Annotated in this window: 47 protein-coding genes (2 of these 47 cut by a window edge); 8 read left to right on the top strand and 39 right to left on the bottom strand. The window is 34.1% G+C overall.

Annotated features, from left to right (window positions below; all coding sequences use genetic code 11):
* From FC091_RS12675 to FC091_RS12635, 9 genes are all read right to left on the bottom strand, one after another.
* A protein-coding gene (locus FC091_RS12675; protein WP_138434636.1) for an MATE family efflux transporter crosses the window boundary here: on the bottom strand, positions 1-782 show its 5' portion. Its footprint begins 598 nt before the window's first position; the window shows 782 of its 1,380 coding nt (coding positions 1-782); the start codon lies at positions 780-782; the stop codon falls past the left edge of the window.
* A gap of 98 nt (positions 783-880) precedes the next feature.
* Positions 881-1,402, bottom strand: coding sequence for a hypothetical protein (locus tag FC091_RS12670; RefSeq protein WP_138434635.1), 522 nt, complete (start codon positions 1,400-1,402; stop codon positions 881-883).
* A gap of 132 nt (positions 1,403-1,534) precedes the next feature.
* On the bottom strand, positions 1,535-2,026 hold the full coding sequence (locus tag FC091_RS12665) for a hypothetical protein (protein ID WP_138434634.1): 492 nt from the start codon (positions 2,024-2,026) through the stop codon (positions 1,535-1,537).
* Complete coding sequence (locus FC091_RS12660) at positions 2,019-2,699, bottom strand: HupE/UreJ family protein (protein WP_138434633.1); 681 nt, start codon at positions 2,697-2,699, stop codon at positions 2,019-2,021. Before FC091_RS12660 ends, FC091_RS12665 begins: the two co-directional genes overlap by 8 nt.
* Complete coding sequence (locus FC091_RS12655; protein ID WP_138434632.1) at positions 2,699-3,904, bottom strand: DUF4198 domain-containing protein; 1,206 nt, start codon at positions 3,902-3,904, stop codon at positions 2,699-2,701. Before FC091_RS12655 ends, FC091_RS12660 begins: the two co-directional genes overlap by 1 nt.
* 21 nt (positions 3,905-3,925) lie before the next feature.
* Positions 3,926-4,867, bottom strand: coding sequence for an NAD(P)H-dependent flavin oxidoreductase (locus FC091_RS12650; RefSeq protein ID WP_138434631.1), 942 nt, complete (start codon positions 4,865-4,867; stop codon positions 3,926-3,928).
* Positions 4,868-5,176: 309 nt separating this feature from the next.
* Positions 5,177-5,470 carry a GIY-YIG nuclease family protein gene (locus FC091_RS12645; protein WP_138434737.1) on the bottom strand — a complete coding sequence of 98 codons (294 nt, stop codon included), beginning with the start codon at positions 5,468-5,470 and terminating at the stop codon, positions 5,177-5,179.
* 469 nt (positions 5,471-5,939) lie between these two features.
* Positions 5,940-7,127 (bottom strand): tRNA 2-thiouridine(34) synthase MnmA, encoded by a 1,188-nt coding sequence (mnmA, locus tag FC091_RS12640; protein ID WP_138434630.1) that lies wholly within the window; start codon positions 7,125-7,127, stop codon positions 5,940-5,942.
* 295 nt (positions 7,128-7,422) lie between these two features.
* Positions 7,423-8,130, bottom strand: a complete 708-nt coding sequence (locus FC091_RS12635; protein WP_138434629.1) for a toxin-antitoxin system YwqK family antitoxin — start codon at positions 8,128-8,130, stop codon at positions 7,423-7,425.
* Between the two features lie 67 nt (positions 8,131-8,197).
* Here FC091_RS12635 and FC091_RS12630 point away from each other — a divergent pair, with 67 nt between their 5' ends.
* Positions 8,198-9,646 carry a fasciclin domain-containing protein gene (locus FC091_RS12630; RefSeq protein ID WP_138434628.1) on the top strand — a complete coding sequence of 483 codons (1,449 nt, stop codon included), beginning with the start codon at positions 8,198-8,200 and terminating at the stop codon, positions 9,644-9,646.
* A 174-nt stretch (positions 9,647-9,820) separates the two neighbouring features.
* A complete protein-coding gene (locus FC091_RS12625) occupies positions 9,821-10,837 on the top strand; it encodes a fasciclin domain-containing protein (RefSeq protein WP_138434627.1) in 1,017 nt (338 codons plus the stop codon).
* A gap of 49 nt (positions 10,838-10,886) precedes the next feature.
* Here FC091_RS12625 and yidC read toward each other — a convergent pair whose 3' ends face one another.
* Complete coding sequence (gene yidC / locus FC091_RS12620; RefSeq protein WP_138434626.1) at positions 10,887-12,791, bottom strand: membrane protein insertase YidC; 1,905 nt, start codon at positions 12,789-12,791, stop codon at positions 10,887-10,889.
* 177 nt (positions 12,792-12,968) lie between these two features.
* Entirely contained in the window at positions 12,969-14,600 is a 1,632-nt protein-coding gene (locus FC091_RS12615) for a CTP synthase (protein ID WP_138434625.1), read from the bottom strand.
* Positions 14,601-14,829: 229 nt separating this feature from the next.
* Between FC091_RS12615 and FC091_RS12610 the strand changes: the two genes are divergently transcribed.
* Entirely contained in the window at positions 14,830-15,315 is a 486-nt protein-coding gene (locus FC091_RS12610; RefSeq protein ID WP_138434624.1) for a hypothetical protein, read from the top strand.
* Here FC091_RS12610 and FC091_RS12605 read toward each other — a convergent pair whose 3' ends face one another.
* The 10 genes from FC091_RS12605 to FC091_RS12560 all read right to left on the bottom strand — a co-directional run bounded on the left by FC091_RS12605 (position 15,316) and on the right by FC091_RS12560 (position 30,039).
* On the bottom strand, positions 15,316-15,543 hold the full coding sequence (locus FC091_RS12605) for a DUF3820 family protein (RefSeq protein ID WP_138434623.1): 228 nt from the start codon (positions 15,541-15,543) through the stop codon (positions 15,316-15,318). It lies immediately after the preceding gene.
* Between the two features lie 105 nt (positions 15,544-15,648).
* Positions 15,649-16,188, bottom strand: a complete 540-nt coding sequence (locus FC091_RS12600; RefSeq protein ID WP_138434622.1) for a DUF922 domain-containing protein — start codon at positions 16,186-16,188, stop codon at positions 15,649-15,651.
* Positions 16,189-16,590, bottom strand: coding sequence for an OsmC family protein (locus FC091_RS12595; protein ID WP_138434621.1), 402 nt, complete (start codon positions 16,588-16,590; stop codon positions 16,189-16,191). It lies immediately after the preceding gene.
* 2 nt (positions 16,591-16,592) lie between these two features.
* Entirely contained in the window at positions 16,593-18,497 is a 1,905-nt protein-coding gene (locus tag FC091_RS12590) for a LysM peptidoglycan-binding domain-containing protein (RefSeq protein WP_138434620.1), read from the bottom strand.
* A 59-nt stretch (positions 18,498-18,556) separates the two neighbouring features.
* A complete protein-coding gene (gene guaA / locus FC091_RS12585; protein WP_138434619.1) occupies positions 18,557-20,092 on the bottom strand; it encodes a glutamine-hydrolyzing GMP synthase in 1,536 nt (511 codons plus the stop codon).
* 73 nt (positions 20,093-20,165) lie between these two features.
* Positions 20,166-20,867, bottom strand: a complete 702-nt coding sequence (locus FC091_RS12580) for a hypothetical protein (RefSeq protein WP_138434618.1) — start codon at positions 20,865-20,867, stop codon at positions 20,166-20,168.
* Positions 20,864-26,536, bottom strand: a complete 5,673-nt coding sequence (locus FC091_RS12575) for a T9SS type A sorting domain-containing protein (protein ID WP_138434617.1) — start codon at positions 26,534-26,536, stop codon at positions 20,864-20,866. The genes FC091_RS12580 and FC091_RS12575 overlap by 4 nt, the downstream gene beginning before the upstream one ends.
* A 35-nt stretch (positions 26,537-26,571) precedes the next feature.
* Entirely contained in the window at positions 26,572-28,734 is a 2,163-nt protein-coding gene (locus FC091_RS12570; RefSeq protein WP_138434616.1) for a hypothetical protein, read from the bottom strand.
* An 18-nt stretch (positions 28,735-28,752) separates the two neighbouring features.
* Positions 28,753-29,262, bottom strand: coding sequence for a T9SS type A sorting domain-containing protein (locus FC091_RS12565; RefSeq protein WP_138434615.1), 510 nt, complete (start codon positions 29,260-29,262; stop codon positions 28,753-28,755).
* Positions 29,263-29,391: 129 nt separating this feature from the next.
* The gene (locus FC091_RS12560; protein WP_138434614.1) at positions 29,392-30,039 is read right to left on the bottom strand and encodes an outer membrane beta-barrel protein; all 648 of its coding nucleotides are present in this window, start codon (positions 30,037-30,039) and stop codon (positions 29,392-29,394) included.
* Positions 30,040-30,267: 228 nt separating this feature from the next.
* On the opposite strand from FC091_RS12560, the gene FC091_RS12555 reads away from it, so the two are divergent.
* Positions 30,268-32,079: a tetratricopeptide repeat protein gene (locus FC091_RS12555; RefSeq protein ID WP_138434613.1), complete on the top strand. Its 1,812-nt coding sequence runs from the start codon at positions 30,268-30,270 to the stop codon at positions 32,077-32,079.
* Between the two features lie 5 nt (positions 32,080-32,084).
* On the opposite strand, the gene bshC is transcribed toward FC091_RS12555, so the two are convergent.
* On the bottom strand, positions 32,085-33,686 hold the full coding sequence (gene bshC / locus FC091_RS12550; RefSeq protein ID WP_138434612.1) for a bacillithiol biosynthesis cysteine-adding enzyme BshC: 1,602 nt from the start codon (positions 33,684-33,686) through the stop codon (positions 32,085-32,087).
* Positions 33,687-33,802: 116 nt separating this feature from the next.
* On the opposite strand from bshC, the gene FC091_RS12545 reads away from it, so the two are divergent.
* From FC091_RS12545 to FC091_RS12535, 3 genes are all read left to right on the top strand, one after another.
* The gene (locus FC091_RS12545) at positions 33,803-36,283 is read left to right on the top strand and encodes a M14 family metallopeptidase (protein ID WP_138434611.1); all 2,481 of its coding nucleotides are present in this window, start codon (positions 33,803-33,805) and stop codon (positions 36,281-36,283) included.
* A 22-nt stretch (positions 36,284-36,305) separates the two neighbouring features.
* The gene (locus FC091_RS12540; RefSeq protein WP_138434610.1) at positions 36,306-39,134 is read left to right on the top strand and encodes a M16 family metallopeptidase; all 2,829 of its coding nucleotides are present in this window, start codon (positions 36,306-36,308) and stop codon (positions 39,132-39,134) included.
* Positions 39,135-39,401: 267 nt separating this feature from the next.
* Positions 39,402-39,773, top strand: a complete 372-nt coding sequence (locus tag FC091_RS12535; protein ID WP_138434609.1) for a VOC family protein — start codon at positions 39,402-39,404, stop codon at positions 39,771-39,773.
* Here the strand turns inward: FC091_RS12535 and FC091_RS15300 are convergent.
* The 12 genes from FC091_RS15300 to rimO all read right to left on the bottom strand — a co-directional run bounded on the left by FC091_RS15300 (position 39,770) and on the right by rimO (position 53,188).
* A complete protein-coding gene (locus FC091_RS15300) occupies positions 39,770-40,954 on the bottom strand; it encodes a GNAT family N-acetyltransferase (RefSeq protein WP_262708978.1) in 1,185 nt (394 codons plus the stop codon). The two genes, FC091_RS12535 and FC091_RS15300, sit on opposite strands and share 4 nt — an antisense overlap.
* Positions 40,955-41,001: 47 nt before the next feature.
* Positions 41,002-42,186, bottom strand: coding sequence for an alpha/beta hydrolase-fold protein (locus FC091_RS12520; RefSeq protein ID WP_138434608.1), 1,185 nt, complete (start codon positions 42,184-42,186; stop codon positions 41,002-41,004).
* Positions 42,187-42,195: 9 nt separating this feature from the next.
* Complete coding sequence (locus tag FC091_RS12515) at positions 42,196-42,951, bottom strand: hypothetical protein (protein ID WP_138434607.1); 756 nt, start codon at positions 42,949-42,951, stop codon at positions 42,196-42,198.
* A gap of 9 nt (positions 42,952-42,960) precedes the next feature.
* Positions 42,961-44,289 carry a gliding motility protein GldB-related protein gene (locus FC091_RS12510; protein WP_138434606.1) on the bottom strand — a complete coding sequence of 443 codons (1,329 nt, stop codon included), beginning with the start codon at positions 44,287-44,289 and terminating at the stop codon, positions 42,961-42,963.
* Positions 44,290-44,300: 11 nt separating this feature from the next.
* Positions 44,301-44,723, bottom strand: coding sequence for a GNAT family N-acetyltransferase (locus tag FC091_RS12505; RefSeq protein WP_138434605.1), 423 nt, complete (start codon positions 44,721-44,723; stop codon positions 44,301-44,303).
* A complete protein-coding gene (locus FC091_RS12500) occupies positions 44,723-45,130 on the bottom strand; it encodes a GNAT family N-acetyltransferase (protein ID WP_138434604.1) in 408 nt (135 codons plus the stop codon). Before FC091_RS12500 ends, FC091_RS12505 begins: the two co-directional genes overlap by 1 nt.
* A 177-nt stretch (positions 45,131-45,307) precedes the next feature.
* Positions 45,308-45,646 (bottom strand): n-acetylglutamate synthase, encoded by a 339-nt coding sequence (locus tag FC091_RS12495; protein WP_138434603.1) that lies wholly within the window; start codon positions 45,644-45,646, stop codon positions 45,308-45,310.
* Positions 45,647-45,873: 227 nt separating this feature from the next.
* A complete protein-coding gene (locus tag FC091_RS12490) occupies positions 45,874-47,904 on the bottom strand; it encodes a leucine-rich repeat protein (RefSeq protein WP_138434602.1) in 2,031 nt (676 codons plus the stop codon).
* Positions 47,905-47,955: 51 nt separating this feature from the next.
* Entirely contained in the window at positions 47,956-48,513 is a 558-nt protein-coding gene (locus FC091_RS12485) for a hypothetical protein (protein WP_138434601.1), read from the bottom strand.
* A 252-nt stretch (positions 48,514-48,765) separates the two neighbouring features.
* Entirely contained in the window at positions 48,766-49,503 is a 738-nt protein-coding gene (locus FC091_RS12480) for a LytR/AlgR family response regulator transcription factor (RefSeq protein WP_138434600.1), read from the bottom strand.
* A complete protein-coding gene (locus FC091_RS12475; protein WP_138434599.1) occupies positions 49,503-51,689 on the bottom strand; it encodes a tetratricopeptide repeat protein in 2,187 nt (728 codons plus the stop codon). The genes FC091_RS12480 and FC091_RS12475 overlap by 1 nt, the downstream gene beginning before the upstream one ends.
* Positions 51,690-51,883: 194 nt before the next feature.
* Positions 51,884-53,188: a 30S ribosomal protein S12 methylthiotransferase RimO gene (rimO, locus tag FC091_RS12470; protein ID WP_138434598.1), complete on the bottom strand. Its 1,305-nt coding sequence runs from the start codon at positions 53,186-53,188 to the stop codon at positions 51,884-51,886.
* 81 nt (positions 53,189-53,269) lie between these two features.
* On the opposite strand from rimO, the gene FC091_RS12465 reads away from it, so the two are divergent.
* Entirely contained in the window at positions 53,270-54,355 is a 1,086-nt protein-coding gene (locus FC091_RS12465) for a serine hydrolase domain-containing protein (protein WP_138434597.1), read from the top strand.
* Here the strand turns inward: FC091_RS12465 and FC091_RS12460 are convergent.
* The 5 genes from FC091_RS12460 to rpmB form a co-directional block, all read right to left on the bottom strand.
* Positions 54,352-56,025, bottom strand: coding sequence for an amidase family protein (locus FC091_RS12460; protein WP_138434596.1), 1,674 nt, complete (start codon positions 56,023-56,025; stop codon positions 54,352-54,354). The genes FC091_RS12465 and FC091_RS12460 overlap by 4 nt on opposite strands.
* A gap of 108 nt (positions 56,026-56,133) precedes the next feature.
* Complete coding sequence (ftsY, locus tag FC091_RS12455) at positions 56,134-57,108, bottom strand: signal recognition particle-docking protein FtsY (RefSeq protein ID WP_138434595.1); 975 nt, start codon at positions 57,106-57,108, stop codon at positions 56,134-56,136.
* A gap of 141 nt (positions 57,109-57,249) precedes the next feature.
* Positions 57,250-57,402, bottom strand: coding sequence for a DUF4295 domain-containing protein (locus tag FC091_RS12450; RefSeq protein ID WP_008271041.1), 153 nt, complete (start codon positions 57,400-57,402; stop codon positions 57,250-57,252).
* A gap of 6 nt (positions 57,403-57,408) precedes the next feature.
* Positions 57,409-57,591: a 50S ribosomal protein L33 gene (rpmG, locus tag FC091_RS12445; RefSeq protein ID WP_076616981.1), complete on the bottom strand. Its 183-nt coding sequence runs from the start codon at positions 57,589-57,591 to the stop codon at positions 57,409-57,411.
* A 25-nt stretch (positions 57,592-57,616) separates the two neighbouring features.
* Positions 57,617-57,671 carry the final stretch of a 50S ribosomal protein L28 gene (gene rpmB / locus FC091_RS12440; protein WP_138434594.1) on the bottom strand. 182 nt of this gene lie beyond the right edge of the window, so the window shows 55 of its 237 coding nt (coding positions 183-237); its start codon lies beyond the right edge, outside the window; it ends in the stop codon at positions 57,617-57,619.

The following is a 57,671-nucleotide window of genomic DNA, read 5'->3' as shown; positions in this document are numbered from 1 at the left end:
ATCGCAGCTGTAAAAATGGCCACCTCAAAAAACATCTGCATCGCACTAGGCAACCCTAAGTTGGTGAGCTTTTTTAATGGTTGTTTACTGAGTTTAAAGAATTTTATATTGGTCACGTACGCTCTAGATCTGTGACGTTTTGCCAATAACCACCACAAGAAAAACAACATGGCAAATCGTGACACCAAGGTACCAACAGCCGCACCAACAATACCCATTTGTGGAAACCCAAATTTCCCAAAAATAAGCACATAGTTAATAGCGACGTTGAGAATGTTAGCCACCAACGTAGCATACATTGGATATTTGGTCAAGGACATACCATCGCTAAACTGCTTAAACGCCTGAAACACGATAAGCGGCACCAATGAAAAGGCTACCAAATCTAAATACGGAATAGCGAGCTCTACCACTTCTTCTGGCTGATCCATAACATGCATAAGCGGTTTGGCGAGCAACTCTAATAAAAACAGAAGGATACCCAAAACCGTACACAGGAAAAATCCATGCTTAAAAGCCGATTTCCCTTTCACGAAGTTTTGCTCTGTATCTGCCTCAGCCACCAAAGGTGTTATGGCTGTAGAAAAGCCAATACCCAAAGACATGGCAATAAAAATAAAGCTATTACCCAAAGACACAGCTGCCAACTCAGCCGAGCCCAATTGCCCAACCATCACATTATCTACAAAGCTCACAAAGGTATGCCCAAGCATGCCTAACATTACTGGTGATGCCAGTTTTAGGTTGTATTGAAATTCTTTGGTGTAGTTGCTTAAAACCATGCCGCGAAGGTAGTGGTTTTGGGTTTAGGTTTTAGAGTTTATTTTTTACTCGAATAGAAATTAAATAACTAGTTACAAACGAGCGCTAGCAAGGGTTTTTATTTAATTTTTTCTTTCACAAATGATATTACATTTTTAAACTCTATTTCTCCAATCTCTGATTTTCCAATAACCACAATATCACCTTGTTCTTTGTTTCTCATTAAAAGCAAATTTGATTTTACGATTTTATATTCTTGGAAATCATTCCATTCAGTTTTGGTTTCGGAAAAGTCATCAGTAAAAACTAAACAGTCCTTGTTAAATTCAAAAATGCCGTATTTTGGAATTTCATTTTCTTTATCTATTAATGCCTTTATACGACTCATATAGTCGTTTTTTAAATTATGATACTTCTTATTATAAGTGTAAAAATTGTAGAATGAAAAAAGAGAGAAAGCAAGGAATAAAAAACCTAAATTACCTTTTCCAATAATTATGAAAATACCTAAGCATATAAAAATTATAAACCAAAATAGTGCCTCTTTACTTTTCCTATAAGAATCAGAGAAAACATAAGGAAATGTTATTTTGGTTTGCAGATAATAAAGTTCTAAGTCAAAAGGTATTTCGTATCTCAATTGATTTTTTTTAATGAGTTCAGTTGATTTATTAAGTTTCTTTCAATGATTTATATCCACCGATAAGCGAAGTTCGTTGTTTTAAGTCAACAAGTCAATACGTAACGTTACGTATTTTTCAATTTAATTTTATTATGTATTCTGTCTACTTGTTACGTTTAAAACGAGAGATTTCCATATTACAGCAAAACCTAAAATTAAAAAAAAGAGGCCACTAATTAAAAAAGTAGACTTAGTACTTTCACCAAGTAGTTGGCTGAAATATTCTATCTTCCAAGTTAAATAAGGTGACACAAAAAACAAGGTACGTGTAAAAATCAATGTCAATATTAAGATGACTAAATTATTTATGATACCAACTTTGTACTTTCTATTTAAAAGCAGAACTAAAATTATAAACACAAGCGCAATCAGAATCTTGCTATATAAATGATTGGCTAGAAACTCACCCAAACGTGCTTCTGTTATGGTTTGATAAGTATTAGTGGATTTACCTAAAAGAGCATCCCATTCTTCGGCATTGTAGGCCACATACAACCTGTATATTCCTGTAAATACAAACTGTAATCCAAAGCATTGTAATAGTATTAAAACAAAGTCAAATTTGCCTAATAATTTACCCATGTCCATTAAAATAACCAAAAAGTTGGTATATAAACAGCGCTATTCCTGCCAATACCAAGTACCAATTGACAGCTTTATAAAACGCAGGGAACTGTTTGCGTTTTCGAGACTGTGTAATGATAAACACAATTGGTATTAAAGCTAATACCTGACCAATTTCTACTCCTAAGTTAAAACACAAAATTTTTGCCAACACCTGTTCTTCACCAATTTCAAAAGATTGTAATCGGGTTGATAAGCCAAAACCATGAATCAGTCCAAAAAGACCTACCATAAGCAGTAGGTTTGGTACTTTTAATTTCAGTTTTTGAAAGCCACCTAAGTTTTCAAATCCCTTATACAAAACACTTAAAGCAATAACAGCATCTACTAAGTGTTCATTTGCCGTAATACCAGAATACGTAGCTCCTATTAGAGTGATACAATGGCCAATTGTAAATACTGTTATAAATTTTAGAATGTCTTTAAAGCTACTTAGATAAAATACCACACCAGCCAAAAAAAGCAGGTGATCGTAACCGGTAAGCATATGCGTTGCTCCTACTTGAATATATGCCCATAAACCACCATTGCGCAAAAGCTCTTGATCTGCGTTTGTAACACCATGTGCAAATCCAAAAAGTGGAAGCAACACTACTAATAGCGGTAAAAGCCGCCTTAAGCTCAAAACCATTAGCTGTCCTTTTTTCTAAAGATGAAAAATAACACACCAATGAACGCTACACTGCCTAAAATGAACATCCAAATTGGGATGCCGTCTTCATGATCGTGGTCATGGTTGTGTGTATGTGTATCAGCATTATGTGCATGGCTTACCTCAAAAGTTAAAGTTGCCCATTTAGACCGATGTGTTAATTCATCGCTGTCTGCAACTCTAGTCATATGAATAGTTCTAAGGTAGTAAATGCCATCTTCTGGTAAATCTACGGTAACAATACCTTTGTCATTAGTGCGTAATTGCTGTCCACTGGTATGGGAATGTGGCTTTTCTTCTTCGGCATTATGCGAATGCTTATGTTCATTAGTATCATGTGCATGTTTATGTGAATGAACTTCACCATCGTGTTTATGCTCATGACTGTGGGCTTCACTTGTACTAGAACTATGCTCGTGGCTGTGGTCGCCATCATCATGTGAGTGTTCATGTGAATGGGTTTTATCCTCTTGACTATGTTTGTGAGTATTTTCATCGTGAGAATGCGCGTGAGCACCTTTAACAGCGTCTACAAAAACAAGTTGATTGGCTAAAGGCTTTCCATCCAACAGCAATTGAACATCGAGTTGCTCACCTGTGTGTTTCTCATAAGGGTTTGCCATGGGAACAAACTCAATAGGATAACCCAAAACTGTTTTCCAATCATCAGTCTTTACATCACCGACTTGATAAATAGCCTTAACGTGCTTTTGGTAATTCTCAACCACATCTTGGTCTAACAAGCTATCCGCAGTACGTTGTTTGAGCATATCCAAAACACCATCGCTTTTAAGATATTTATTGAATTTCTCTGCTGTAAGTTCAATATTTCTGGCTTTAGTAGAAACACCTGCTACATAAGTTCCTGCATCACCTGTATTAAAGGTTAATTTTGTAATCGTACTATCTTGGTCTTGCCATTGCTCTGGATCAATAGGTACTCGATTTCCATGCGAAACTATGGACGCATCCAACATTCGATCGCGAGCAATAGTATTGTCACTTTTCTCAAAAGTACCGTTATATAGGTTTAAAACCGCTTCTTGATTCGGCTCTAAAAAATAGGTTTCTAATTTTATATACAAATCATGACTGCAGAATAAGACAAGCGCAGCCAAAAAATAAAAAGGCTTGAAAAGTTTACTAGTTATTAACGCTGTTAGTTTTGTTTTATTAAGTTTCATTGCTATAGTTGTTATGAATTATCAAAGTGCTATAATATTTTGTTTGGCTTCCTCAAACTCTTTTACCATTTCATTTACAATGTCTGTAACGGGTTTAATGTCGTGGATAAGACCTGCGATTTGACCAATTTCGAGTTCGCCATCATCCAAGTCACCTTCAAACATACCTCGTTTGGCTCTGGCGCGTCCAAGTAGTTCTTTAAGCTGCTCTGGTGTTGGTGCGGTTTTATAAAGTTCTTGCACCTCATTGTAAAACTTATTTTTAATGAGACGCACTGGTGCTAGTTCTTTTAAGGTCAATTGTGTATCTCCTTCTTTAGCATCCACCACTACTTGTTTAAAAGCTTGGTGCGCTGAGGATTCTTCACTCGCCACAAAACGGCTGCCAACCTGTACTCCATCAGCTCCCAAAACCATACAGGCTAACATGGCTTTTCCGGTGGCGATACCACCTGCAGCAATTAATGGAATTTGCAATTGTTCTTTTACCATTGGGATTAAAGTGAGCGTGGTAGTTTCGTCTCTACCATTGTGTCCTCCTGCTTCAAAACCTTCAGCCACAACAGCATCCACACCTGCGTCTTGGGCTTTGAGCGCAAACTTTACACTACTCACCACATGCACCACAGTAATGCCTCGCTCTTGTAACCAACTGGTCCATGTTTTCGGATTTCCGGCAGAGGTGAATACAATCTTTACTCCTTCTTCAACAATGATATCCATAATCTCTTCAATGTTTGGGTATAGCATCGGCACATTCACTCCAAAAGGTTTATCCGTTGCAGCTTTGCATTTTTGAATATGCTCGCGCAACACATCTGGATACATTGAGCCTGCGCCTATTAAGCCTAAAATGCCTGCATTACTTGCTGCTGACGCGAGTCTCCAACCGCTATTCCAGATCATGCCTGCTTGTACGATTGGGTATTGTATATTGAATAATTCTGTGATTCTGTTTGCCATGAATTTTAAAATTTATAGGGTAAAGTTATGCAAAAAGATGCTGAATCAAGTTCAGCATGACAATGAATTGTTTTGATAAAATTCGTCAATTCGAGTGAATTTCACTCATTTCTATTCGTGAAATTTGTACTTCGATAAGCTCAGCACAACCATTGAGAATAATAATTTAACTACTATTAGTTCTCGATACATTTTTAATCTCATTGCAATCGATTAAAAATACTCGAACTGACGTAACACTTAAAATAAAACTTTAGCCGTCAGTTCGAGTGATTTGTGAGTGTGCGAGCAAATCGTATCGAGAACACATCAGGAGTTAAAATTCTTCTTTGCTAGATTAGGTAGTTTATCAAATTCGCCATTAATTAGAGCTTCTTTTTTAGCTCTAGACCAATTCTTAATTTGTTTCTCAGTTTTAATTGCTAAGTTAATGTCTGTGAACTCTGCATAAAATACCATTTTAAGAGGCCGACGACTGTTAGTATAACTATCTTTATGCAAACCTATTTTGTGTTCATTAATTCGTTTTTGAAGATTAGAAGTGATTCCTGTATAATAAGAATCATCAGAACATTTTAGAATGTAAACATAAGATTGTTTCATTTTATAAATATAAAACTTCTCGATATAATCCTTCATACTTCGGGATCACTCGAAGTGACGAATATAAAAACTTGCCATTCTGAACTTAATTCAAAATCTAAAACAAACTAAGATTCTCGATACATTTTTAATCTCATTACAATCGATTTAAAACACTCGAACTGACGTAACACTTAAAATAAAACTTTAGCCGTCAGTTCGAGTGATTTGCGAGTTTGCGAGCAAATCGTATCGAGAATTATTTTATCCAACAAAACTTCTCGATACAATCCTTAATTCTTCAAACTTCAGAATCACTCGAAGTGACGATTCAACACAATTTATTTAAGTGAGATTAACTACGTTGAATCTTCAATTTCCTGCTTTACTTCAACAAGCTCAGCAGAAATATCGAGAAATGTTCAGGTAAAAAGACTTCTCGATACAATTCTTCGTACCTCAGAATCACTCGAAGTGACGTTATATTTTATTAAGAAATCACACCAGAGCCTAACAATTCATCATTGTTGTACCAAGCCACAAATTGACCTTCGGTAATTGCAGATTGTTTATTCTCGAATTCCACATACAATCCTGAAGCGACTTTATGAAGTGTTGCCTTTTCTAAAGGTTGTCTGTAACGTATTCTTGCCATCACATCCATAGTTTCGTCATCGTTTAGGGCTAAATCTTCCCGAATCCAATGCAATTCGTCATTAGACACAAATAACACATTACGAAGTAAGCCAGGATGATTCTTTCCTTGACCAGTGTAAATCACGTTTTCTTCAACGTCAGTTTCAATGACAAATAATGGCTCTTTGGTACCACCAACTGCTAAACCTTTTCGCTGCCCTTTGGTAAAATAATGTGCACCTTGATGCTTGCCAACAACTTTTCCATCAGATAAGGCGTACTCTGGCTTTTTGGCTAAATATGCCAATTCACCTTCTTTTGAAGTAAACTCTGGTTGCTTTTGGTTATAAACTTCAAGGGAATCTTCTACCTCAACAATAACTCCTTCTTTTGGCTTTAATTGTTGTTGTAAAAAGTCTGGAAGCCTTACTTTACCAATAAAACATAAGCCTTGAGAATCCTTTTTCTCGGCAGTTATTAAATCTTGAGCTTTGGCTATTTCCCTAACCTCTGGCTTGGTTAATTCACCAATTGGGAATAACGCTTTTGCCAGTTGATCTTGCGACAACTGACACAAAAAGTAAGACTGGTCTTTATTGTTATCTTTTCCGGCTAAAAGCTGATGAATTTCTTTATCATCTTTTTCGATTGTAGATTTACGACAATAATGTCCTGTAGCCACATAATCTGCCCCCAAGTCCATAGCAATGTCCATAAAAACATCGAACTTAATTTCGCGATTACACAACACATCAGGATTTGGTGTGCGTCCTTTTTCGTATTCGTTAAACATATAGTCTACAATACGCTCTTTGTACTGTACGCTTAAATCTACCGTTTGAAAAGGAATACCTAATTTATCGGCTACCAACATAGCATCGTTGCTGTCTTCTAACCAAGGACATTCATCTGAAATGGTTACAGAATCATCGTGCCAGTTTTTCATAAACAAGCCAATAACTTCGTAGCCTTGCTCTTTTAAAATATAAGCTGCAACGCTAGAGTCTACACCACCTGAAAGTCCTACTATTACTCTTTTCATATCACCTTCCTGCCTAAGCAGGAATCTCTTTAATTAACTTATTTATTCATATTTCAATTAGAGTAAATCTGGGAATCGGAATTATATCAAGAACCTTCTTTAGTTCAAAAACTTCTCGATACAAAATTCCTTAAAATGGAATTTTACTCGAAGTGACGTTATGAATTAAAATTATAAACTTAATTTTAGTCTCTTACTATATCGTCTGAAAAACTTCGGCAAAATTACAAATAAAAATAGCAATCTAATGTAGACTGCTATTCCTAAAAACTATGTTATTTATAGCTTAAAGCTATTAATATTTTTTGATGACCTTATTGTTAGTATGGTCTATTTCTTTTTTAAGCTTTCCAGATTCATAATAAAACCAAATACCAGACTTTTTATCGTTGGTGTAATTGCCTTCAGAAGTTTTATTACCATCGGAATCGTAGTTAATCGTTTTACCATTTAATTCACCTTCTCTATATACAGATTGGCGAAGAAGCATTTTATTTTCTGAAAACCATTTAGACTCACCTTCTAATTTTCCATCCTTGTAATTTGTTTCTTCGGCTACTAGTCCATTTTTATAATAGACCGTTCTAACGCCTTCCAGCTTGCCTTCATCGTTGTAATGTTCTACAATCATTTTTGCGGAAGAATCTTTATGAAAAAAAACCCACTGACCAATGTAACGCTTACCGTTCATTTTGCCTTCGCTTATAACTTTCCCCTTAGAAGTGAAGAATTTTACATCAGATAAACTATCTTTTAAATTAAAGACTTTGGTGGCACTCAATACACTTTTACCTTTAGAGAGTGTGTAGTATTTAAAAGTATCTACCTCTTTACCATGAACAAACTGACCTTCGTAACGTTTTTGATTGGTTTTATGGTAGTTCTTTGTCCACATACCGTGACGTTTCCCATCCTTATCGAATTGATTTACTGGCTTTTGAGCAAAAGCGATTGTTAAAGTTATTGTAAAAAAAAGTGTGAAATAAACTTTTTGTTTAATCATTTTATATTTTTGTTAGACAAACTAATCAGGTTTGTGTAATGTTGAACAATTTTAAAAACTCAAAAAAATGAAAATTATTTCAAAAACTTTCAAATTACTGACAGTATTTCTATTGGTTTTAGGTGTAACTGGATGTAGTGACGACGACGACAACAATAGTCCAGGTGTACAATCTAATACTATCGTAGATGTTGCCTTAGCTAACGGTTTTACTTCTTTAGCTGCTGCATTAGAGGCTACAGACCTAGTGACCACTTTACAAGGTACTGGTCCTTTTACAGTGTTTGCCCCTACAAACGAGGCGTTTGATGATTTATTAAGTGCTACTGGTTTAGATCTTAGCAGTTTAACACCAGAACAAGAAGAACTTGTGACTAATATCTTGTTGAACCACGTAATAGTTGGACAAGAAATTCCTGCTTCCACTCTAATAAGCGCTGGTTCTGGATATGCTTCAACAGCCTCACCTGGACCAGTTAATGGTTCTACTATTAGTCTTTATTATAATGTAGACAATGGTGTTGTTGAACTTAATGGTGGTTCCGATGTTGTTGATGGTATTGGTGCTGATGTAACTACTCCAGACGTAATGGCATCTAACGGTATTATTCATGTAGTAGATGCTGTTATTGGATTACCAAACATTGTAGACCATGCGTTAAACAATAATAATTTTACATCACTAACTGGTGCCTTAGGATCAGAAAATTTAGTTGGTGCATTACAGGCTGATGGTCCGTTTACTGTATTTGCCCCAGACAATACTGCCTTTGGTAATTTTACAAATCCAAATTCTAATGCACTATCTAGCATTCTTTTAAATCATGTAATAGATGACTTTATTGTTGCTGCTGATTTAGTAAATGCAGTTGCAGGATACCAGAAAACCTTAGCTAATGGTCCAACAGATCTAGTTGATGATGATGCGACAAACTTAAGTCTATATTTTAACGTTGGTGATGATGTGGTTATCAATGGAGGTCCAAAAGTAGCAGCTACTGATATCGTTGGAACAAATGGCGTTATACATGTTGTAGATGCTGTTATTGATATACCAACAGTTGTTACTTTTGCTTTGGCAGATCCTAATTTTAGTAATTTAGTCGCAGCTTTATCAGAAGCAGACGGAAGTAGTGCTAATCCTATGTACATACCTACACTTCAAGGTGATGGACCTTTCACTGTATTTGCACCAAACAACCAAGCATTTGCTGACTTATTAGATGGTGCTACTGTAGCTGATTTAGATGATACACTCTTGAATAGTGTCTTAGCTCATCATGTTTCTACTGCTGGAAATGCAGTTTCAGGTGATCTCAACCCAAATGCTACAACTACTATACCAACACTCCAAGGCGATGATATAATAATTACGCTGCCAGGTACAAATGAAAACATTGCTGATGTAGAGGATGGAGCAGGAAACACTGATGTGGGCATAGTAGCTGTTGACGTACAAGCTGGTAACGGAGTTATTCACGTATTGAATAAAGTAATGCTACCATCTGCAGATTAAAAAAGAAGAATCGAGGCTGATTACCTCATTTTTATATTGATTGATTTAGTTAGTAGAAAAGCCCAGACGACTGTCTGGGCTTTTTTTTGTGCCAGATCTTAGCATTTATTTAACTCATAAAAAAGATTTTTTTGATATTTTATATATAAACATTAATTCTTTAAAACACTATAAATGAAAATCTTACACTTAAACAAAATTAAAACACATATTTTAATGCTTATAATGCTTCTATTAGTGCAAGCTTGTAGCAATGATGATGATAACAATGACGATATGCAGAATAACATTGTCAATGTTGCTATAGATAATGATCTAAACTCATTCGTGTTGGCTTTAGAACTTACAGAACTAAAATCTACACTTGAGAATTCTGGTTCTTATACAATTTTTGCACCGAATGATAATGCCTTTACAGAGTTTTTGGTAACATCCAATATAGATCTTACAAATATGAATGCCTCACAAATTGTATTTTTGAGGAATGTACTGCTCAACCATGTAGTTGCGGAAAACATATTATCCTCTTCTGAGATTACCTCATTGGGAATGGGATATTTGAAAACCGAAGCTGATGGTGTCGGTGGCAATGATATTAATTTATACTACGAAGCAAACGGTAATAATTTACGACTAAATGATGAATCTTCTGTTATTGAAGCGGATATCGTTGCATCTAACGGAATAATTCATATCGTATCTAACGTTATACCACTACCCACAATAATGACATTCATTAAGGCAGACTCCAATCTAAGTTCTCTTAATAATGTATTGACACAAGATGAACAAGAACAACTTTCAGAAACACTTATGCTTCCTGATTTAGTCTTGCCAGCTCCATTTACACTATTTGCTCCCGAAAATTCAGCTTTTTTAGGGTTTATTAACAGCAATCCAGAAATTAACAGTATTGATGATATTGATGCTGATACTTTAAATAAGATATTGCAACACCATGTTGTTGTAGAATCAAATATGAGAGCATCCGATCTGTCTAACGGTATTTCTATAGAAACTTTAGAAGGAGACTCTATTATCGTGAGCTCATCAGTCAATGACGACAATGATCAAATAAGCTTAGAAGATGGTAGTGGTAATACAGGTATTGATATTTCACAAATTAATATACAAGCAGATAATGGTGTTATTCATATTATTGAATCAGTACTAATTCCTACTATAGAGTAACAACAACTTGCATAAAAAAAACCAGATAAATTTATCTGGTTTTTTTGTTTTACTTTTTTCTTTTTTGTTGTGCTTGCTTTTGCTGCTCAGCTTGCTCCATCATCTCTTTCATTTTACGTTGAAAACGATTTTCTTTCTTAGGCTTACTCTTGCTTACTTCTATTTTAGCCAACACCTTATCTTCATCAATAATATAGTTTTTAATTACCAACATAATACCGATACTAATTAGGTTAGAAATGAAGTAATATAAACTTAAACCAGAAGCATAGTTATTAAAGAAGATCAGCATTAATAATGGTGAGAAGTAAATCATATACTTCATCATTTTACTCATATCTGGCATACCTTCTTGTGGTGGTGCTTGCATTGCTGTCTGCTGACCTGTTGTCATTTTCATATAGAAGAAAATAGCAATAGCTGCTAATATTGGGAACAGGGCTACGTGATCTCCATAAAATGGTATATTAAAAGGTAAATCTGCAATGGAATCATATGAACTCAAATCGTCTGCCCAAAGGAAGCTTTTTTGCCTTAAATCGAAAGCTGTTGGGAAGAACATAAACAGCGCATAGAACACAGGAATTTGCATTAAACCAGGCAGACAGCCACTAAGCGGACTAGCACCAGCTTTGCTCTGTAATGCCATAGTTTCTTGTTGTGCCTTTAACTTATTGTCTTTATATTTTTCTCTTATAGCATCTAGCTCTGGCTTTAATATTTTCATCTTTGCCTGAGATAAGAACTGTTTGTACTGTACAAAAGACAGCATAAGTTTTACTAAAACCGTCATTACAATTATTGCAATACCATAAGGTAAGATACTACTTAACCAACCAAATAACGGGATGAATAATGCTTTGTTTATCCAACCAAAAATTCCCCAACCGAAAGGAATACTTTCCTCTAAACTCTTGTCGTATGCTTTTAAAACTTTAGCATCTGTAGGCCCATAGTATAAACCTAGATTTTTATTTACCTCACCTCCATTATAGGCTAATGGTATTTTTGAAGTATATAGTTTGGTAAATAAGGTATCTACTTCTTCATCTTCAACTAAATTTTCAGAGGTGAGCTCTGCTTTTGAAAACGGATTGTCTTTTGCTACCAATATAGAGCTAAAGAAATGTTGTCTGTACGATAACCACTCAACATCCTCAACTGTTTCGTCATCGTCGCCCATTTGAGATAACTTTTCTACACGATCATCATCGTGCATATAGGTTAATCTTGTGTAACGGTTTTCGTAGCTAATACTCTTAGCATGTCTAATACCTTTTTGCTTCCAATCTAATGTAATTGGTTGCGATGTGTTAAACTCTCCGTTTAAACCTTGTGACTTGATTGAAAAATCAATCATGTAATCATCTGGTTTTAACTCGTATCTATACTCTAAATATTCTGTTTCAGAAAACTTGAGTTTCATAGACACAATAGTATTTTCACCACTCTTGCTTACACTTGGTTGAAATGGGTAATCTTTTGTATTACGTATACGATTATCTGACGTACCAAATGTAATATTAAAGGCACTGTTTTGGTCTTTAACCATATATATTGGCATTGAGTCGAAGGTTACAAACTTTTTAAGTTTTACTTCAGCCAAATGGCCTCCCATTCTGTTAAACTTTAACTGAAACACATCAGTTTCTACAGTTGTAAAGTCTTCACCTGGTACTGTCAAGGCATAAGCTAAAGATCCTTCTTTGCTTTGAAGTGATGCTAATTGCGTAGAATCTAAATCTTTTGTATTGCTATAATCCGATGCAGTTGTTACAACAGCTTCATTTTGTTCACTGTTCTTCTTCTCTGCTTCTACTTGCTCTTGCTCTGCTTTTTTCTGAGCTTCAATCTCTTCTTCAGTTGGTGCGTTCTGGTACATCATGTACACCAAAATCCCAAAAATGAGAACAAAACCAATGATTGAGTTAATATCGAGTTTCTTTTCTTCCATAATTTAGTTCGTACGCTACGATTGAATGATTACTATTTTGGCTATCCCAAAAAGTTGTCCAAAATTCATTTTACGCCAAAGTGGCATATTATTTCATGCGATGGTTATTATTGTTTTTATATTGTGGCATATAAACTTTGAGGTTTAAAACTAATCTCTGCTCTTTAAGGCTAAAGATTATTTTAAACTTGTCGGTTTCTTCTTCTTGTATTTTAAAGCTGCTTTTACAAATTCCACAAACAAAGGATGTGGATTAGCAACTGTACTTTTATATTCCGGATGGTATTGTACACCAACAAACCAATTGTGTTCTGGTATTTCAATGATTTCTACAAGTCCAGTATCTGGATTTAATCCTGTAGCTTTCATTCCTGCAGCTTCAATCTGCTCTTTATAATCGTCATTAAATTCAAAACGATGCCTATGACGTTCTTTTATACTTGTTTTACTATAAACTTTATGTGCTATACTCCCTTCTACAATATCACAATCCCAAGCACCTAAACGCATTGTACCGCCTTTATTAATGACATCTTTTTGAGATTCCATAAGGTTAATTACAGGATGCGGTGTATGCTCATCCATCTCTAAAGAGTTAGCATTGTTTAGATTAAGAACGTTTCTGGCATATTCTATAACTGCCATTTGCATCCCTAAACAAATCCCTAAAAATGGAATATTGTTTTCTCTTACAAATTTAACTGCATCAATTTTTCCTTCTATTCCACGCTCTCCAAAACCAGGTGCTACTAATACACCATCTAAATGACCAAGCTTGAAATCTATATTATCTTCATTTAAAAACTCTGAATGAATTGGCTCTACATTAACCTTTACTTCATTCTCTGCTCCTGCATGAATAAAGGCTTCTAAGATTGATTTATAGGAATCTTGAAGTTCTACATATTTACCAATTAAACCAATAGTAACTTCGCTTTTCGGATTTTTATGGCGCTTTAAAAACTCGTTCCAACGTTCTAGGTTTGGTGTATCACTTTTAAGATCCAGTTTTTGTAAAACAACCTTGTCCAAACCTTCGTCTAACATTAAATTGGGTACGTCATAAATGGTTGAAGCATCAATAGACTGAATGACAGCTTCTTTTTTTACATTACAAAAACGTGCTAATTTTTCCTTTAAGCCTTCTTGTAATTCGTGCTCTGTTCTACACACTAAAATATCAGCATGCACACCACTTTCCATTAAAGTCTTTACACTGTGCTGTGTTGGTTTTGTTTTTAATTCGCCAGCAGCAGACAAATAAGGTATTAACGTTAAGTGAATAACTAAAGCATTATGCTCACCTAATTCCCATTGTAACTGACGTACAGCTTCAATGTAAGGTAAAGATTCTATATCACCTACCGTACCTCCAATTTCTGTAATCACAATATCATAATCGCCTGAGTTACCAAGAATTTGGATTCTATGCTTAATTTCATCTGTAATATGAGGAATCACCTGAACTGTTTTTCCCAAAAACTCACCGCGACGCTCCTTGTCTATAACACTTTGGTAAATTCTTCCTGTTGTTACATTATTGGCTTGCGATGTGGCTACATTAAGGAAACGTTCGTAATGTCCAAGATCTAAATCGGTTTCTGCACCATCATCTGTAACATAGCATTCACCATGTTCATAGGGATTTAATGTGCCTGGATCTATGTTAATATACGGATCTAACTTTTGGATGGTAGTTCTGTAACCTTGGGCTTGTAATAATTTGGCAAGAGATGCCGCGATAATGCCTTTTCCTAGTGAGGAAGACACTCCGCCTGTTACAAAAATATACTTAGGGTTTGTGGTCATGTTACGTTGTTAAACGCAGGCAAATTTACAATAAAAATTCGCTTAAGAGCAATTATAAAGTTGCAATCTCAAAATAAGTTTTATCCATTTATAAACACCTTATATGATACAAATCTGCCATTACTTGCATTTTCACGATTTTATTTTAAATACTTAAGTAAATATGAGACATTTGGTTAGCATCGTTAATTTTTAAAGATTCAAAATTCCCTAATCAACAGAACTAAAAATGACACCAAACAAACTCATTCTAAACATCCTATTTGGATTTCTTTTAATAGCTTCTGCTCAAGCTTTCATTGAGATTATCTTGGTGACTTACATGCATTATGGTCTTAATAATGATTTTAGGGAAATACATTTTAAGTACTATTCGCTTATTGTTGGCGTTGTTCTTGCTTTGTCGTTGGCAATTTTAGTTGTTGAATTATTTGTAAAAAAAAACAGGTCTAAAGATTTTAGTTTACCAAAACATTCCAAGCTTTGGTTTGTGGTTTTTATAACTGTATTGATCTTTATTCCTGTTGTTAACCGTATTTCAAACCAAAAATTCATGAGCATGTACAATGACTATGAATTAACAAGATACCTCAGCAATAGAAATGTGAATGAAATTTTTGAAAACGTAGATTTAAGCGTTTTGATTTCTAAATGGGTTTTGATTGTGGCACTTTTTATTTCCGCAGCTTATTATTATAAAAAAGGAATAAAATAACTACTTTTTATAATCACGTTTAATGGTATAAATCAATTCTTCGAGACCATTGATTTTTATCTCGTGCATTTGAATCATCATTTTACCTAGTTTACCGTCCGGAAATCCTTTTTGCTTAAACCATGTATAATAATACTCTGGGATGTCAACCAAAAATTCACCTTTGTATTTTCCAAAAGGCATTCTATAATTTGCTAACTCTATTAATGCTTCTTTATTAGGCTCCATAACTATATCATTATTAAAAATAGATTCCTGCTTTCGCAGGAATGACAAAAGGCATTTTATAGTGTGCTAACTCAATTAAAGCTTCTTTACTTCCTTCCAAAGGTACTAGGATTTGAATGTGTCTAATTTTTTGAGCTCCTCTTTGATGTAGTTTTCCCAGTAATTTTGAGCATCAACATTTATGGAGTGATTGGTTTGCTGGTCGTATGTTTTTTGGGTTTTGTCTAGAGCCTCATTTATAGCCACATGAATTTGATTCATTTGAATCTTTATATTTTGATTAACAACTAAACGCTCTAACTGTTCCCTAAACTTTCGTACATATAACTCTGTAATATCAAAGTGCAATTGCTCGTGCGCAAGAATGTAATCATCTGCCTTTTCTGAGAGGTACCAAGACTTATTTGGATAAAAATGTGCTTCTACAGAGGTTGAATAATCAATAATACGTTTTCCTGTTGTTTTTACTGAGTATCCAAAAGTAATACCTGAAGCTGTTAAAGCCACTGCATCTGAATTTGGGTTTGGACTGCCTTTAAAATCTTCCCAAGTCAATTTATGTGTATCGTTCCATGTTATGGTTTCTTCATTAGAAGATGCAACGAACAAAAACAAAATTGAAATTATAAGATATTTAATTTGCATTTATTTCCAGTTAAACGTGATATCCTTTTCGATATCTGGATGTAAACTGTAATGCACAGGACAAGTATTTGCTGTATGCTCTAATATTTTTTTTGTTTTAGCATCTGCTTCAAACGGAAAATTAAGTACAACTTCTATTTTAGAAATTCGTCTTGGATTACTCGCCATAGTTTTAGTAACATCAGCTGTTGTTCCGGACATATCAACATCCATGTCTCTGGCTTTAATTCCCATAACCGTTAGCATACAACTTGCTAATCCTGTAGCAACAGTATCTGTAGGAGAAAACGCTTCTCCTTTGCCGTTATTGTCTACAGGTGCATCTGTTATGTAGCTGTTACCAGATTTTATATGCTCACTTTCTGTTCTAAGATTACCTATGTAAGTTACTTTTGAGGTCATAATTAATTGGCTTCGACAATTCTTAAATTATCATACTTTACTATATATATGGCTTCGTTAACATAACCGCCAAATAATGATTTATTGTACCTAAACTTGTTTTCTATGTATTCAGTTTCGATAAGGTCTTTTGAAGCTTCATATAAATTATCTTCTGTTGCCAAACGCAATAATATGTCTAATGTAATATCAAATCCTCTTGCCGCGTACTTACTTGGTGACACACCAAATTCTCTTTTATAAGCTTTTACAAAACCATTTGACTTGTACTCATCAAAGTTTTTATGAATAGAAGGATAATGGAATTTTAGGTTAGACAAATTATTATTATCAACATCCTTACCTTCAAATGCCTTATTTATATCTAGTGTAACTAAAACTATCTCAGTTTTATCAACGATTAGAGCATTAAGCATACTTATAACACTTGATGCGAAAGCATCATTATTAGTCTCCAAAAACACTATAGTCTTTCCTGGTTTAAAAACATTTTCTAACTGAACTGGATATATAAAATGTGCATCCTTACCTGTCTTTTTATCTTTTTGTGAATAAATCTGAGTTGCTGTAGGAAATTCTCTTTTAATCATTTCGCTAACGGCTTTGTGAGATTGGTCTGCAATTACTACTACTTTAGTTTTTAAACTGTCAGCCTTTACAAAGTCTATCATTGCTTTCTGCAATAATTTATCCTCAGGAATAGTTTGAAAAACGTTAGCATAAACTTCTTTAGGCTTATTTAATGCTGCTATTACTGGGACTCTATCGCCTTTTAAGCCATTTGCAACTCTATCAAAATTCTTTTCTTGTATTGGTCCTATTACCGCATCGTAATCTGAAAAATCATTATCAGCTAGTATCCTACTTACTGTTGAAGGTTGATATTCTGTATCAAATACTTTTAAATCTGTAGAAATACCAAGTTGTTTAGCAGAATCTAATGCCATCCTTACACCAACATGAAAATCTAAAACGGTAGACAACAGTTTATTTTTCTTTATCTCTTCTTTTGCTTCTTCTACAGAATCCACATCAATTCTATTAAGTCGGTAAGGTAGCATTAAAGCTAATTTCTTAACCTTAAAGTTTTTAATTTTTGACTCAAGATTAGTAGTTTCAACATCTGATAAACCCATAGCGGTTTCTGCAGTTGCTGGAATTTTTAAAACCATACCTGCCTTTAATCCACTCTCTTTTAGCTCAGGATTTAGGCCTTCTAACTCTTCTTGTGTAAGCCCTGTTTTTATTTTTAATCTGTAAAAGCCTTCTTTAGGCAATACTTCGTAGTAATTGTATTGAGACTCAATTGGCTTCTCGTCCTTGTCTTCAATATTTGGTACGTTGAGTTCATCTCCTGGTTGAAGGATAGGTTTCATATCAGGATTTAGAGCTTCTAGTTCTTCAACAGTAATTCCAAATTTATATGCAATTCTCCACTTCCCTTCTTTAGGCTGAACTTTATACTTTTTAACCGTATTTTTAAGGCTAACTTTTGAAATAAAAGTCTTGTATCTAGGTATTCTAATTTTATCACCCTTCTTAAGGTTTTCGGAATACAAAAAACGATTGGCTTTTTTTATTTCATCTTCTGAAACTCCATATTTTTTAGATAAGCCGTAGAGTGTCTCTTTTCGCTTTACTTTATGGTTTTTATAGCCTATTAACTCTTTTGATTCCTCATTAAAAGGTTCATTTTTAATTTTTGAATTTGGAATAATTAAAACCGTATTAGGTTGAAATTTAGTTTTTACATCAGGGTTTAATGCCAAAATATCAAAAGGTGTTACCAAGTACTTTTTTGCAATACTCTCAATCGTTTCGCCTTCTTTTATCTTATGTTCAATATAGTTTTGAGCATTAAGATTAAGACCTAAAATGATTACTATAACGGCTAATAATTTCTTCATGTATTTTGATTTACCTTATCCTGATTTTTAGAAACAAAATCAACGCTGTCGTCACTATTTTATTCCCATTCTATCGTTGCAGGTGGCTTAGAACTGATATCGTAAACAACTCTGTTAACCCCTTTTACTTTATTTATAATTTCATTTGAGGTCTTTTGCAGAAACTCATATGGTAAATTTACCCAGTCTGCCGTCATTCCATCTGTACTCTCAACAGCTCTTAATGCCACACATTTTTCATAAGTGCGCTCATCTCCCATTACACCAACACTATTAACTGGTAATAACATTGCTCCTGCTTGCCATACCTTATCGTATAAATTCCAAGAACGCAGGTTATTAATAAAAATAGCATCTACCTCTTGTAATATACGAACTTTCTCACGAGTTAGATCTCCAAGAATACGAATTGCCAATCCTGGACCAGGAAATGGATGACGACCTAATAGGTGCGAATCCATATTCATAGAAGCACCAACGCGTCTTACCTCATCTTTAAACAATGCCTTTAAAGGCTCAACAACTTTTAATTTCATAAAGTCTGGCAAACCACCAACATTATGATGGCTTTTTATAGTCGCGCTTGGTCCACCTGTTGCAGAAATACTTTCTATAACATCTGGATAAATGGTTCCTTGTGCCAGCCATTTTACATCTTGTATAAGATGCGCTTCATCATCAAAAACCTCAATGAACACACGACCAATGGTTTTACGTTTTTCCTCTGGGTCACTCTTACCAGCTAAGGCATCCAAAAAGCGTGCCGAAGCATCTACTCCTTTAACGTTTAATCCCATGCCTTCGTATTGATGCAATACATCTTCGAATTCATTTTTACGAAGTAAACCGTTATTCACAAATATGCAATACAGATTTTTACCTATAGCTTTATGCAACAGCATGGCAGCTACTGAAGAATCTACACCACCTGATAAACCTAATACAACTTTATCGTTACCAAGTTTTTCTTTAAGCTCTTCAACAGTTTCTTCCACAAATGCATTAGGTGTCCAATCTTGATTGACCTTAGCAATTTTTACTAAGAAATTTTGAAGTAATTGGTGTCCATCTGTTGAGTGATATACCTCTGGATGAAATTGGATAGCATACGTATCTTCGCCTTCAATTTTGAATGCTGCATTTTCTACATCTTCAGTACTTGCCAGTAAAACTCCTCCTTTTGGTAGTTTTTTAATGGTGTCACTATGGCTCATCCACACTTGGCTACCTTCATGAATGTTTTCGAAAAAATCTTCGTTAGGTTTTATAAAAGCCAGATTTGCTCTTCCATATTCTCTGGTGTTAGATTCCGCGACCTCACCACCTGAAAAATGTGCCAAATACTGCGCACCATAGCACACGGCTAACATTGGCTTTTTACCTCTAATTTTTGAAAGGTCTGGATGAAGTACATCTTCTCCTCTAACTGAATTTGGACTTCCTGATAAAATTACGGCCTTAAAGCTATCTGAATCTGAAGGAATTTTATTGAATGGATGAATCTCACAATAGATATTCAACTCTCTAACTCGGCGCGCAATAAGCTGCGTGTACTGCGATCCGAAATCTAAAATAAGGACTTTGTTGTGTTGCATGTGCAAAAATAACAAATGTGCTCACATTGAAGATTTGAGTTGTCAACTTTTTTAGATATTTTTTTAACAACAATTATTCTAAAATTCTAAACTGAAAAATGTTAGATTCAGAGGTGTTTCCTTCAGCATCTTTTGTTACAACTTTCCAATAATAAATGTTGTTTGGCGCTACAGCTACTGTCAGCTGATTTGCTGTAATATCATTCGTATTAAGTTCTGGTGGATTATTAGTAGAGACGTATACATCGTAACCAACAATATCATTCTCTACATCACTTCCTTCCCAGTGTAATACCACCGAATTAGCACTTGGGATATTTTGCGCCATCATTGGAGCTATTAAATCTGCTGGAAATGGTGGATATGTAACAATACCAGGACCTGCGTTATAAAAATTCCAAATAGCACTTACTTTAGCTTCATCTTGGTGATTATACTCCACAAACCACCTATACGCAACCGCTCGCTGAATAGTTATTGGCAATATAAAATCACTTGTCTCATATTGTGTTGTATTACCCGAAGATAAATTCTCTAAAGTAAGTGTATATGTTTCTGCATAACTATTTGGTTCCCATTCAAAAAACACGGTACTCTCTGTCTCCGTAATATTAGTGCCTTCATTACACAAATCATCCTGATGCGGAAAAACAAGATTAACTCCCGTTGGTAAATCTTGTCCATTTCCGTTGCCGTTTGGATTGCCATCATTGGTGGTGTCGCTACAAGACACAGTGAGTATTGTAACACAAATTATAAATACTATCTTTTTCATTTTTTAATGATTTTATAGGATGACACTCCAGATGTTGATCTGATTTTGAGTAAATACACTCCATCCCTAAGCTTGTCCGTATTGAGTGTCATATCAGTACCTTTGTTTTCCATGACTTTACTTAAAACCATCTGCCCTAAAGTATTGTAAACATTAATACTTATCTCATTCTCTTCTATACCGTTATACATCTTTATTTCATCTTGAAAGGGATTTGGGTATATTAGATATTGATTATCATAAAAGAATCGTTTTTCATAACTGCCCTGACAATCTAAATCTGTTTCTATTTTTAAAATGTTCTCACCTTGTTGTAATTGTAATTCTAAATTTGTGTTATGGGTAGTAAATCCTTCACCATTAAAATCGACGTTGTAAACATTACCACCAGACAAATCAACCTCAATTTTACCGTTCGAAGCTGGTCTACTGGCAAAAACTTCAATTGGATTTGGCTCTGTTATAACAATAGTGTAACAAGACTCATAGTTTGGCCATTCTTCTATAGTAATGCACATTTGGTAAGTGGCTGCCAAAAGATTAAAAATTTCTACATCGTTGGTAAAATCGTATTCTTGGTAAAAATCTTCACCTGTTGGTTCAATAATATCTTCACTAAAAAGCGATACTGTATAATTATATAACTCTTGTGCAATAATAGTTACTTTACCATTATTACTATTAAGACAGGTTTCGCCAGTTATGGTTACCGAGAAATTATCAACTGGTAAATTGATTACTTCACAACCAAATAAATCTACAGGTGCACCAAACGTTGTACTAGGACAAAGGTCATCTTCATTTGGTACTCCATCATTATCTGCATCTTCGCAAATAATTTGATAACTAGCTGAAGCATCCTTACTCCAATTATCGTAAGTACCATCTTCATTATTAATTACTGCCACAGGATCATCCACCAAAATACATCCTAAACTAGGGTTGTTTGTAGCATTAAAAATCTGTAGGTTTTCATTATTACCATTCTGAAGATTGAGTTGATCACCAGCCAAAGCGTTAGATTGACAAAACAAGATATTTAGGTTTGGATTCTGTGTAAGATCTAAACTACTTAACATATTGAATGCACAGTTAAAATCTTCTAAACCAAATAATGTAGATACTTCTACCTCTGTAATAGAATTATTAGATATATCGAGGTTGATTAGACTCGTATTGCCACTAACATTAAGTTGTGAAAGATTATTATTTGAAACATTTAAAGTTGTGAGGTTTGGTAAGACCGAAATATCTATTTCATCTAATAAATTATCTGAAGCGTCAAGACTAGCCAATAACACATTATTACTAAAATCAACAGCTTCAATAAGATTGTCTTCAATATCTAAACTCAGCAAACCAATAAAATCTTCAATTCCTGTTAGGTCTGATATTTCTCTTGAGCTTATATTTAAAAATTCAATTTCTTCTATAGCTTCTGTGGTAACATAATCATCTAGTGGTCCAGAATCGTATCCAAAATCTATTAAAGCTTGTTCAAAATTATCGTCTGGCACATAAGTTTCACCAAAGAAACATTCTATTGCCAACTGCGTTGTAGTATCTATAGTCCAAGTTGCACCAACTGGTATTGCACCTGTATCTGTTTCTATACAAGTAAGATTAGGGTTGTTTTGCGCATTTAGATTTAATAAGATTGCATTTTGAGTGTTTCTTACATTAAGCGTTTCCAATACATTGGACTGACAACTAAGACTTGTTAGCGCTTGATTTTGCTGAAAATCTAAATCTAGTATAGCATTATCATCGCAATTAAAAACCTGAAGTGTTAGCACTTCACTTGGAAGAAAATCAGTAAAATCATTCGATGCAATATTTAAGTCTGTAAGGTTTGTATTATTGTTTAAATCTAGATTGCTAATTGTATTATTTGAGCAATTTAAATTTACTAAAGCTGTATTACTCATTACATCTAAACTTGATAGTTGATTGTTAGAACAATCTAGAACTAACAAATTAGTATTAGAGCTTAAATCTATTTCTGAAATGGTATTAGACGAACAGTTAAAATTTTCTAAAGCTAAAAAGTCTTCTAGTCCAGTTAACTCTGCAATATTGTTACCGCTTACATCTAAGGCTAAAACACCTTCAATATTTGCAGTAAGCACATAGTCGTTTAAAGGTCCTGAATCGTACCCTAAGTCTATGAGTGCTTGCTCAAAATTATCATCTGGCACATAGGTTTCGCCAAAGTTACAATCTTCGCTATAAGATGTTGCTTCATCTTTTATCCATCCTGCAGGAACATTATTAACATCATCTACTTGTATACATTCTAGATTAGGATTATTAGATGCGCTAAAGTTTACAACATCTTGATTGATTCCGTTTTGAATATTGATAAAACTAAATAGATTATTGGATACATTTATAGCAATACTCTCTGGACAAAATTCAGTTTGATTTGTCTGAAAAACACAAGCCGAAACAGCAATTGTAGTTAAATCTAAATCATTTTCGAGTTGATTGTTACTTAAATTTAATGTTTTTAGTAAGCTTAAATCTGTGCCCAAATTTACACTCGTTAACATATTGGCACTGGCATCAACTTCTATTAGATTAGTATTGTTATTTAAGTCTAAGGTGCTTAATTGGTTTCCAGAACACTTTATAGATTTAAGTAATGTATTTGAGCTTAAATCGAGATTTACAATTTCATTAAAAGCACAGTTTAAAAACTCTAATTGCGTATTAGCATTACTATTAAGTGTCGTTAAATTATTTTGCGATAATAAAGCCTCAACCAAGTTAACATTACTTGTTAGATCTACATCAGAAACTTGGTTGTTACCTATTGATAAAAACTCTAATGAAGTGTTATTGGTAGTGTTAAGTTGTGTTAATTCATTAGATGCACAATTTAACCTTACCAATTCTAAATAATTATCAACCCATAAATTCTGTAGGTTATTATTAACACAGCTTAGACTTATTAATGTATTGTTATTTACTGTTACTGTTTGCAAATTATTTAATGCATTACTATCACAATTAAGGCTTTCTAAAACCGTATTACTACTAATATCTAAATCTGATAAGTTGTTATTAGAACAGTTTAACTCTCTCAATACAATATTGCCAGAAACATTGAGCATTTCTAAGTTATTATCGGCACAGTCTAATAATTGTAAATTGACGTTCTGTGAAGTATCAAGATTATTTAGATTGTTGTTTGCGCAATAGAGTTCTACTAAATTTAAAGTACCTGTAGTATTGAGCAACCCATTTGCATCATTAATATCATTGGTAAGTAAATAATTAGAACTACAGTTTAAACGCTCTAAATTTATCATATCGCTAAGATCTAAAGCATCTAAAAAATTCCCACTACAATCTAACTCAATCAAAGATTGAAAATCTTGTATTCCTGTAAGATCTGAAATTCCGTTGTCACTAACATCTATAGTTTGTATATGCTCTATGTTAGCAGTTAGTACTTGCCCATCAATAACATCATCATATCCAAAATCGATTAAGGCTTGTTCAAAAAAAGTATCAGGTATCAGTGTAATTCTATTGTTAAAGCAGTCTCCATCGTAGACCGTAAAATCATCTTTTTGCCAGTTTGCAGGAATATTACCAACAACAGCATCATCTATATTTATACAGAATAAATAGGGATTTATTGTAGTATTAAACACTACTAGCGAAGCGTTATTACCATTTTCGATATTTAAAGTTCTTAGGGAATTGTTACTACAAAGGACTGAAGTTAAAGCAATATTGACTGTGAGGTCTAAAGCTTCTATCTGGTTAATAGAACAATCTAAAATTTGTAGTGCAGTATTATTACTCAAATCTAGACTGATAAGGCTATTGTTAGAACAATTTAAATCTTGTAGAGCGACAAAATCTTCAATTCCGGTTAAGTCTTCAATCGCCAAACTAGACACATCTAAAATCGTTACACCACTAACATCTGCAGTTGGCACAAAGTTGTTTAGTGTCCCATCAGAATCTATACCTTGGTCTATAAGTGCTTGCTCAAAGTTATCATCTGGCACATAAGTTCCGCAATCTAAATTATAAGTAGCTATTGCATCTTTTTGCCAACCTACTGCTGCATTTGCAAAAGCAACATCATCAACTTTTATACAGAATAAATTGGGATTATTTGTTGCATTAAAATTGGTGATTACATTGTTATTACCATTGTTAATATTTAGAGCAAATAAGTTATTGTTGTTACACAACAGACTTGTTAATGCAGTATTAAAGCTAACATTCAAATTTTCCATCTCATTCATGGAACAGTCTAAATCAGTTAACAACAAATTGTTGCTTGAATCCAAAGCAGTCAATGCATTACCAGAACAATTCAGTACCGTTAAAGCTGTATTCGTTTCTATATTGAGTTCTTCAACTGAATTCCCTGAACAATTAACTGTAACCAAAGACGTATTTACACTTAAGTCTAAAGCTGATAAATTGTTATTTGATATATCTATTTCTTGCAATGTTAGATTATTAGAAATGTCAATAGTTTCGATTGTATTATTATTACAATCTAAAACTTCGAGTGCAGTAAAATCTTCTATACCTATTAAGCTCGTTATAGAAGCATTAGAAATATTTAAATCGATAACTGTTTCAATATTTGCGGTGAGCACTAGATTATCTAACACATCATCGTAACCAAGATTAATTAGTGCTTGCTCAAAATTATCATCTGGCACATAGGTGTAAATATCTACACAATTAGCATCTGTAAAGTAGGTCCAATCGTCTTTTACCCATCCGTTTGGTATAAAACCATTGTCTATTTGTATACAGAATAAATTAGGATTGTTTGAAGCATCGAAAATTGAAACCAAATCATTAAATCCATTAGCTACAACCAATGATGACAATTGATTTCGGGATACGTTAATTGATGAAAAACCTTGACAAACCGTTACAGGATCTGTTTGAGGATCTGGGCAAACCACAGAGTTAATAGCGCTTAAATCTAAGTTAGTTAAAGCATTATCAGAAACATCAAGATTTCTTAACAGCGCATTTGCCGAAAGGTCTAGCATCGTAATTCGGTTTGATGCGCAAAACAGACTTTCTAAATTTGCATTATTACTTACTGTTAACTCACCTGCTATTCTATTATTAGACACATTTAACAATGATAACTCTGTATTAGCAGAAACATCAATACTTTGTAACTGATTACCAGAAACAGTAAGACTCTTTAAAGCTGTATTATTTGCTAGTACTAAATTTTGAATTTGGTTATCAGAACAGTTTAAGAATTCTAAATTTAGGTTGCTATCAACTACTAAATCAGTAAGACTGTTAGAGCCACAGATTAATGACACTAAATTGGTATTGTTTGAAACATCTAAAAAAGACAGGTCATTATTACTGCAAAGTAAATTTTCTAAATCTATAAAAGCTTCAATACCAGTAAGATCTTCAATATCTAAATTACTAACATCAAGAAGCACAACGGTATTGATTCTATTAGTAAAAACCAATCCATTATTACTAATACCATCTCCCATGCTTGCATCATCACCAACTGCAACTTCAGTTCCATCTGCCGTATGTGTTTCTAAGTAATTCTCAAAGTTTGCATCTGGTATAACAGTTGTCTGTGCAATCAAACCAGACCATAAAACAATTGATAAGAATGACGTTATTAAAACCAGTTTTTTCATAATGTTTTAGTTTTCAACTACAACTACATTGAGTTTTAATGTCTTCCTTTGATATCAATCTCTTGATGAAAGTGAATTTGCTTGCTTAATTCTTCTTGAATCATATTGAAAAACTTTGTTTTAAATTCCTCATCTGTTTTAAGCTTGTTTAAAGCCTCAACTAATTTTTCGTTTTCGCCATTTTTATTAGAGTTAAGTATCATCTGCTCAGCAAGGATTAATCCTTTTTCAAAATCGTCTCTTGTAATTTCGTGGTATATAATATCGCTTTCTGGAGATTCAATGACTTCATATTTAGAATGGCTCTCTTTTTCATTTTCCACTATTTGTCCTGTGTATGTTCCATTTTCAACATTATTTATTCTATCTAAAATGCTTTCTATTTGACCTTTTAAATAAGTGATTTCTTTTGCTTGCTGATCTACTTTATCTTCTAATCTTTGAATAATAAATTGACTATCATTTCTATTAACACCTACAGCTGTGTTAATTAATCGCATTCCCATAGGATCATTACTCTCTGCCCATGCAACACCTACAATATTTTTAAGTTGACTAGATGAGATATACTCTGGCTTAATTGCCATACCAATACCGTCATTTTTACCACTAGGTATTATATAATCGCCAATATTAACCTTACCAAACACTTTTACTGGCACTTGTCCCATAAAGGCTACTTTTTCGTATTCAGATTCTCGGTTAGGTTCTGGCATATTTCCAAGAACAATCGGCTTATAGGATACCACCATCATTCTATCAGCACCTAAAAGATTCTTAGTAATCTTCCCACCTTTTACACCAACTATATCACCAAAGACCATTTTTTCGTTTAAATCTTCTCTTAATAAATATTCGGCATAATCACCTGCTCCAGAAGCATAGGTCACTCCTTCTAGCATTGCTTTATAATCTTGATAATAATTGAGGTTTCCTTGTGTAATGCCAATCCCAACACCAGCAACTACAATCTGAAGACCAGCAACAATAGATTGAGCTGTACTACCAATTATCCAAGATGGTATAGGAGCTGTAACACAAGCACCAAAGCCAACACAACCAGTAGATGATGTAGATGCAATACCTATTGTACCTAAAGACTTAGCAAATTCATAAGCTGCAACACCTGTGTCGAAAATAGCATCGTAGGAATCATACTCTAGCGTCTCTAGACCAAATTGATAATCGGCATTATTTACAAAGTCTTCTACACGCTCACCTTCAATTCTTCCCCAAGACTGATCACTTAAATCATCAAAAAAGGTGATGAAATTTGTGGTGTTATCTCTTCCTCCATTAACCTTTATAGCTAATCCTTGTCGACCACCTTCAATAAGCATTACATGGTGATTTATATTAGTGTCTAACTGAAAATTATCTTGAAATATTCTATTTACTCTAACCTGAGATTGCGTATTAACATATAGTCCTCCTTGAAGCGTCGTAGAATCAGTAACTTTTAAGGTTTCTGCAACCAAATCACCAAAAGCTGCTTCGCCGTTAACTGTAAGTGTATTTAACGTGGTGTGCCCACTTAATACATCTAAATCATCGTTAAGATTAGTTAAACCATCTACATTTAGCGTACCTGTTAGATTTGTTGGACTTGTATTGTTAACCGTAAGCGCACCATTAAGGTTTGTTTCACCATCTACAGTTAAGTCACCACCTAATATTGAATTATTATCATAAACCGTAAAAGAGCTGAATAAATTTGTTGGACCATGAACTTCTAGTTCTCCATTTAAATACGTTCGGTCATCGACAGTTAAAGTTCCTGTTGCTGTTATGTTTCTATGATAAGCAAATGGTAAAAATGTTAAACGCTCTCTGCTCATTTCTTCAAAATTACTTCCAGCTTCAAAATCGATTTCTACCTTTAAATCTTTTGGTGTACCATCCCAATTTATTTCTTTAAAGTAATCGTGTTCAGCTTCACCAATTAAAAGATTAATTCTTCCAAAATCATCAGTTTCTGTGACTTGAACTTCTTCAAATTCTACTTGATTTCCACTATCGTAGATTGTAAATCTTATGGTAATAGTGGTATTTGGTAAATAATTACCTTCAGCATCTACTCCTGGTAATTCTAAATCATCAGGACCAATAATTACAGCTTGATAAGTAATACCATCAGTCTGTGCAACAGCCTGAAAAACAGCACAAACAAAAAATGTTAGGGTAAGTATTTTTTTCATAATTGGAGGTTTTTGGTTTTAAATCTTTATAAGTTTTGTATTGAAGTATTTTTCACCAGATGAGACTTTTAAAAAATAAGTCCCTGTTGAAATATCTTCTATTTGTAATTCAATTCGTTGTGCAGGAAGGAAGACTTTAGTGTAAATAGCTCTTGATTTTACATCAAAAATTCTTACAGAGATATCACGCTGCACAAAATCGCTAAAGCTTACGAAAAGCATTTGGCTAAAAGGGTTGGGATATACTTTAGCTCTTAGCTCAAGAGTTAAATCTTTAACCGCTTTAAGCTTACTTGTGGGTTGTTGATACCCTTGCCTTAAATAATAACCGTTATTATAATAAGTACCTATAACACTAGACTGACCGATACTTTGGCTCACTTTATAATTTCCATTGGCAGTTTGTATTGTTTGTGATGAGCCACTACTTCCTAGATTTGAACTTTTAATTCTATATCGACCATTGTCTTGAGCAAATGAAATCTGAATTAAACCTACAAGCAATAAAAGTTGGATGTAATTTTTCATTTTTGGTGTTAGTTTATTTATGTTTATAGCCTATTTGATTTTCAAATAAGTCAAAAATTATATCAAATACTTTATAGTTTCGGAAAATGATTTTTGTGTCCACCATTTGTCCCCTCTAATTCAATTTTTCTAATGACTGCAGTAACATTTTGGTAGATTTATTATAAAACCTAAACCAAATTGGTGTGCATTTAATTTTAGCTTTTCGGCATTTTCATCACTATTAATCAACACTGATTTTCCATAACTATAGCCAACAAAAATTGCTGTACTTCTGGATATAGGATATTGCATTTCTATACCTCCTCTAAAGAATAGGATGTTATTATTGAACTCATCTTCACCAACCAGATTAAAGACATTATTGTTAATAGTTTGTGTTCCTCTAATTAAAAACTCTGAGGCTATTGATGCATTAGCCAAAAATGTTAGATCTCTTAGCTCAAAAAGTTTAACTCCCAGTCCGGCTTTCAAACCCAAATAGCTGACATCCCATTCAAAATAATTATCTACGCTACTTTCGCTGCCTATGGCGCCATAATTATTGTATGAAGCGCCTAAGGATAAAAACAAGGTATTGCCAGCATTAATTTTTTGGCGATAACCCATGCCATAGTATGTTTTTGATTTCGACAACAAATTATCGAGTGGCCGTCCTTGGGAATTTTCATAATCAAAAGAAGAGACCACTGTACCGAACTCAAAATATAATTGCTGGCAAAAACTCGAAAGGCTAACGAGCAAAGCAATGGCTAGAGTGATAAAATTTTTAGTCATGAGACCAGTTTTGTTGAAACAATATTAGATAAAAAACAGTCTGATTTTCAACAAAATAGGTCATGTCCACCTTTTGTCCACCCTTAAAAAAAGTTCTTATTTAAAAAATTAGAGATATTTATTATTGATGGACAACGCAAAAACCTAAAAACTTAAAAAATTGATTTACAGATATTTACAATTTAAAAATAAATACAGTTATCTTAGATAACCTAACAGCCAAAAACTATGAATAATTTAACTACTCCCTCTGATGTCCCTTTTTTAAAAAAAGTGACTAATAAATTCTTTAAGGTGGACAAATGTCCCACTCTATTAATTATCACCTTTGGGATAATTACACAGTTTGGTTTCAGTCAAAATCAGAAAAAAGTCGATAGTTTATTAAAAGTTGCATCAACGCAAAAGGATACGACTCAAATTATTACTTATGCAATGCTTTGGGCAGAATATCTTTATGTAGATCCATTAGCATCAAAGCCCTATTTAGATAGCACCATAGTATTGTCTAAAAAACTTGGCAATAAAGAGTTTATAGCACGTACCACAAACTATTTAGGTGTGTATCATAATATGACGTCTCAATACGAAAAATCACTTCCTATATATGACGAAGTTATAAGACTATATACTGAACTTGGTGACACAACACAAGTCTGTGCCGCAATGAATAACAAGGCAAACTCTTTGCGAAGCTTAGGTCGTTATAATGAGTGCCTAGAGACCCATATGCAAAGCTTAAAACTAAAAGAGAAAATCGGTGATACACAAGAAAGTATCGCTGCAAGTTATTGGAATATTGGAAACATACAAGGAGATATTGAAAACTATGAAATTTCAAATTCCTATTACACAAAAGCAAAAGAAATCTATGAAAAATTGGGGGCAACAGGTGATTTAATCAATATAAAATCCCTCATGGCAATCAACCTTAAAGGTATGAAAGCATACGAGAAATCTAAATCTGTGTTGCTAGAGGTAGAACCTTATTATAAAGAAAAAAATTACAATAATGATCTAGCAGGACTATATGACAATTTAGGTTGGATTCTTACTCAGCAAGATAGCTTAGATCGTGCAGAAAAATACTATAACAAAGCCTTAGAAATTAGTAAACAGTATGGTGAAAAATCATTAATAGGCTTAAACTATAGACATCTTGGCGAACTTTACAACAAAAAAGGTGAGTACAGAAAAGCACTTAGATACATGAAAGATGCACTTCAAAACGCAGAAGAAACTGGTACTCGCAAAAAAAAGATTGGAGACTTATTAGAAATTTCTAAAGCCTATGCTGGGTTGGGTCGTTACAAAAAGGCGTATGAATATCATGTCGATTACCACAAACTTCATGATGAGATTTTAGGTGAAGAGAACATAAAAAAAATGAATGAGCTAGAAATTCAATACCAAGCTGAAAAAAAAGAAAAAGAACTCATCATCAAAGAAAACAAAATTAAACTTATAGAAGAACAAAGACAGCGTGCAGAAACCACGCAACTATTCTTAATTATATCGCTCTTTGGAATATTATCTCTTGCATTTGCTATTGTCTATGGTTTACGTCAAAAAATGAAACGTAACAAAATTGAACGTGAAAAATTAGATAATGACTTAGCCTTTAAAGAAAAGGAGCTAACCACGCATGCATTACATCTGGCACACAAAAATGAAGTACTATTAGATTTAAAAGCTCAATTAAAGGAACTAAAATCTGAAAGTCCAAATTCTAGAAACTACCAGAAAGTCATTAACACCATAAACCTAGACATTAACAACGATAATAATTGGGAACAATTTAGAACCTATTTTGAAGATGTGCATACCGATTTTAACTCTAAAGTAATAAACAGTTACCCAGAAGTGAGTAATAACGATTTACGATTGATGTCTCTTTTAAAAATGAATTTATCTTCTAAAGAAATCGCCAATATCCTCAATATTTCAACTGAAGGTGTAAAAAAAGCACGTTATAGGTTACGTAAAAAACTGAATCTAACCAGTGAAGATTCGCTACAAGAATTAATATTGACATTATAACAAGCCTACATTGTAATAATAGTAAACTCACCTTTTAAAGGCTGTAGATGTTTCTTTAATTCTGGGATTAAAACATCGCCAAACTCAAGATACAATTCAGAAAAATTAATATTACGCTCTTGGAGGCTTTGTCTTGGAAATAATTGTTCTTGTAAGTCCGTACAACGCTCTATTTGATCTTTCAACTTTCGTTTTTGTGCTTTAAGCAGACGTTTTTCAAGATGTTGCAATCCATTGATTTGCTTTACTTCTTGAGCTTTTACAGCTCCTAGAAAGGATTTATCTGTTTGTTCAGCTAATTGGTACAAGTCCTTAAATTGCTGTTCTAAATGTGTTATCTGATCTGAAAAATCAACATCAATATTAGAAATCTGTCTTACCTTCTTATTAATAAAGGAACTTCTATTCAAAAACAAATCAGCATCGGAAATATTGAGTTTCTCCAATTTTTCGGCTTGTTTTTTTGTTTTTACTAAAGCTGAATTTCTCAGCAATAACATCGGAAATGTAACGTTTTGCGCTTCAAAATTAGATTTCAACTGTAACCAGTAAATCATTTCTCCGCCTCCGCCTATGTAGCACAAATTTGGAAGAATAACTTCTTGGTATAGAGGACGCATAATGACATTTGGTGAAAAACGTTCAGGATATTCATGTAAGTGATCTAAAAGTTCGTCTTTATTCCAAGTAATTTCGGTTTCTAAGACTTTAAATGTATCATCTTCAAAGACAATACGCTCACGCAAACCTTCATAGATATAGAACAAATTGATTTCCCTAGGATTTACTTGAATTTTCAAACCTAAATCCTCTAATTTTTTATTAGTTTCAGAAACTGTTCTAAAAGCTGACTGCTCAACCAATTCCGTTTGCATTTGCGGAATAAACAAACGCTTTAATTCTCTATCGTCTGCATCAATAATTACCAATCCATATGCACCAAACAACGCATTTGCTAAATACCGAGTGGCATCTGCTAGATTATCATAATTGAGATAAGCATTCTTAAACCAAGTTTTTAATTGCTCTGCAAATGTCCCAGAACCAAATTCCGCCGCAACAACCTCATAGACATCCTCTAAACCTTTGGTATTAAAATGACCAACAGCACCTGTTTGCTTAGAATTCCACTGAATCTTTTTCCCTTTGTAATTGAAATAATTGATTTCGTCAAAATCATGATCTTCGGAAGCCATCCAATACACAGGCACAAAATTATAATCAGGATATGCTGATTTTAATGCTTCAGTTAAATTGATGGTTGAAATAATCTTATATAAAAAATACAACGGTCCTGTAAACAAGTTTAACTGATGACCCGTTGTAATGGTAAATGTGTTGTCAGATTTTAAGCTTTCAATATTATTCAAAGTTAATTCTGAAGTCTTAACGTTTGAATATTGATTTTTTAAAGTTTCAGAAAGAATCTTTCGATGAGATTCAGAAACAAATTCAGAATGGCACTTTTCTTCAATCTGAGCTTTAAAGTTTTCTAAAGTCGGGAAACGGTTATACAGAGGTTTTAATTCTGGTTTTTGATCTAAATAATCACAAATAAAATCAGAAAAATATCCGGTTGCTCTAAACGGAATACAGTCAGTTGGCATAAAGATTACTATTATGGCATAAATATAAGGTACTTCTATTTTTTAACTGCTAATTTTTAGTTAATTCAATTTCACGAACTATCTTTACTAGCTTTGAAATAAAAATATCATATTTAATGCAAAAACTTCTTTTAGTCGTATTGGTCGCTTTTGGATGCTTAACCTTAACATCAGCACAAAATCTTCAATCACCTAGCACATTTTTAGGATACGACATTGGCACACAATTTAGTCGTCACCATCAAGTTGTAGATTATTTTAAGTCTGTTGCTGAGGCTGTTCCCAATAATGTAAAAATTGAACAGTACGGAACTACAAATGAGCGCAGAGCGCTAATATTAGCTTATATTTCTTCTGAAGAAAACATAAAAAATCTCGAAACAATTTGTGAGAATAACTTAAAAAATACTGGACTTTTAGAAGGCAACCCAACCAACACTGATGTTGCTATTGTTTGGTTAAGCTACAACGTGCATGGTAACGAAGCATCGAGTTCTGAAGCTGCAATGTTAACACTGTACAAATTACTCACTGAACGAAAAGACTTGTTAGAAAACACTGTAGTTATTATAGATCCAGGTATTAATCCAGATGGTCGCGATCGTTATGTAAACTGGTACAACGAAACTAAAAGCACACCATACGACATTGATCAACAAGCCAGCGAACACAAAGAACCTTGGCCAGGTGGACGACCAAATCATTACCTATTTGATTTGAATAGAGATTGGGCTTGGGTCACACAAATTGAAACTCAAGAACGCTTAAAAGTTTACAATAAATGGATGCCACATATCCATGTCGATTTTCATGAGCAAGGCCCAAATGAACCCTATTATTTTGCACCTGCGGCAGAACCTTTCCATGAAATTATTAGCGATTGGCAACGCGATTTTCAAACGCTAATAGGAAAAAACCACGCTAAATATTTTGATGCAGAAGGTTGGTTATTCTTTACCAGAGAACGTTTCGATTTGTTTTATCCAAGTTATGGTGACACCTACCCTACATACATGGGAGCTATTGGCATGACTTATGAACAAGGTGGCCATGGTATGTCTGGCTTAGGCATTTTGAATGATGAAGGACATGTACTAACGTTAGTAGAACGTTTAACGCATCACACGGTTACAGGACTTTCAACGGTTGAAATGGCTTCAAAAAATGCAAAACAACTAAATACTGAATTTGCAAAATTCTTTGACAATAGTGATTTAAAATATAAAAGCTACGTCGTAAAAGGCAACCAAGACAAAATAAATAGTCTAAAAAACTTACTAAATAAGCACGAGATTAAATTTGAAAATGCTAATAATGGGAAAGTTTCAGGTTATGACTATACCAATGGCAAACAAGGTACTATGTCGGTTGATAATAATTCTCTCGTAATCCATACCAATCAACCAAAAGGCAAAATGATTAAAGTTTTGTTTGAGCCTAACGCAAAATTAAACGACTCACTAACTTATGATATTACGGCTTGGTCTGTCCCGTATGCTTACGGTCTCGATGCTCTAGCCAGTACATCTAAAGTCAGTAGCACTAAAACTTACGAAGGTAAAATGCCTACTGTACTTTCAAAGGCTTATGGCTACGTTAGTAAATGGAATTCACTAAAAGACGCACAGTTTTTGGCAGATTTACTAAAGCATGATTTTAAAGTAAGATTTACAGAAAAACCATTCTCTTCTAATGGTGAAAAATTTGATAGAGGTTCATTAATTATCACACAAGGCGATAATAAACAACTTGAAGATTTTCTTGGCTTATTAAACCAGTTAAAACAAAAACATAAACAAGATTTAACTCAAATTAACTCAGGATTTTCTCAAACCACACCAGATATTGGTTCGCCAGACATTAAGTTAGTGAATAAGCAGAACGTTGCTGTATTATCTGGCGAAGGCACTTCTTCTTTGAGTTATGGTGAAATCTGGCATTTCTTTGAGCAACAATTACATTATCCTTTAACTTCTATCAATACAGACAATTTAAGCAGAACCAACCTCAGCAAATACAATGTGCTTATCATTCCGAATGGCTATTACGGAAGTGTGCTAAATGATACTAACATGCAGAAAATTAAGGATTGGGTACAAGCAGGCGGAAAAGTTATTGCCATTGATGGTGCACTTAGAAGTTTTGCTGGTAAAGATGGTTTTAGTTTAAAGTACAAATCGTCAGACAACAATAATAGTAATGACAATCTAACACCTTATGCTGAACGCGAGCGCGAATATACCAACAACCTTATTACTGGTGCTATCTTTAAAACTAAAATAGACAATACACATCCAATGGCTTTTGGTTATAGTAAAGATTATTTCACCTTAAAACTAGGCAGTTCCGCTTATGATTTATTAGGTAGCGGCTATAACGTTGGGCATTTAGCAGACACCAAAGTGTATTCTGGTTTTGCTGGTAAAGATGCACTACCAAATTTAGAAAACACTTTAGTTTTTGGTGAAGAACGAAAAGGCAGTGGCAGCTTCATCTATTTTGTAGATAACACCTTGTTTAGAAGTTTTTGGGAAAACGGAAAATTATTCTTGGTGAATGCCGTTTTCTTTGTGAATAATAATGCGTACGAATTATAACAATCATCAATCAAAATACATTATGAAACCAATCAAATCTTTATGTCTAAGTCTATTTGTCTTAATAACTCTATCTGCTTGCAAACAGAACGACACCAAAGAGACTTCGCCAGAATTTAAAGTCGATTTTGAAAAATTCACTTTAGACAACGGCTTACAAGTTATACTACATGTAGACCGATCAGATCCTGTTGCGGCAGTGGCATTAACCGCACACGTAGGTTCTGCAAGAGAAAAAGAAGGCAGAACAGGTTTTGCTCACCTTTTTGAACACTTATTATTTTTAGAATCTGAAAATTTAGGTAAAGGAGGCCTCGACCAGATGAGTGCACGTATAGGTGGTTCTGGTGCCAATGGCTCTACAAGTAGAGATCGCACCAATTACTTTCAAACCGTACCAAAAGATGCCTTAGAAAAAATGATCTGGGCAGAAGCAGACAAATTAGGTTGGTTTATCAATACGGTTACCGAACCGGTATTAGCAAAAGAAAAAGAAGTCGTTAAAAATGAAAAACGTCAGCGCGTAGACAATCAGCCTTACGGACATAATTCTGCTGTGATTAACAGTAATTTATATCCTGAAGGCCACCCTTACAGTTGGGAAGTTATAGGCTCTCTCGAAGATTTACAAAATGCCACCTTAGAGGACGTCAAGGAATTTTTTAGACGTTGGTATGTACCAAATAACGTTACATTAACCATTGCAGGCGATATTGACGTAGAACAAACCAAGGCTTGGGTAAAAAAATATTTTGACGAAATTCCCAGAGGCGAAGACATTCCTGCATTAGAAAAGCAACCCGTAACTTTAAAATCTACCAAACGCTTATTTTACGAAGACAATTTTGCTAGAGCTCCACGACTAACTATGGCTTGGCCTGGTGTGCCTCAATACCATAAAGATTCATATGCTCTAAGTGTGCTTACTAACTATTTATCTAACGGGAAAAAAGCACCTTTAAACAAAGTACTTATCGACGACGAAAAGCTAACAGATAATGTTGTATTTTATCAAAACAATTCAGAATTGGCAGGCCAATTAATGCTCAGTGTTACAGCCTTCGACCAAAAGGATTTAAACGCAGTTGCATCTGCCATAAAAGACGGTTTTAAGGATTTTGAGCTTAATGGTATTTCAGAAGACGATCTTAATCGTATTAAAGCAGGACAAGAAACGGATTTCTACCAAGGCCTATCGAGCGTTTTAGGCAAAGGGTTTCAGTTGGCACAATACGAAATCTTTGCAGGTGACCCAGATTTCATAAATCAAGATGTAAAAAACATACTTGCTGTAACACCTAAAGATGTGATGCGCGTTTACAATAAGTATATTAAAAACAAGAATTTTGTAGCAACAAGTTTTGTACCAAAAGGTCAAAAGAATTTGGTATTAGACAATTCGCAATTGGCAGATATTAAAGAAGAAAACATTATTGAAGGCGCAGAGGACACATTCGATCCGAGTGTAGCAGCTACTTACGAAAAAACACCAAGTAGTTTTGATAGAAGTATTGAGCCGCCTTATGGACCAAGTCCAGAATTGAATATTCCAAAAGTTTGGAAAAAAGAATTAGACTCTGGTATTTCAGTGTATGGCATCGAAAATAGCGAAGTGCCTCTGGTACAATTTGAAATACAAATAACAGGTGGTTTATTATTAGAAAACAAAGACAAAGTAGGTGTCTCTAACCTATTAGCCGACCTTATGACAAAGGGCACCAAAAACAAGACTACCGAAGAACTTGAAAACGCCATTGAAAGCATTGGAGCAAGTATCTATACCTATGCCACAGAAGATAACATCACCATTGCTGGTACAACGCTTTCTAAGCACTTTGATAAAACCATGGACTTGGTTACTGAAATCTTATTAGAACCGCGTTGGGACGAGACCGAATTTGAACTTTTAAAGCAAAGTACCATAAGTAGCATTCAACGCAGTAAAGCCAATCCTAACAGCATTGCTGCAGATGAATTTTCAAAACTATTGTATGGAGATCATAACATTTTAGCATACAATAACAGAGGTACCGAAGCCTCAGTGCATAGCATTGACATTTTCGATTTAAAATCGTATTACAATAAAAACTTGTCACCGCAATTAACCAATGTGCATGTTGTTGGTGCCATATCAGAAACCGAGGTTATAAACGCTTTGGACAACATCAATACGCAGTGGGAATCCAAAGCCATTGAAATTCCGGAATTACCAATGCCATTGTATCCAGAACAATCAACGGTTTACTTCTATGATGTACCTGGTGCCAAGCAATCTGTAATTCGTTTTGGCTATCCATCGTTAAAAGCCACGCACAACGACTATTACCTTGCCAATGTTATGAATTATCGCTTAGGTGGAGGTAGTTTCGCCTCACAGCTCACACAGCAATTACGCGAAGGTAAAGGGTACACCTATGGTATCCGATCTGGCTTTTCTGGTTCAGAATATATTGGTGAGTTTACCATAAGTAGTGGTATACGTACTAATGTCACTTATGAAGCAACCGATCTCGTAAAACAAATTTTAGAAGACTACGGAAAAAATTATAACGAGGAAGACTTAGACATCACTAAAGGCTATACCATAAAAAGTACGGCCAGAGCTTTTGAAACACTTGGTGCCAAACTTAACATGCTCAGCAATATTAGTAACTATGGCTATGCAGATGACTACGCTAAAGCACAAGAAAACATGGTAAAAGCACTGACCGTTGATGATGTTAAAATGCTAATTGAAAAATACATTAAACCCAACCAAATGGTATATTTAATTGTTGGCGATGCTGCCACACAATTGGATAAATTGGAGGCTTTAGGTTTTGGAAAGCCAGTGTTACTAAATGGCAATTAGCAACTTTGTGTAGATTGTTCGATTAGAATAATAAAATTTGTATTTCTTCAAGCTCAGTAGAGCTATCGAAAACTATTTGCTATAATGCTTCTCGATACAATTCCTCATGCTTCGGAATCACTCGAAGTGACGAAACGCATAACAATCAAACTTAAATCGTCAGTTCGAGTGATTTGTGAGTGTGCGAGCAAATAGTATCGAGAACTAACGTATTGACAATAACATTTCATACCTTGTAAGACAAGAACTAACTAAAATCAAAACACTATGAAACTCGGTGCATTCTCAATCAGTCTCGCGGTTAAAGACCTTAACGCTTCAAAAGCTTTTTACGAAACCTTAGGCTTTACTGTATTTGCAGGTGATCTGGACAAAAATTACCTCATCATGAAAAATGAGTCCACATTGATTGGTTTGTTTCAAGGTATGTTTGAAAATAATATCCTTACGTTTAATCCTGGCTGGGATCAGGAGGCTAATACCTTAGACAGCTTTGATGATGTTAGGGACATTCAAAAACATTTAAAAGCTAAAGGTATCACCTTTGCCAGTGAAATTGACGCTCCAGAGTCCGGACCTGCAAGTTTTGTAATCTTAGATCCTGATGGTAATGCCATTTTGGTAGACCAGCATATTTAAGTTAGGGCTTTTTCCATAGCATAAAATGGATACTTTCGCTCTGGGAAATAAATATGACCTCTAACAACGTAATCTCGATTTTTATAAAACGTAACAACGGGTTTGTTCTGGGTATATGCATCTAATCGAATAGACGTGTAGTTGTTTTGCCTTCCGAATGCTTCTGCAAAATCCATCAATAGTTTAGCAAAACCTTTATTTTGACTGTTAGGATGAACAACGAGTCTGTGAATTACCAATACCTTAGCATCATTAAATTGCCAATCTATCGTTTTGTATTCAGGCTCTTGAAGTTCACTAATGTTTATGGCACCAATGATTCTGTCATTATTTTTCAGGACATATAATACCTTACTTTCAAGGTCATTTTTAATAATCGAGCTTTTGGGGTAATTGTTTGTCCATTGATAAATTTTGTCATTTTCTAACCGGTCTTTTGCTTTGTTATACATTTGAAATAGAACATCTAAATCTGCAAGAGTGCCTTTTTCAATAGTGAGCTGTTCTTTTTCTGAATGTCCTGTTTCAGTATCATAAATAAGAATACCTTGATGTGTGGTATCTAATTGAGAAACTCGCTCGCCTTTTGCATTCCAAACTGTACTTTGACCTGCACTTATAAAATTATCGCAGGGACCAACACAATTAGCCATTATGATGGGTATGCTATAGGTTTTTGTCATTTTAGAAAAGAACTGATTGGCTTTGTCTATGCCTGTTTGAGGCTTAGCAACACTAGCGATATAAACATCAGCCTGTTTTTTTATAGCATTTACAAAATGCGCTTCTTGAAGTGTTTCATAGCAAATACCGAAAGCAATCTTCTTTTCTTTAATAGTAAAAATAGTTTGCTTATCGCCATTTACAAAGTAGGGCAATTCATCTGCGTGTAATATTTGTTTAGAATAGACCGAACGTGCTTTGTTAGGTTGAAATATGAGCAAACTGATTTGAATTCCACCAGTCGCCATTATTGGCATACCAACACCAATGACGATTTCATTTTTGTTAGATAGCTCCTGAAAGGGATTAAATAGCTTATCCTCTACTTTTGTGGCCAGTGCTTTGGCTAATTGAGGTTCGTAATTGGTTATAGATAATTTTGGAAATATGATAATATCTGCATTTAATTTTATTGCACGTTCTACAAATCGTAAATGATTTTCAATATTTTTTTGAATGTTTCCTTTTATGGATTGGGTTTATGCGATGCAGATTTTCATCTGGTTTATTTTTTTAGACTTTCGAGTTCTTTTATTAAGTCATTTTTTTCTTTTTCAGAATAGAATTGAGAGTTTGCCAATGATGCATTAAAGCGTTCTATAGTATCCGTAATATCTTGATTCAATACCATTTGTGCATCCATAATGTACAAATAACCTTCAGAAAAATTGGGATAAGATAACAGTAATAACTCCCATGCTTCAATAGCATTTTTATAATCGTTATTGTTATAAAAAAACCACCCTTTTCCGTTTAATATGCCTAATGAAAAATCTAAGTTAGTACCATAATGATTTTTGACATTTTGTTTTGATTGAAAAAACACATCGATGCTAGAGTTTAAAGGTTCAAAAAAAGCAAATTGTTCTATGGACCAATACTCAAATATGTCGTATAGTGCCTCTGCAATGCCCAATCCTGGCACTGCGTGATGAAAAGCTCTGGGAAAATAGGTGCCTTTGATATCTATTTTTGAATTTTTGAATTGTTTTTCAGCTGTTTTAATAGATGCGTAGTCCTCGGGATAATCCTTACCAATGGCATAGCGATAATATTTCGTATGGATTATGTTATGGGTTTTTAATGCAGATATGGAATCCATTAAAGATACATTTTTTTGGTTAAAAAAAGGATCTAGAGCTATAACTGCGGAAAGGCTATCACTATATTTTGTAAACATCGCTGTGGTAAAATGTCCATACCATGAGTGGCCAATTAACAACCTAAACGAATTTGCCTTGTATTTTGATTCTGCTAGAGCAATAACTTCCTCAAAGAGGAATTTTTCATTTAGATGTGCTTTTCCGCTTGTAGATGATTTGGGGCTTTTTGCTTCACTTATTCTTCTGGAATTGTCGGACTCAATACTGATTATAATTGCGCGAGGCATTTGTTCCGAAGCCGTTAAATAATCTATGGTGTTAATGATCTGGTTGTGGCTTCTTTTATTTTGTTGATCAAAAATTATAATTAGTGGATATTGCTTTGGGTTATTTTTTTGCCAATCGTTAGGTAGAAGAACGGATATCTTTTTTTCGTAACCCAAACGTGTAGATACAAAAGCGGTATCTATTTTTGATTTGTAAACGCTATAATTTTGACAATAAATTGTATTGGCAGTAATTAATAGGAACAAAAAAATAAAGAATGTGTTATTTATTTGTTTAAGATGGCTTTTCACTCGAGTCATTTTTACTTTTTAAATAGCTCCTTTTTGATTGAAAAAGGTAACCACATCATCATCTTTGGTTAGACTTTCCGTAAAGTTTATAATAGTTTCAGAAGTTAATTGTGGGCTTTTAATTTGAAAAGACCTGAATGTACCATCTTTTTGTGGTGCAATACCTATGGTTTTACCAAAATTGAGATGGAATAATCGCGTATTTATAATAGCGTAGTCATCGCCTTCAGCAGTTTTAAAAGCTACATAATCAATGGTGGTCGTTTTTGTTTTTACAAATCCCTGAGCCAGATAATCGGGATGATTTCGAGATATGGCTATGTTTTTATTGAGGTTGTAATTTTCAGTATCTAAGGTATCGGTTAGCACCAAAAGTTGAAAAAACACGTCGTTATGCTTATCGCCTAGTCGTTTTTTATTGATTTCATTTTTTGCCACAAAAAAACTATTCATTACCACTGTTTTGTTGCCAACTTTAAAATCCTCAGTTTTATTGCCTAGGCCTTTAAAGCTATTTTTCCCTAAAAGCTCATACTTAGGCACTGGGAACACACCAATCTCAAATGGGCCAAATTCACCAATACCAATGAGTTGCTTATCGTTTTCAAGCATTTGGTTGTCCCAAGTTGTCGTATCGTTTCGGTTGTTTAAATACTGTTCTCTTTTTTGTTGATTCCAAATTGTACGCGCCTCATCGCTTTCTAATTTAGAATTGTTTTCGACATTACTGCAACCAATGCTTATACAGCAAAAAAATATGATAACTCTTTTCATCTGTAACATTTATTCATTTTCTGTTTTAAACTCTATTAAATAAGGCTTTAAAGGCCTGTTGTCTGACGTTCTAAAATTGTTTGTAATGTAGATTTGATAGGTTTTATTAGGCTCTAAATCAACCGGAATTGTCCAAGATTTGTTGTCCTTTGTCCATTTTCTTCCGTTTAATGTTCCATTAGGGAAGGCATCTCTTCCCAAAGGCCCTAAATCAACGCTAGTGCGATAACCATCTAAAGCTTCTGAAAATTTTATGGTTACGGTTTTTAGTTTTGGATTAACATTTTGGCTCTTGTTCTCAAACTGCTCAATACCTACGACTGTTGGTCGTTTGCTTTCAAAATTTTGTTCCAGCGCATCTAAAGTAGCAGAAAAATAGTCTGCTTTTTGAACAAACGCTTCAATTTCTGACTCGTTTTCGTAATCGAGCTCTATCATTGTTTTAATAGCTGCTTGTTTATCTTCTGCTTGGTTATAATAATTTTCACAAATCTGATAGCCTACATAATAGCCTAAATCTCGCATACCAAATTCGTTGGGTGCATCTCCATTTAACCATTTATCAAAATTAGCGACGTAAAACATTTCATTTTCAAAGACTTCTCTAATGCGGTTGGCATTATTTTTTCCGAATTTAATTTGCGGATTTGGCGATGGTTGGTTTAGTGCTTTTACGGTGACAAATTCGGCAACGCCTTCATATATAACAGAAGATAATAAATTATAAACCCTAGGTTTTTGTTGTGTATGCACGTACTCGTGGATGTTTAAAAACACTAGATTTTTTTTGGGGTTGGTAGCAAAATATGATTTTACATACGATAGGTTTTCAGGCAATTCACTTGTATTGGTATTTGTATCTGCCATTGCCAATTCTGAACCAATCAGCACCAAACTATCAATCGTTGTGCCTGGTGTACGAAAGGCACCAATAGAGAAATAGATTTTTGCGGATTTTAGTTCTGGATAGATGGTTTTCAGTTTTTCAATACCCTCTTCTAGTTGAGTGCCAACCTTAGCTATTTGTAATGTGTTTTGTCTAATTGAATTCCAAAATTTTGGATAGGTATTAATGGCATTTATGTATTCTTCTGCTGTATATTTTCTTGCTTCTATAATACCTTCTAAACCTGCAGTGCCTTTATCTAAATACAAACTATCTAAGTACTTATATTGTAATACAGAATCTTGGGTAGTTATGATTTGGTCATACGCTTTCCAGAAGTTTGTGACATCGGTAGTAACAACATTATCACTCCTCACACTTTCTTTTGAGCTATTTTTGCAAGCCGAAAAAAATGCTAATAGCGCTATTATAATTATGGTTTCATTTTTCATTCTTAGATTTTTTAGGACTCACAATGCTCTTTAAACTGTTTATCGTCTTTAGGGAATATGTAAGCCGATGTTTGCTTTTTCCAACCGATTTTTTCATAAAAGCCTTCTTTGTTTGGTGCAGCCGTCAATGTGATAAAATTATAACCTTTTAATCTGTTTTTTAATGCATTAACGATTTGTGTTCCTATGCCTTTAGATTGGTATTTTGGATGCACAACGACATCAACGAGCAACGCATAGTATTGACCATCATCTACTGTTCTGCCAAAGCCAACAATAACATCTTTGTCTTTTATAAAACAGGTGACCGCACTTTTTTTGAATGCTTTTTCTATGTCTTTAGGGTCTCGCGTTCCCCAATTTACAAGTTGGAACAGTTCTGAAATGTCTTTCCAATTTATGGTGTCTAGATTAGTATTTATGAGTACTTCCATTACTTTAAATCGGTTTCATCGGTTAGTAAAAAACAGGCATTGTGTTGCGTCATCCCAATATGCGGATAATAGTCAACTGCTTTTGGTGCAGCTAAAAGAATAGTTGTGGCTTGTGGTGTGGCTTGTTTAGTTAATCTAATCAACTCCTTGCCTATGCCTTGTTTTTGATAGGCTGAATCCACTGCCAAATCTGACAGGTATGTACAATACACAACATCGGTTACAGATCTTGCCACACCAACGAGTTTATCTTTATCTCTTGCAGTAATGATTAGGTTGGCATTATTGACCATGGCTTCAACTCTTTCAAAATCATCTACTGGTCGTCTTTCGCCAAGGGTTGATTTGATGAGTAGTGCTTTAAACTCAAGTGCAGATAAATTGTTTTCAGTTTGATAGGTTATCATATTTTTGTTTTTTTATCACTTATTTACTCATTTTAATCGAAGCCACCTCATTGAAGCTGACAAATTGTATTAAGAACAAACTGATGTTTTAAATACCGCTTCTCGATACAAATTTTTCTCATTTCAATCGAAAAATTCACTCGAAGTGACGAATTTTGTCAAAATTCTCAAAAGGTTCTATTGTTCTTCTAATATCGATTTGCCTTTAGATTTGTGTCCAGACGTCCATTGCCAACTTTCATGTAGTCGTATTTTACCATTCTCTAGAATCTCTGGTTTTGATTTACAAATGCCTGTCATCAACTCGCCTTTTTCATTGATTTGATGGTAACGCATATCAATGTTGCCGTTTTCATCAACAATTCCGATTAAATGGCCTTTCTTTATTCTTCCGTCAGAGTATTCTGAGGTCAATATGTTTCCAACTTGCTTGTACAGAAAAATAGTTTCATTTGATGTTTCTCCGTTTTCTGAATTTTGAATTGGAACAAAGGTTCGGTTGTTATAATTAATCATTAGTAATTTCTTGAGTTTTAATGATTGTTGGTTATTAAAAAAGACCTTCAAAAGTAAAAAAGCCACAATTATAAAATTAATAATCCCTCGATAATCAATTCTTTAAAATTGTGACTTTTTTATGATGTAGTTACAGGCCAATAATAAAAACTACTATAAGCACATAGAATAAAGTCAAAAATAACTCTAACTTATATTTATTTATCAGCTTTGTCATCGATAAATAGTTATTTAACAATAACCTTTTTTACTACAGTACCTCTATCAAAATTCAACTTTAGGATATAAATGCCTTTCGCCCAAGTTTCAGTTGAAATATTGAAGGTATTACCAGTAGCTATTTTAGCACCAGTGAGCGCATAGACTTCATAACGGTTTAATTGTAAAACTTCATTTGTAACTATTTCTAATCTGCTTTGTTGGGTAATTATCTTTACCGTATTGCTTAACTCAAACTCATCAATACTTAAAGCATCTTCGGTAACAGGGTTAAAACCTGTCCATAAAGCCCCTGGATCTGTAACGTAAGCACCCATAGTGCCTGGTGGAATGTGTAAAGCAATATTACTACGATCAAAAGCAAATGTATCATTAGTACCAGTTGTGATTGTTGGCGGTGTTGTGGCTAATGAGGTTACGCTAGCTAATGGGTTATTACCAAAAGCCAACAACCCAATAAATGTAACATTACTAGGGATGGTAACATTTGACAAATTATTATCTACAAAAGCACCAATACCTATATCAGTGACATTAGCTCCTAAGGAAAGATTTGTAATAGAATTAGTTGCAAAAGCAGTGGTACCAATAAGTGTAACACTATCTGATATGGTTACACTGGTTAAGTTATTTGTATTAAATGCCGAAATTCCTATTTCAATAACACTATCAGGAATAATTACACTTGTAAGACCTATGTTTTCAAATGCAGAATCATCAATCCTATTTACATCAAAAATGTTAGAACCTGCCGTAACTGTTGAGGGTATGACTACATTGGTGCCATTAGCTGGGTCGTAATGTGAAACTTCAACTGTTGTTGGAGACGTAGCTTCAAAAACCATTTTAAAACCTGTCCATAATGCACCAGAATCTGTAACATACTCTTCTGTTGAATTATTTGTTATAACTAAGTTAATATTACTTCGGTTGCTTGAGAAAGAATCATTACTACCTCCTGTGGTAATTGATGGTGGTACTGCACTTATAGAAATAATATTATTTAGAGGATTTCCTCTAAAAGCTTGATTACTGATACTAGTTATACTGCTAGGTAAGGTAATATCTGTTAGGTCATTATTTTTAAAAGCTCCTAAACCTATATTAGTAACACCATTAGGTATAGTTACATCAGTTAGGTTGTTATTTTCAAAAACACCTAAACCAATATCTGTAATACTATTGGATAACACAACATTAGTTATTGAATTTTGAAAAAAAGCATAAACACCAATTGTAGTTACACTATCAGGAATTGTCACATCTATTAGACCATTACCTTGAAATGCCTGATTTCCAATAGCAGTAACTGTGAATACTTTGCTACAACTTGCTGTAACTGTTTCTGGAATATTTACAATAGTACCTCCAGTGGTATCATAATCAGTAACCTCAACAGTAGCAGGCGATGTAGAGGTTACTCTAAACGTTATGGAATCCGTTATAAAAGTATCGTTAACACTCAATCCTTCTGTTAGTGATTGAAAACCCGTCCATGTTGCATTCGCATAGGTAGTACTTGTTCCACTAGGCACGACTACATTTATATTGCTACGTGTTCCAAAACTGAGATCACCAAAAGTATCTGAATTACCTCCAGTAAATATTGTTGGTGGTGTGGTAGCTTCTGAAACCACGCAAGTTAAAGCGTTATTACCTGCAAAGGCTTGAGACTGAATAAATGTGACACTGCTAGGAATGACTATACTTGTAAATGAGTTACCAAAAAATGCCCCAGATCTAATTTCAACAACAGAGTTTGGAATTACTACTTTAGTTAATTCGTTATTTAAAATATTAAATGAATTAGTGTGAATTATAGTTACATCAAAAGTTGTATTACTATAGTCAACCGTAGCTGGAATAATTACTTCACTGCCGCCTCCACTAAAATCATAATCTCTTGTCATTACAGTATTAGGTGTTAATGAAGTAATCTCATAGGTTATAAAATTATCTATGAATTGGTCGCCAACAGATTGGGAAAAACCAATTGTGGAAACACAAAGTGTTATTAAAATAAGTAGTTGTTTTTTCATTTTATTTTGATTTTAAGGTTCAAGTAAATTTGTTGTTATTTTATCGGATTATTAATCCATTTTAATAAGGTCGCCATTTAAGGTATAGTAAAAACTAAAGGTGGTGCCTCCGTTTTCTGGTTTAAGGTTAATCATGTACTTGGCTTTTGAGATATCACCTGTATCTGGAAAATTTAAAGCGGCAATACTCAAGGTTGGATTGTTAAGTTGTTTTTCGTCCTTAAGCTTCTGAACAGATGCTTCCACGAGCTCACCTAGTTTAGATAGACTAATAGTTTTACCTAATTGAAACATATAATCACTTGCTTTTGTACCATTCGGTACTTCTACTATAATATCAGAATTTTGTTGCCATGTATCTTGAGTAAGATTCCATTGACCCATTTTTAACGATTCTGGGTTTTCTGTAACGGTAACACCTATAATATTGCCTATAGATTTATTATAGCTAATTGTTAAATCGGTGTAATAGGCGTCATCGCCAAATTTACTTTTCAGTTTGTTTTCAATTTCTGTAAAGCCTTCTTTGGTTGCAGGAAGGTTGCTTATAGAATCGCTACAGGACACTAATAATGTTGAAGTAACGATAATGGCTAAAAACAAGCTCATCTTGTTATGTTTTGGGACATTGTAATTCATTCTACTTTAGGTTTATAGAATAAATGTATGTTACAATTGTGAAGAAAAAAATACCAAAACTATTTCCAATACTTATTAATCAATAAGCGTGATAGTATAGAAAATATTCGTGAAACTATGTATTTCGCATGTCAACTAGTTCTTGATATATCCCAACATTTACTGACGGAACACTCAAACTGATGTTACAAATCAATTGAATACTCAAAAAGAGCTGTTATTTTAGTCTGAATTTCGATTTAGAAAAGCGGAAACAAACTGATCTTTTTTACGGGAAGACACAGGAATTTTTTTACCGTTCTTAAGATGAATCACACCAGATTTATCATATTTATCTATGAATTTTAGATTCACCATAAACGATTGGTGTGACCTTATAAAATTAGCATCGTTTAAACGCGCTTCAAATACTTTTAATGTTTTTGAAACCAAATACTTTTTACCATTATTGCAATAAAACGTGGTATATCCTTTATCGGACTCGCAATACATTAACGCATCTAAATCCACGACCTGAAAACTATCTTGAAGTGATAATATTAGTTGATTACCCTTTGTGTTCCAAACTTGTTTTGCAACATTAATCTGCTCCTTTTGTTCAATAACGGTTAACTGTTTCACTTTATTGAGCGCTACTTTTAACTCTTCAATATCAACAGGTTTTAAAAGGTAATCCACAGCACCCATTTTTAGAGCCTTTAAAGCAAACGCTTCATAAGCCGTAATAAAAATGACTTTAAAATTAAGGTGTTGTGTTTGTTCTAAAAATTCAAATGCATCGCCATCAATTAGGTTAATATCCAAGAAAATCAGTTCTGGCTTGCAAGCATTGGCTACAATAACCGCTTCTTTTACAGATTCGCACTCGCCTACTACTTTTACATCTGTATCAACGAGTTCTAAAAGATTAAGTAATCCTTTTCTTATATAGGCTTTATCTTCTACTATGATTGATTGCATTAGGCGACTTCTTTTTTATAAGGGATTACCAATGTTACTATGGTACCTTGTTCATTATAGTGTTTTCTGTCTTCAATATGTACAGAACCATTAATATCTAAATCTTTAGACAACATTTTTAATCGCTCCGAGGTTATCGTTGTTGCTAACGACTTTTTATCTTTTCGCTTAGAACCGTTTTCATAATCAATGCCAACTCCATTATCTGCTATTGTACACACCAATTTCTTATCTACATAACGCAACTTTATATCTATTCTTGGGTTAGTATCCATATTAACAAAAGCATGTTCTATGGCATTTTCTACAAAAGGCTGAATGAGCATTGGTGGTATTTGAAATAATTCAGTATCGATAGAATTATCTACCAGAATCGTACACTCGTAAGTATCGTTTTCTAAATTTTGAAGTGTTAAGTAATCTTGGACAGCAGTAAGTTCCTGAGACAACAACACCGTTTTGTCTCTAGAATTCTCTAAAGTAATACGTAAGAGTTTAGAGAATTTAGAAAGGTATTGCACAGATTTCTTATCTTCTTTATTTAAAATCATGCCCTGCAACACTGATAGTGAATTAAAAATAAAATGTGGTGTCATTTGAGAGCGCAATAGCTTTTGCTCTATAATTGCAGTTTGCGTCTTGGATTTTGCATTTTTCAATTTCTGATTAAACATAATCGCTCCCAATAAAATGGAAAGTAGCAATACTCCGATAATTGCCCAAAGGTAATTGCGCTGCGATTTTTGTAAATCTTGGGATGTTGCCTGAACCGTTTTTGTGAGTTTTAACTCCCTAATGTTTGCTGAGTCTAAGGCTTGTTTGTATTTATATTCAGCTTCAAGTCGCGCTATTTTTTCTAGGCTTTCAATGCTAAACAGACTATCATGCAATACTTTATACTGTTGATGGCTAGAAAGAGCCTTTTTGTAATTGCCCAAGCCTTCATAAGCTAGAGATTGTAAATATTCAGCTTTTTTTTCAATTTCGAGTGACTCTAATTCATTACCATTTTTTTTGCTTTTTAGAGCATATTCCAATCCTTTTCTAAATTCTTTTTGTTTGATAAAAGTTTGTGACATTCCCAAATAGTTATGGGCCAATCCCAATTTGTGTCCTATTCTTTGATTAAGTTCCACAGCTTTTTCAAAATAATTTCGAGCAATTATAGGTTTGTCCAAGAAAAAATATGCTTCGCCTATGTTATGGTAACAAAAGGTAACCGTATCTAATTTATTGATTTCTAAGCTTACTTCTAATGACCTGTTGAAAAACACTAAAGCCTTATCATAGTCTTTCTTACGTAAATATAGATTACCTAAATTCATGTTAATGATAGCCATTGATGGTTTGTTATCCATTTCTGTAGCATAAACTAGTGCCTCTTGTAAATAATCTAATGCGATATCATCCTTATTTAATTCTATGTATAATTCACCTAAATTACCTAATGTTCTTGCTATGGCTAGTTTGTCATTATCTTTTTTCCTAGAATCGAGATATTTATTATAATATTCAATGGCTTTAGCGTATTTACCTTGATATCTATACACTACACCTAGATTGGAATAGGTTATGTTTAGCGTTTGTTCATCAACAATATCAGCTCTTGCAATAACTTGCTTATATTGATTAATGGCCTCATCATAGTTACCTAACTTGGTGTAAATGTTTGCTACCCTATTTAAACCTTGAATCAATTCTTGTTCATTTCCAAGTTTCTCGTATATTTCTGTGGCCTTCTTGTAATCTTCTATAGCTTCATCATATTGTGCCAAATCAAAATGAGTGATGCCAAATGCTGTGTATGTAGCTGCGATACCATTTTTATCACCTATTGATTCATAATACTCTTGTGATTTTTTAAATAGCTCTAAACTTTTTGCATAATTAGATTTACGGTTTTCTAAAATCCCATAGAGATAACTAGACTTTGCCTTTCCTTTGGTATAATTGAGACTATCACTTAATTCAACCACATCTTCTAAGCAAGATAGGGTTAGTTTTAAATCACTTTGAAAACTTGAAAAAGCCAAACTATACAGCAAATTAACATGTGTTGTATCTTTTGTTTTATGATTGCGTAATTCTAGCTTTAGACTATCAATAATCTTGTTCTGAGAAATAGCAACAGAACAATAGCCCATTATAAAAAGAAAAAAAAGTGACTTAACGAGGTGCGTTCGCATAATTTTACCATGATTAACAACAGTTTCAAAAAGAACTGTTAGCTAGAAGTTATAAAGATGGTAAATAATGAACGAAAAGAAAAAAGAATCGAAATTTTGAATGGTTTGAAGCCATATCCGTGAGGTTTCAATCCATATTCGTTACTGCATTCAAACTCAACTGAAAGGAAATAAAAAAACAATTACATGATAGGTTAGCTAATAACCTCACCATACAAATCAAAATCCTCGGCTTCAATAACCTTAACAGTTGTAAATTCACCTGTTTTAAGATATGTATTGGTAGCATCAATCAACACCTCGTTATCCACATCTGGCGAATCAAATTCTGTACGACCCACAAAATAATTGCCTTCCTTTCGATCTATTACTACTTTAAATTCTTGGCCTATTTTGGCTTGGTTGAGTTCCCACGAAATTTGCGACTGAATTTCCATAATTTCATTGGCGCGCTGCATTTTCACATCTTCGGGTACATCATCCTCTAGATTGAATGCATGTGTATTTTCCTCGTGCGAATAGGTAAAGCAGCCCAAACGCTCAAAACGCATTTCCTTAACCCATTGCTTTAATGTTTGGAAATCTTCTTCGGTTTCACCAGGATAGCCAACAATTAAAGTGGTTCTTATGGTCATTTCAGGCACTTTTGCCCTAAATGCTTTCAACAGTTTTGTTGTTTTCTCTTGGGTTGTGCCACGACGCATACTTTTCAAAATTGCATCTGAAATGTGTTGCAACGGAATATCGAGATAATTACAAATCTTAGGTTCGCGTTTCATAATATCTAACACATCCATCGGAAACCCTGTTGGGAAGGCATAATGCAAACGAATCCACTCAATACCATCAACTTTTACAAGATTTTCAAGTAATTCGGCTAGATTTCGTTTTTTGTATAAATCTAGGCCGTAGTAGGTTAAATCTTGTGCAATAAGAATCAGTTCTTTCACACCATTGGCAGCCAATTTTTCGGCTTCAACTACCAAATCTTCTATTGGTGTACTTTTGTGTTTACCACGCATTAACGGAATAGCACAAAAACTACATGGTCTGTCACAACCTTCGGCAATTTTTAAATACGCGTAGTTTTTTGGAGTTGTGGTTAAGCGTTCGCCAATAAGTTCGTGCTTGTAATCGGCACCCAAGGCCTTAAGCAAACTTGGGAGTTCTGTAGTACCAAAGTACTGATCCACGTTTGGGATTTCTTTTTGCAAATCGGGTTTATAGCGCTCGCTTAAACAGCCTGTTACAAACACCTTATCAACTTCACCAGCTTCCTTTTTTTGCATAAACTCTAAAATAGTGTTTACGCTTTCTTCCTTTGCATTATTAATAAAACCACAGGTGTTAATCACCACAACATTGCCGTCTTGCTCGTGTACCACATCTTTACCACTCGCTTTTAGCTGTCCCATTAACACTTCGCTATCGTAAACATTTTTACTGCATCCAAGTGTTACAACATTAATTCTATTCTTTTTTAGAGTCTTTGTTCTCATACCATTACCAAATCAGTGCGCAAAGATACAACGTAAATTAAACCTTTAGTATATTTACAAGTCATATTTGAAATTTGCCCTATGAGAAAAATTAACGTACTTCTGGTTTTATTGACTTTTTTAGTTGGTTTGTCCTGTTCTTCTGACGATTCAAGCTCTTCTAATCCACCATTAAACGAAGACCTATATTTTCCGCCTTTAAATTCTGATACCTGGGAAACTACTTCTATCGCAGATATCGGCTGGAATGAAGACGCGCTTCAACCTCTTTTGGACTTTTTAGAAACTACAGACACCAAGTCGTTTATGATTTTACATAATGGACGTATTGTTAATGAATCCTACTTCGGAAATACTACTAGTACATCTAATAATCCTTGGTTTTCAGCTGGTAAGACATTAACTGCATTTATGGTTGGTGTTGCACAAGAGGAAGGATTTTTAGACTTAAACGATTCTTCATCTAATTATTTAGGAACTGGATGGTCTAGTCTTACAACTGAGCAAGAAAATGCTATAACCATTAAACACCATATTTCGATGACTACAGGATTAGATTACAACGTAGATTTTACGTGTACAGATCCTGAATGCCTAACCTATTTAAATCCACCTGTCACCTATTGGTATTATCACAACGCGCCTTACACCTTAACACAATCGATAATTTCAGGCGCTTTAAATTCAGATTTTGACTCATATTTTAACCTTAAACTGCGAGATAAAATTGGAATGCAAGGAAGCTGGATACAAGTTGGTTACAATAAATTCTTTTTTAGTAATGCACGTAGTATGGCACGTTTTGGATTATTGTGCTTAAATAAAGGAATTTGGGATGATGATATTGTTCTAGGTGACAGCAATTATTTTAATGAAATGACCAATACATCTCAAAATATGAATCCTGCTTATGGTTATCTGTGGTGGCTCAACGGAAAATCATCATATAGATTGCCGTCTTCGGAGAGTTCATATAGTGGAAAATTAATCCCTAATGCACCAGACGATTTAATTGCAGGCCTAGGAGCCGTAGATCAAAAACTCTATGTAGTACCTAGCAAGAAACTAGTGGTTATACGTATGGGAAATGATGGAGGCGCTGGTGAACTTGGACCATCTGGTTATGATAATCTCCTTTGGGAAAAACTAAGTGCTCTAATCAATTAATTATAGTTTTTTGGAGCTACTCTAGCTTTTGAAGCTTGCTCATACACATAAGCCCACTCTAGTAATTTTTTTTCCTGTAGTCGTTTGGCTATAAACGTTAATCCCTTTGGCACACCATTATCAGCATAACCCATGGGTACAGTAATAGCAGGATACTCTGCTACGGCTGCAAAAGCAGCGTGGTAATTGTTTATCGATAAGAATCCATCTAGGTTGTGTTTCTGCATTGGTACATCAAAATACTGTTTACCATTTCGACTTAAAGTGTCTTTAATTCGCGCTAAGTATTCAGTATCACCATTATCTGTAACAATGCCTTTAAATAAACTTTGTCCATAAGGCATGGTTTTAATAGAATCTTTTAGATTGAATTCTATGACATCAGAAACTGTTCTAATTGGACTATTTTTATTTGCATGAGCATCCACATAAGCTGGCAAATCCTTTTTCATATCTAGATTAAGAAGGTTTATAAAGTTTGGTAATCCTATTTGTTCTTCATCTATCTCAACAATTTCGGCACCTTGTTGCTTTAAAACATCAAGAGCCCTTACAAATAACGAATCCTCTAACAAACGTTTTGGTGCGCCAAAGCGCTTACCTCTTATACTTGCATTCTTTAAACCTTTAGTGTAAAAACCAGGCTCCCGTAACGCATAGATTGACTTAGAATCAGACTTGTCCTCACCATATATTGCATCTAAAACTATGGCATTATCTGTTACCGTTCTGGTAATTGGACCTGCTGTATCTAAAGTTGAAGAAATTGGCACAATACCACTACGACTTACTAAACCAACTGTAGGTTTTAAACCTACTACAGAATTCTGACTTGCTGGCGACAATATTGAACCTGCAGTTTCACTACCAATGGTTGCTGCAGCAAAATTTGCAGAAGCTGCTACTCCACTACCAGAACTTGAGCCACCAGTATCTATAGTGCGTCTTCCATAAGGATTTAAGGTTTGGCCTCCAATCGCGGAATATCCACTGGGACACTCACCACAAAAGAAATAAGCCCACTCACTTAGGTTTGCTTTACCTAAGATTAAAGCACCTTTTGATTTTAATTGCTCTACAATAAACGCATCATCAGTAATATTATCTTTTAGTGCAACTGCTCCTGCTGTTGTTGCCATATCTGAAGCATTAATGTTGTCTTTTAATAGGATTGGTATGCCATAAATAGGGTGTACATCCCAATCTTGACGATCATCTAAAATCTGTGCTTCTTTCAAGACGTTTGGATTAATAGAAATTACTGAATTAAGTGATAACTTATTTTCACGATCAAACTTGCGGATACGATACAAGTAGAATGCGGTTAATTCTGAATAGGTAAGTTTTTCCTTTGCAATTTGTTCCTGTAAAAACTGAATATCTTTTTCTAAAACCAAAGGCTTTAAACGATTGTAATCAGCTTCAGTAAAATCTTCCATCTGTGGATTGATTTCTGCCCAAATTTCAGCTTTAGTTAAATTTTTAGAGTCGAGTACTTTAAATTCTCTAAAGTCTTTGGTAGAAATGGCACTTAATCCTGAATCATCATCAGTTGCTTTTGTAGTTTCTACAGTTTCTGATTTTGAAATTGGCTCTCTGGCTTCGCGAGCCTTTTCATCTTTACATGAAATTGTAAATAGAAAAACAAAAATGAATAGGAAATGACGCATTGGAAGTATTTTTTATAAAAATACGAAAAGACCTCACAGGTTTCAAAAACCTATGAGGTCTAATTATATGAGATGCTGAAATAAGTTCAGCATAACGAACCTTATTTGTTACTTAAAAAACGAATCTACAAACTCGTACTTATTAAAGACTTGTAAGTCTTCAATGCCTTCACCTACACCAATATACTTTACAGGAATTTTAAATTGATCGCTAATACCAATAACAACACCACCTTTTGCAGTACCGTCTAACTTAGTAACTGCCAAAGATGTTACCTCTGTTGCTGCTGTAAACTGTTTCGCTTGTTCAAACGCATTTTGGCCAGTTGAGCCATCTAAGACCAAAAGTACATCATGTGGTGCATCACCAACTACCTTTTGCATCACACGTTTTACTTTAGAAAGCTCGTTCATTAAGTTAACTTTGTTATGCAAACGACCAGCAGTATCAATAATAATAACATCTGCATCTTGATTTACACCAGATTGTAAAGCATCAAAAGCAACAGAAGCAGGATCTGAACCCATTTCTTGCTTTATCATTGGCACTTCTACTCTGTCTGCCCAAACTTGTAATTGGTCTATCGCAGCAGCTCTAAATGTATCAGCAGCACCAAGAACCACTTTTAATCCTTTTTTCTTAAACTGGTACGCTAACTTACCAATAGTTGTTGTTTTACCCACACCATTAACACCTACAACCATTAAAACATAAGGCGTTTTTTTACCATTCTCTTGAACTGGTAATTCTGGAATAGTATAATCGGTTTCTTCACCAGAGTTGGTTTCGGATAATAAGCCTGCTATTTCCTCCCTAAGAATTTTATTAAGCTCTGATGTTCCTAAGTACTTATCTCTTGCCACACGCTCTTCAATTCTCTCAATGACTTTAAGCGTGGTATTTACACCTACATCACTAGTTACTAAAACTTCTTCAAGGTTATCTAAAACGTCGTCATCTACTTTAGATTTACCAGCAACAGCTTTATTTAACTTTGTAAAGAAAGAGGATTTAGATTTTTCTAAACCTTTATCTAAGGTTTCCTTCTTTTCAGAAGAAAATATTTTTTTAAAAAAACTCATTTAATTTCTATTTGCTTAGCTAATAGCAACAACCTTGCCTTTACCAACTAACTGCAAAGTTGTCAGATTTTCCCAAATATAGACATAAAAAAACTGCTTTCGAATATGAAAGCAGTTCTATAAATCTATATATAATAAAGATTATTTTTTGTTTAAAAAGTCATTGACAAATTCTGGTGCCATTACTGATTCTACAAACATGTATGCGCCAGTTTTTGGTGATTTCACCATCTTAATAGCTTTTGTCAATCTTTTTGATCCTGTCTGTAAAGACGCTACTGATTTCTTTGCCATGATTTATTATTTTATCTCTTTATGAACTGTCATACGCTTAAGTATTGGATTAAATTTCTTAATCTCCATACGGTCTGGCGTATTTTTCTTATTCTTTGTTGTAATATATCTTGAAGTTCCTGGCATACCAGAAGCTTTGTGCTCTGTGCACTCTAAGATAACTTGTATTCTATTTCCTTTCTTTGCCATTGTAAATTGACTTTAGCGTATGCTTTTATTTGTAAAATCCTTTTGCTCTAGCTTCTTTTAATGCAGCAGTAATACCAATT

The sequence above is a fragment of the Winogradskyella algicola genome (assembly GCF_005869935.1).
GTDB lineage: Bacteria > Bacteroidota > Bacteroidia > Flavobacteriales > Flavobacteriaceae > Winogradskyella > Winogradskyella algicola.
The sequence above is the reverse complement of the archived record's forward strand: the minus strand, read 5'-3'. Positions and strand labels throughout refer to the sequence as shown.

What these genes read in the sequence shown, in the direction of transcription:
- FC091_RS12665 (WP_138434634.1), bottom strand. Translation starts at nt 2,026, where the DNA reads ATGGGTAAATTATTAGGCAAATTTGACTTTGTTTTAATACTATTACAA.
- FC091_RS12660 (WP_138434633.1), bottom strand. Translation starts at nt 2,699, where the DNA reads ATGGTTTTGAGCTTAAGGCGGCTTTTACCGCTATTAGTAGTGTTGCTT.
- FC091_RS12655 (WP_138434632.1), bottom strand. Translation starts at nt 3,904, where the DNA reads ATGAAACTTAATAAAACAAAACTAACAGCGTTAATAACTAGTAAACTT.
- FC091_RS12650 (WP_138434631.1), bottom strand. Translation starts at nt 4,867, where the DNA reads ATGGCAAACAGAATCACAGAATTATTCAATATACAATACCCAATCGTA.
- FC091_RS12645 (WP_138434737.1), bottom strand. Translation starts at nt 5,470, where the DNA reads ATGAAACAATCTTATGTTTACATTCTAAAATGTTCTGATGATTCTTAT.
- mnmA (WP_138434630.1), bottom strand. Translation starts at nt 7,127, where the DNA reads ATGAAAAGAGTAATAGTAGGACTTTCAGGTGGTGTAGACTCTAGCGTT.
- FC091_RS12635 (WP_138434629.1), bottom strand. Translation starts at nt 8,130, where the DNA reads ATGATTAAACAAAAAGTTTATTTCACACTTTTTTTTACAATAACTTTA.
- FC091_RS12630 (WP_138434628.1), top strand. Translation starts at nt 8,198, where the DNA reads ATGAAAATTATTTCAAAAACTTTCAAATTACTGACAGTATTTCTATTG.
- FC091_RS12625 (WP_138434627.1), top strand. Translation starts at nt 9,821, where the DNA reads ATGAAAATCTTACACTTAAACAAAATTAAAACACATATTTTAATGCTT.
- yidC (WP_138434626.1), bottom strand. Translation starts at nt 12,791, where the DNA reads ATGGAAGAAAAGAAACTCGATATTAACTCAATCATTGGTTTTGTTCTC.
- FC091_RS12615 (WP_138434625.1), bottom strand. Translation starts at nt 14,600, where the DNA reads ATGACCACAAACCCTAAGTATATTTTTGTAACAGGCGGAGTGTCTTCC.
- FC091_RS12610 (WP_138434624.1), top strand. Translation starts at nt 14,830, where the DNA reads ATGACACCAAACAAACTCATTCTAAACATCCTATTTGGATTTCTTTTA.
- FC091_RS12605 (WP_138434623.1), bottom strand. Translation starts at nt 15,543, where the DNA reads ATGGAGCCTAATAAAGAAGCATTAATAGAGTTAGCAAATTATAGAATG.
- FC091_RS12600 (WP_138434622.1), bottom strand. Translation starts at nt 16,188, where the DNA reads ATGCAAATTAAATATCTTATAATTTCAATTTTGTTTTTGTTCGTTGCA.
- FC091_RS12595 (WP_138434621.1), bottom strand. Translation starts at nt 16,590, where the DNA reads ATGACCTCAAAAGTAACTTACATAGGTAATCTTAGAACAGAAAGTGAG.
- FC091_RS12590 (WP_138434620.1), bottom strand. Translation starts at nt 18,497, where the DNA reads ATGAAGAAATTATTAGCCGTTATAGTAATCATTTTAGGTCTTAATCTT.
- guaA (WP_138434619.1), bottom strand. Translation starts at nt 20,092, where the DNA reads ATGCAACACAACAAAGTCCTTATTTTAGATTTCGGATCGCAGTACACG.
- FC091_RS12580 (WP_138434618.1), bottom strand. Translation starts at nt 20,867, where the DNA reads ATGAAAAAGATAGTATTTATAATTTGTGTTACAATACTCACTGTGTCT.
- FC091_RS12575 (WP_138434617.1), bottom strand. Translation starts at nt 26,536, where the DNA reads ATGAAAAAACTGGTTTTAATAACGTCATTCTTATCAATTGTTTTATGG.
- FC091_RS12570 (WP_138434616.1), bottom strand. Translation starts at nt 28,734, where the DNA reads ATGAAAAAAATACTTACCCTAACATTTTTTGTTTGTGCTGTTTTTCAG.
- FC091_RS12565 (WP_138434615.1), bottom strand. Translation starts at nt 29,262, where the DNA reads ATGAAAAATTACATCCAACTTTTATTGCTTGTAGGTTTAATTCAGATT.
- FC091_RS12560 (WP_138434614.1), bottom strand. Translation starts at nt 30,039, where the DNA reads ATGACTAAAAATTTTATCACTCTAGCCATTGCTTTGCTCGTTAGCCTT.
- FC091_RS12555 (WP_138434613.1), top strand. Translation starts at nt 30,268, where the DNA reads ATGAATAATTTAACTACTCCCTCTGATGTCCCTTTTTTAAAAAAAGTG.
- bshC (WP_138434612.1), bottom strand. Translation starts at nt 33,686, where the DNA reads ATGCCAACTGACTGTATTCCGTTTAGAGCAACCGGATATTTTTCTGAT.
- FC091_RS12545 (WP_138434611.1), top strand. Translation starts at nt 33,803, where the DNA reads ATGCAAAAACTTCTTTTAGTCGTATTGGTCGCTTTTGGATGCTTAACC.
- FC091_RS12540 (WP_138434610.1), top strand. Translation starts at nt 36,306, where the DNA reads ATGAAACCAATCAAATCTTTATGTCTAAGTCTATTTGTCTTAATAACT.
- FC091_RS12535 (WP_138434609.1), top strand. Translation starts at nt 39,402, where the DNA reads ATGAAACTCGGTGCATTCTCAATCAGTCTCGCGGTTAAAGACCTTAAC.
- FC091_RS12520 (WP_138434608.1), bottom strand. Translation starts at nt 42,186, where the DNA reads ATGACTCGAGTGAAAAGCCATCTTAAACAAATAAATAACACATTCTTT.
- FC091_RS12515 (WP_138434607.1), bottom strand. Translation starts at nt 42,951, where the DNA reads ATGAAAAGAGTTATCATATTTTTTTGCTGTATAAGCATTGGTTGCAGT.
- FC091_RS12510 (WP_138434606.1), bottom strand. Translation starts at nt 44,289, where the DNA reads ATGAAAAATGAAACCATAATTATAATAGCGCTATTAGCATTTTTTTCG.
- FC091_RS12505 (WP_138434605.1), bottom strand. Translation starts at nt 44,723, where the DNA reads ATGGAAGTACTCATAAATACTAATCTAGACACCATAAATTGGAAAGAC.
- FC091_RS12500 (WP_138434604.1), bottom strand. Translation starts at nt 45,130, where the DNA reads ATGATAACCTATCAAACTGAAAACAATTTATCTGCACTTGAGTTTAAA.
- FC091_RS12495 (WP_138434603.1), bottom strand. Translation starts at nt 45,646, where the DNA reads ATGATTAATTATAACAACCGAACCTTTGTTCCAATTCAAAATTCAGAA.
- FC091_RS12490 (WP_138434602.1), bottom strand. Translation starts at nt 47,904, where the DNA reads ATGAAAAAACAACTACTTATTTTAATAACACTTTGTGTTTCCACAATT.
- FC091_RS12485 (WP_138434601.1), bottom strand. Translation starts at nt 48,513, where the DNA reads ATGAGCTTGTTTTTAGCCATTATCGTTACTTCAACATTATTAGTGTCC.
- FC091_RS12480 (WP_138434600.1), bottom strand. Translation starts at nt 49,503, where the DNA reads ATGCAATCAATCATAGTAGAAGATAAAGCCTATATAAGAAAAGGATTA.
- FC091_RS12475 (WP_138434599.1), bottom strand. Translation starts at nt 51,689, where the DNA reads ATGCGAACGCACCTCGTTAAGTCACTTTTTTTTCTTTTTATAATGGGC.
- rimO (WP_138434598.1), bottom strand. Translation starts at nt 53,188, where the DNA reads ATGAGAACAAAGACTCTAAAAAAGAATAGAATTAATGTTGTAACACTT.
- FC091_RS12465 (WP_138434597.1), top strand. Translation starts at nt 53,270, where the DNA reads ATGAGAAAAATTAACGTACTTCTGGTTTTATTGACTTTTTTAGTTGGT.
- FC091_RS12460 (WP_138434596.1), bottom strand. Translation starts at nt 56,025, where the DNA reads ATGCGTCATTTCCTATTCATTTTTGTTTTTCTATTTACAATTTCATGT.
- ftsY (WP_138434595.1), bottom strand. Translation starts at nt 57,108, where the DNA reads ATGAGTTTTTTTAAAAAAATATTTTCTTCTGAAAAGAAGGAAACCTTA.
- FC091_RS12450 (WP_008271041.1), bottom strand. Translation starts at nt 57,402, where the DNA reads ATGGCAAAGAAATCAGTAGCGTCTTTACAGACAGGATCAAAAAGATTG.
- rpmG (WP_076616981.1), bottom strand. Translation starts at nt 57,591, where the DNA reads ATGGCAAAGAAAGGAAATAGAATACAAGTTATCTTAGAGTGCACAGAG.